Below are 54,771 nucleotides of genomic sequence, written 5' to 3' on the forward strand. Positions count from 1 at the left end.
GACGCTCAACTGAGGGGTGCCGGGGCCGGCCGGCGCGACCGTGACATGTGCAGGGCGCCGCGACACTGGCCCGGTTTCGCGGGGCGCCCATAGACTTGGCACCCATGAGCACTCTTGAGCCCGAGCGCGGCCTCGGCACCGGCACCCTGGTCGAGCCCGTCCCGCAGGTGTCCCACGGGGACGGCGACCACGAGCGCTTCGCGCACTACGTCCAGAAGGACAAGATCATGGAGAGCGCACTCTCCGGATCGCCCGTGGTGGCGCTCTGCGGCAAGGTGTGGGTGCCCGGGCGCGACCCGAAGAAGTACCCGGTCTGCCCGATGTGCAAGGAGATCTACGACGGCATCGGCAAGCCGCAGGGCGGCGACGAGGGCGGCAAGCAGTAGGCGGTCCGTTCCGCTCCCCGCACCGCCGTTTTGCATTGCACGGCGATTCCGGGGTGGTCTATGCCAGTCCTCCGGGCCGGGGGAGGATGTCGCAATGGACCTCATTCCCGCCCCCGTGAGTTCCGTCCGCCTCCCGGACCAGGACTTCCCGCTCGACCGGACGACCACCCTCACCGCGCCGCCCGAGCTGGCCGGGGCCGAACGGTGGCTGCGCTCCTCGCTGACCGCCGCCACCGGCCTGCCGCTCGCCCCCGGACGGCCCGGCGAGGGCGTCGAACTGGTCCACGACGACACGCTGGCCGCCGAGGCGTACCGGCTCTCGGTGCGCCCCGGCCACGCCGTGATCACCGCCGGCGGACCGGCCGGCGCGCTCTGGGGTGCGCAGACGCTGCGCCGGCTGCTCGGCCCGGACGCCTACCGGCGCGCCCCGCTGCGCTCGGAGTGGGTGCTGCCCGGCGTGGACATCGAGGACGCGCCCCGGTTCGGCTGGCGCGGCGCGCTGCTGGACGTCGCCCGGCACTTCCTGCCCAAGGCCGATGTGCTGCGCTTCGTCGACCAGCTGTCCGCGCACAAGCTCAACGTGCTGCACCTGCACCTGACCGACGACCAGGGCTGGCGGGTGGAGATCAAGCGCTACCCGGCGCTCACCGGGAAGGCGTCCTGGCGCGAGCGCTCGATGGTCGGCTACCGGGCCGGCCAGCGCCGCGACGACCGGCCGCACGGCGGCTTCTACACCCAGGCCGACCTGCGCGAGATCGTCGCCTACGCGGCCGAGCGCGGCATCACGGTGGTGCCCGAGATCGACCTGCCGGGCCACACCCAGGCCGTCGTGTCCGCCTACCCCGAGCTGGGCAACACCGACGTGGTGGACACCGCGGCGCTCGGCGTGTGGACCGACTGGGGCGTCAGCCAGAACGTGCTCAACCCCTCCGAGGCCACCCTGCGGTTCCTCGAAGGGGTGCTGGAGGAGGTCCTGGAGCTCTTCCCGTCCGAGTTCATCCACCTCGGCGGCGACGAGTGCCCCAAGGAGCAGTGGAAGGAGAGCGCCGCCGCGCAGGAGCGGATCCGCGAGCTGGGCCTGTCCAACGAGGACGAGCTGCAGAGCCACATCATCCGGCACTTCGACCGCTGGCTGGCCGAGCGCGGCCGTCGGCTGATCGGCTGGGACGAGATCCTGGAGGGCGGGCTGGCACCCGGCGCCGCCGTGTCGTCCTGGCGCGGCTACGCCGGCGGGATCGCCGCCGCGCAGGCCGGGCACGACGTGGTGATGTGCCCGGAGCAGCACGTCTACCTCGACCACCGGCAGGCGCCCGGCGAGGACGAGCCGATCCCGGTCGGCTTCGTGCGCACCCTGGAGGACGTCTACCGGTTCGAGCCGGTGCCGGCCCAGCTCGACGAGGTGGCGGCGCGCCGGGTGATCGGCACCCAGGCCAACCTGTGGAGCGAGTTCATGCACAGCGCCCGGGACATCGACTACCGGGCCTTCCCGCGGCTCGCCGCCTTCGCCGAGGTCGCCTGGTCGGCGCTGCCCGCCGACCCGGCCGCGCGCGACTTCGCCGGCTTCGAGCGGCGGATGGCGGGCCACCTGGAGGTGCTGGACGCGCTCGGCGTCGAGTACCGCCCGGCCGCCGGTCCGCATCCCTGGCAGACCTGGCCCGGCGTGCAGGGCCGGCCGATCGAGGGGCCGCCGCCGGTGGTCTGACGGCGCGCCGGGCGGAGGGACGCAGACGACCCGCGGGAACTTCCGAACGGTCGTCGGACGTCAAGAACAGATGAACATCCGACCCGGTCCGCCTCGGACCGGGTCGGATACCGCCCGGTATCGGTCCCAATCGGGCAGCGCCGTTCACCCGTCCCGAAATGATCATCGAGCATTGTGTGCCAGAGTTGCCCAACCCGGCCCGATCGCCCGTACCCTACGGGCCAGGCCGGGCTGCCGGACGCGGAGACCCGATCCAGGGCCGCGGGCGGCAGGCGATCGATGAGCAAGTGGAGCACGGTGGGACCCAGGTGAACCGGACGATCATGCTGCCGGCCTCCCTCGACGAGGCCGTCGAAGCGCTGGCCGCTCACCCGGCCGCGGTACCGGTGGCCGGCGCCACCGACCTGATGGAGGCGGTCAACGCCGGACGCCTGCGCCCCGCCGCCCTGGTGGGCCTCGGCCGGATCACCGAGCTGCGCGGCTGGCGCTACGAGGACGGCGGCACCGCCGTCCTGGGTGCCGGGCTCACCCACGCCCGGATGGACCGCCCCGACTTCGCCGCGCTCATCCCCGCGCTGGCCGACGCCGCCCGCACCGCCGGCCCCCCGCAGGTGCGCAACGTCGGCACCCTCGGCGGCAACATCGCCACCGCCGCGCCGGCCGGCGACACCCTCCCGGTGCTCGCCGCCCTGGAGGCCAGCGTCACCCTCGCCCGGGCCGGCGCCACCCGCGAGGTCCCGGTCAGCCACCTGCTCACCGGCCTCGACCCGCTGCGCCCCGGCGAGTTGCTCACCTGGGTGCGCGTGCCGCTGCTGCACGCCCCGCAGGTCTTCCTCAAGGCCACCGGCCGCAGCGGCCCGGCCCGCGCCACCGCCTCCGTCGCCCTCGTCCTGGACCCCGCGCGGCGGGCCGTGCGCTGCGCCGTCGGCGCCGTCGCCCCGGTGCCGCTGCGGCCCCTGGAGGCCGAGGCCTGGGTGGCCGGCTGCATCGACTGGGACGGCTCGCGGGAGATCGACCCGGCCGCGACCGCCGCGTTCGGCGAGTACGTGGCCGCCGCCTGCGTCCCCGACGGCTACGGCGCGGAGGGCGCCTGGGAGGCCGTCACCGAGGGGCCGAGCGCGGCCGCCGTCCGTCTGCGGCGTACCGTAGCCGTGCTGGCCCGCCGGGCACTGGGAAGGGCGCTCAAGTGACCACAGACCACCCCATCGAGGCCCTGGACCCGGGGCTGCTCGACCACGCGCACGACCACGCGCCGCAGGTCAGCCGGGAGTTGCGGCCGACCACCTCGTACAGCCTGCGGGTCAACGGCTTCGAACGGCCCGTCACCGACGCCTGGATCGGCGAGAGCCTGCTCTACGTGCTGCGCGAGCGGCTCGGCCTGGCCGGCGCCAAGGACGGCTGCGAGCAGGGCGAGTGCGGGGCCTGCTCGGTGCAGGTCGACGGTCAGCTGGTGGCCGGCTGCCTGGTCCCCGCGGCGCTGGCGCAGGACAGCGAGATCAACACCGTCGAGGGCCTGTCGGCCGGCGGCGGCGCCAGCGACGTCCAGCAGGCGCTGGCCGAGTCCGGCGCGGTGCAGTGCGGCTACTGCGTGCCCGGCCTGGCGATGGCCGTGCACGACCTGCTCCAGCGCAACCACCGGCCCACCGAGGTCGAGGCACGGCAGGCGCTGTGCGGCAACCTCTGCCGGTGCACCGGCTACCGGGGGGCGCTGGCGGCCGTCCAGAGCGTCGCCGACGCGCGCGCGGCGCAGGCCGAGGCGGCGGACGAGGCGGCCGCCGCCGAGGAGTCCGCCAAGCCCGCCAAGCCCGCCAGGACCACCAGGCCCGCTGCGGCCACCGCCCCGGAAGCGGCCCCCGCGGCGCCCGAACCCGTGTCCGCGCCCGCGCCGACGCCCGCCGACGCCCCCGCGACCGCCGCCGACCTGCCGGTGTACACCGACGGCGACGCCTGGATCGAGCACGTCCCGCAGCCGCCCGCCGAGCAGCCCGTCCCCGCGGCCGCCCCCGTCACCGGCGGGTACGCGACCCCGGACGGCCCGGGCGGCTACGACAGCGGCGTGTACGACACCACCGTGCTGGCCCCGATCCGGGACGTCCCGGCGCAGCCGGCCGCCGACTCCACCGGCTTCCACCCGGCCCAGGGCTACCCCGGACCGCAGCCCTACCCGGGCACCACCCCGGCGCACGGCACCTACCTGCCCGGGCCCGGCGGCTACCCCGACGCGAACGGCTACCCGCAGCAGCCCGGCTACGACGGGGCCCAGGCCTACGACGGCCCGGTCTACGACGGCCCCGTGTACGAGACCCCGGCCGGCGGCTATCCGCAGCAGCCCGGCCAGGACGGCGGCACCCCCGCGCACGGCACGCCGTACCTCCCCACGCCCCCGCACGGCGTCCCGGCCGAGGGCACCGCCCCCGCCGGCGTCCCGTACGGCGCCACCCCCGCCCACGGCATCCGGCTCCCCGAGGACGACCACGCATCATGACGTCGCCTACCGACATCGGCGCAGCACTCCAGCAGGACGGCGACGCGGGCGGCACGACGGAGCCGTTCGGGCTGGGCAGCTCCCCGCTGCGCAGCGACGCCCTGCCCAAGGCGCTCGGCATCTACCCGTACGCCGCCGACCTGTGGGCCGAGGGACTGCTCTGGGGCGCGGTGCTGCGCTCGCCACACCCGCACGCCCGGATCCGCGGCATCGACACCTCTGCCGCGCTGGCCCTGCCCGGCGTGCACGCCGTGGTCACCGCCGCCGACCTGCCGGCCGGCCCGGACGGTGTGCCGGACGGCGCGCCGTCCGGGCCGATCGTCGCCGACCGGCCGGTGCTCGCCGCCGGGGTGGTCCGCCACCACGGCGAGCCGGTGGCCGCGGTCGCCGCCGACCACCCCGACACCGCCCGGCTCGCGGTCGGCCTGATCGCCGTCGACTACGAGCCGCTGGACGCCGTCACCGACCCCGAGCAGTCGTTCACCGCCCCGTCGCTGCACCCGGACGGCAACCTCTTCCGCCACCTGCCGCTGCGCACCGGCGACCCGGAGGCGGCCGGGGAGGTCGTCGTCGAGGGGCTGTACCAGGTGGGCCGGCAGGACCCGGCGCCGCTCGGCGCCGAGGCGGGCCTGGCCGTGCCGCGCCCGGACGGCGGGGTCGAGCTGCACCTGTCCTCCACCGACCCGCACGGCGACCGCGACCGCACCGCCGCCTGCCTGGGCCTGGAGCCGGACCGGGTCCGGCTGGTGGTCACCGGCGTGCCCGGCGCCACCGCCGACCGCGAGGACCTCTCCTTCCAGGTCACCCTGGCACTGCTGGCGCTGCGCACCGGCCGCCCGGTGAAGATGACCCTCACCCGCGAGGAGTCCTTCCACACCCACCCCTCGCGGCACCCGGCGCTGCTGCGCTACCGCCACCACGCGGACGCCGAGGGCCGGCTGGTGAAGGTCGAGGCGCAGATCCTGTTGGACGGCGGCGCCTACGCGGACGTCTCGGCCGAGGTGCTGGCCGCCGCCACCGCCTTCTCGGTCGGCCCGTACAACTGCCCCAACGTCTTCGTGGACGCCTGGGCGGTGCGCACCAACAACCCGCCGGCCGGCCGGATGCGCGGCGAGGGCGCGCTGCAGGCGTGCTTCGCCTACGAGTCGCAGCTGGACCAGCTGGCCGCCCGGGTCGGCATCGACCCGGTGGAGATCCGCCGCCGCAACGTGATGGCGACCGGCGACCCGCTGCCCACCGGACAGGCCGTCACCTGCCCGGCCCCGGTGAGCGCGCTGCTGGAGGCGGTCGCCGCCGAGCCGCTGCCGGCCCTGCCGGTGGACGATCCGGACGCCGAGTGGCTGCTGCCGGGCGGGCCCGGCGGCGCCGGTGACCCGGCCGCGGTGCGCCGCGGCATCGGCTACGCGCTGGGCATGGTGCACATGCTGGGCGCCGAGGGCGAGGACGAGGTCGCCACCGCGACGGTGCGGGTCAGCGGCGACCACGCCACGGTGATCTGCGCCGCGGTCGACGCCGGCCAGGGCTTCGCCACGCTGGCCCGGCAGATCGTGCAGAGCGTGCTGGGCGTCAGCGAGGTGTACATCGCGCCGGCCGACAGCGACCAGTCGGTGGCCGGGCCGTCCGCCCGGGGCCGGCACACCTGGGTCTCCGGCGGCGCGATCGAGCGGGCCGCGCTGATGGTCCGCCACCAGCTGCTCCAGCCGATCGCCGCCAACTTCGGCATGTCGGCGGAGCTGCTGCAGATCTCCGACGGCAAGATCACCTCGTACGACGGGGTGCTCGGCATGCCGGTGGCCGAGGCGCTGGAGGGCAAGGAGCTCTGGGCGACCGCGCAGTGCCGGCCGCACCCGACCGAGCCGCTGGACGAGGCGGGGCAGGGCGACGCCTTCGTCTCCATCGCGTTCTGCGCGATGCGCGCGGTGGTGGACGTGGACATCGAGCTGGGCGCCGTCCGGGTGGTCGAGGTGACGGTGGCCCAGGAGGTCGGCCGGGCGCTGAACCCGCGGCAGATCGAGGACCGGATCGAGGCGGGGGTGGCCCAGGGCGTCGGCCTGGCGCTGCTGGAGGAGCTGCGCACCGAGGGCGGCCTGCTGGCCAACCCCTCGCTCACCGGCTACCGGCTGCCGACCGCGCTGGACACTCCGGAGATCCGGGTGGCCGCCCTGCTGGAGGAGCGCGACGTGGTGGCCCCGTTCGGGGCCAAGGCGGTCAGCGCGGTGCCGGCGGTGACGGCCCCGGCGGCGGTGGCCGCGGCGGTGCGGGCCGCCACCGGCCTGCCGGTGGGCCGGCTGCCGATCCGCCCGGAGGACGCCGTCACCGGCTGAGCACCGGCCGGGGAATTCGGCGGGAGGGCCCGCCGAATTCCCCGGAAAATGCATGACGAATTGCCGGGCGGCGCTTTTGCGCCGACCGGCAATTCGCTTTTTGAGGCCATGACGGGAATCGAACCCGTGTACACCGCTTTGCAGGCGGTTCCCTAAACCACTCGGGCACACGGCCGTGGGGTGGAACTGGTGGAAGGCTGGACTGCGGGAGCGCGCTCAGGCGCAGCGGCAGCAGCGACAGGCGCGACAACACAGGGGAGTGGGGGCACAGGTGCGGGGCGCGCGGGCCGCCGTCTTCCTGTCCATGTCCGACTCCTGTCGTCGTTCGCCGTGTTGGTGAATTCAGTTTGGCGGAATGCCGGGCGGAACGTCAATATCCTTTTGTAAATTCTGTGTGGCGGGGTGTGCTACCGTCGGAGACAGGTGGCCCTCGGTGGCCATCCCGGACGAGCGCGTCGTACCCGGTGACGACAAGACGGCGCAGTGACAGCGGCAACCCGGCCGCTGCCGACTGCGGAGGTAAGACCGTCGTGGCTTGGCTCGTTCTGATCGTTTCCGGTGTCCTGGAGACCGTGTGGGCGGTGGCCCTGGAATCCTCCAAGGGCTTCTCCCGCCTCGTCCCGACCGTGGTGTTCGGCGTCGCGCTGGCACTCTCGATGGGCGGCCTGGCATACGCGATGCGCTCGATCCCGATCGGCACCGGCTACGCCGTGTGGGTGGGCATCGGCGCGGTGGGCACCGCGCTGTACGGCATGGCGGTGCTGGGCGACGCGGTCACCCTGGCCCGGATCGGCTGCCTGCTGCTGATCGTCTCCGGCGTGGTGGGCCTCAAGGTGCTGCACTGACCCGAAGGCGTCGCGGACGGCGCCCTAGGTCCGGAGTCGTAGAAGGGTGGCGACCGGAGTCAGGGGTTATCGGCCCAAGCGCACCTTACGATCATACGTATGACCACTGCCTCCCCCACCTCGGCCGACACCGCCTCCGTTCCGATACCGACCGACCCCGGGGGAGGGGTGCTGGGCGACCGTTTCCGGGCCCTGACCCTGGGGATCGTCTCGGTGGTCCTGGTCATCGCCTTCGAGGCGACGGCCGTCAACACCGCGATGCCGGTGGCCGCCCGCGAGCTGGACGGGCTCGGGCTGTACGCCTTCGCCTTCTCCGGCTACTTCACCACCACGCTGTTCGCGCTGGTCGTCTCCGGCCAGTGGTGCGACCGCAGCGGTCCGCTGCAACCGCTGTTCACCGGGATCGCGGTGTTCGGCGCCGGCCTGCTGGTGGCCGGCTCGGCGCCCGGGATGTGGATCTTCGTGGGCGGCCGGGCGATCCAGGGCCTCGGGGGCGGCCTGGTGATCGTCGCGCTCTACGTGGTGGTCGGCCGGGCCTATCCCGAGCGGCTGCGGCCCGCGGTGTTCGCCGCCTTCTCCTCGGCCTGGGTGCTGCCCTCGATCATCGGCCCGGTGGTCTCCGGGGCGGTCACCCAGCACCTCGGCTGGCGCTGGGTCTTCCTCGCCGTGCCGGCGCTGATCCTGCTGCCGCTGGCGGTGATGGGCCCGGCGCTGCGCCGCTCGGAGAAGGAGCAGCCGGTGCTCCGGGGCGCCGCGTTCGACCGCCGCCGCACCGGGCTGGCCGCGATGGCCGCGCTCGGCGCGGGTCTGCTGCAGTACGCGGGCCAGCGGCTGGACCTGATCGGCCTGCTGCCGGCCGTCGCCGGGGCGGCGCTGCTGCTGCCGGCGGTGCTCGGCCTGCTGCCGGCCGGGACGCTGCGGGCCGGGCGGGGGCTGCCGACGGTGATCCTGCTGCGCGGGGTCGCGGCGGGGGCGTTCTTCGCGGCCGAGGCGTTCATCCCGCTGATGATGGTGACCGAGCGCGGGCTGTCGCCGACGCTGGCCGGTCTGACCCTGACCAGCGGCGGCCTGTCCTGGGCGCTCGGCTCCTGGCTCCAGGGCCGGCCGGGTGCCGAGCGGTACCGCACGCTGATGATCCGCGGCGGCTTCGTGCTGACCGCGGTGGCCATCGCGGGGGCGGCGCTGGTGCTCGTCCCGGCGGCGCCGACCTGGGTGGCGGCGGTGGCCTGGGGCGTCGGCGGGTTCGGCATGGGCCTGACGGTCGCGAGCGTCAGCGTGCTGATGATGAAGCTGTCGACGCCGGAGGACGCCGGGGCCAACTCGGCCTCGCTCCAGGTGAGCGACGCGCTGGGCAACGTGCTGCTGGTGGGCCTGTCCGGGGTGCTGTTCGCGGCGCTGGGCGGCGGCTCGGTGGCCGCCGCCCACGACGGCGCCACGGGCACCGGGTCGACCGGCGCCTTCGCGGTGATCTTCCTGACCATGACCGGGGTCGCGCTGCTCGGCGCGCTGGTCTCCGGCCGGGTCCGCAAGGCCGCCTGAGGACTCAGCCGGCGGCCCCGGCTGCGGCTCCGGCGGGGGCGGGGGACCCCAGGAAGGTCTCCCAGCCCCCGGCCGGGGCCTGGCCGGGGCCGAGGGTCTGCAGCTTGCGCAGCACCGCCGGGTCCTGGGCGTCCAGCCAGTCGACCAGCTGCCGGAAGGACACCAGCCGGACCTCGGGCCGCCCGGCGATCGACTTGAGCACCTCCTCGACGGCGTTCATGTAGATGCCGCCGTTCCACTCCTCGAAGTGGTTGCCGATGACGAACGGCGCGCGGTTGGTGGTGTAGGCGCGCTCGAAGCCCATCAGATAGGCGTCCCGGGCCTGGGTCTGGAAGCCGGGGTGCAGCGCCGGGTCGGCCTTGGTGTTGCTGCCGCACTGGTTGAACATGATGTTGTAGTCCATCGACAGCACCTGGAAGGTGTGCCCGGGGAACGGGATGGACTGCAGCGGGAGGTCCCAGAGCGCGCCGCCCTGGATCTTCTGCGGCCAGATCTGCGTGCCGTTGCCGCTGCTGTCGTAGCGCCAGCCGCGCCTGACGGCGGTGGGCAGCAGGTTGCGTTGCCCTTCCAGGCAGGGCGTGCGGCTGCCGATCAGCTCCTTGCGGTAGTCGAAGGGCAGCGCCGGCAGGTCCGTGAAGCCGGTGTTGGTGCGCCAGTTCATGACGAAGTCCATCGCCTGCTGGATCTCGCTGTCCCACTCCTCCGGGGACCACCGGCCGACGCCGGTGGCGCCGCAGAAGTGGCCGTTGAAGTGGGTGCCGATCTCGTGGCCCTCCAGCCAGGCGGCGTGCACGTTCTCCAGCGTGTCGTGGATGTGCTGGTCGTTGAGGTAGCCGATGTCGGAGGCGCCGGCCTTGTGCTGCGGGGGGCGGTAGAGGTCCTTGCGGGACTCCGGCAGCAGGTAGAGGCCGCTGAGGAAGAAGGTCATCGAGGCGTCGTGCTCGCGGGCGAGCCGGCGGAAGCGGCCGAACAGCCCGTTGTCGAGCTCACCGGCGCCGTCCCAGGAGAAGACCACGAACTGCGGCGGGCGCTGTCCGGGCCGCAGCGCCTCGGCGACCGGCTGGCCCGGCTGCGGGCCGGTGTCCGAGGTGGAGCCGTCGCCGATCAGGGTGACCGGGGGCTTGGCCGCCTCGGTCGGGGCCGGCGCGTTGTCCGCGGCCGGGGTGGTCGGTACCGGGGCCGGAGTGGTCGCCTGCCCGCCGCCCGGGTCCGTCCGGGCCGCGCAGCCGGCGGCGAGGGCGGCGGCGCCGGCCGCGCCCGCGGCCAGCAGGGTGCGGCGGGAGAGAGCGTCCATGGTCACTCCGTTCGTGGGGCGTGCACGGGGGCGGGCACGGCGGGCCGCGGCGCACGGCCGTCCGGGCAGGCAACGGGTGCCCGGTCGGACAAGTGCGGTGATAGGCCTGTGAACGGGGTCAGCATGGCATGCGATCGAGATCGGTCAGTGCTTCACCACGGACGGTCGGAACTCATCGCCCGAAGGATGCAACCGGGACGCCGTTCCTGAGTGTCCGATGAATCGATCGTCGTCATTCCTGGCAGCCGCCGGGTAACCGGAGGGTGACGCGGCGGTGACGTCTCACCCCTTCGGGCCAGACCTTGCCCCTGAGGCCCGCCGATCGGGGGGAGCGAGTACGACCAGCGTATGAATGTGGCATAGGGTCCGATCCGGTTGCATGGTTCTCAGGAACTTCCCAGGAACCGTCAACCGGTTCGACGTCAGCAGAGGGGAGCGCCGGTGGGCGCCCAGCAGAGCAGGAGCCCGTGGCCGGGCACCATGGCGGTCGGTGCCGCGCTCGTGCTCGGCGCGTGGCTGCTGCACGACGGCTCGACCGCCGTGCTGCCGCCGGCCCCCGGTACCGGGCAGGCCCTCAGCGGCTTCGCCCCGGTCTCCGTGGTACCGCCGCTCGGCCCCTCCCGGCCGACCCGGATCCGCATCCCCGCGGTCCGGCTCGACGCCCCCGTCACCGGCCTCGGCCTCGACCGGGACGGCCACCTGCAGGCCCCGCCGGACGAGGACCGCAACCTCGCCGGCTGGTACCGGGACGGCGCCACCCCCGGCCAGCGCGGTACGGCGATCATCGCCGGACACGTCGACAACGACCGCGGGCCCGCCGTCTTCTACCACCTGGGCGCCCTGCACCGCGGCGACCGGATCGAGATCCTCCGCGAGGACGGCCGGACCGCCGTCTACCAGCTCTACGCCATCGAAGTGCACGACCGAAAGGACTTCCCGGACGACCGGGTGTACCGCCAGGCCGCCGACGCCCAACTCCGGGTGATCACCTGCGGCGGCGGGTACAGCGAGGAGCACGGCTACGACGGCAACGTCGTCGCCTACGGCTTCCTCGCCGACACCACGCGCCCGGGGAAACCCGTATGACCTCCCTCACCACCACCGAACTCGCCGTCCGCTGGAACCCGCTCGACTGGCCGCTCACCCACGGCCCGATCCCGTACGCCGTGCTCGCGGCCGGCTGGGTCGCGCTGGGGCTGCTCGTCCTCTCCCGCGACCGGCGCTGGCTCGGCCTGCGCCCGCTCGGCGCCCTGCTCCTCGCCGCCGCCCTCACCGGCGCGATCAAGGTCGTCGTGGACGGGTGGTGGCACCCCTTCCCCGAGGGCACCCCCGACTACGTGGTCGGCTGGGTCGCGCTCGCCGTGCTCGCGCTGACCCTGGCCGGCTTCCGCGTCCCGCTGCTGCCCGGCCGGCAGCGCTTCCTGGCGGCCGGCGGCGCGGCACTGGTGGTGCTGATGGCGGCCTCGCAGGTCAACCGCGGCTTCGACCAGTACCCGACGGCCCGCGTCATGCTGGCGCCCAGGACCCAGGCGCTGACCACCGGCAAGGCCCCCGAGGTGGTGACCGCGCCGACCGGCAAGGTGCTGGAGGAGGTCTGGCACGCCCCGGCCGACCTGCCCGGGAAGGGCACCGTCTCGACCACCCCGATCCCCGGGACCAAGTCCGGCTTCGACGCCCGCGACGCCTACGTCTACCTGCCCCCCGCCTACCAGGCCAGCCCCCGGCCGATGCTGCCGGTGCTGGTGCTGATGGCCGGCCAGCCCGGCAACCCGTCCGACTGGGTGAACTCCGGCGGCATGCAGGAGCGGCTGGACGCCTTCGCCGCCGACCACCAGGGCCTCGCCCCGATCGTGGTGATGGTGGACCAGATCGCCACCATGTGGGGCAACAGCCTCTGCATGGACTCCAACGTCGCCCGGGCCCAGACCTACCTCGCCCAGGACGTCCCCGACTGGATCCACGGCCACCTCCAGACCGCCACCGGCCGCGGCGCCTTCGTCATCGGCGGCGCCTCGCTGGGCGGCACCTGCGCGCTCCAGCTGGCCGTCAACGCGCCGCAGGTCTACGGCTCGTTCATCGACGTCTCGGGCCAGGACGAGCCCACCCTGGGCAGCCACGACGAGACCGTCGAGAAGGCCTTCGACGGCGACGAGAAGGCCTTCGAGGCCGTCGACCCGGCGCACCTGATGGCCGCCCGCCAGTACCCGGACACCGCCGGCGTCTTCGCGGTCGGGGCCGGCGACGGCGACTTCCGCCCGCAACAGGAGACGATGTACGCCGCCGCACAGAAGGCCGGGATGAAGGTGGAGTTCCAAGCGATCCCCGGCGGCCACAGCTGGACGGTGTTCCGGGAGGCGCTCGACCGGAACCTGCCCTGGCTCGCCCGGCAGACCGGGATGATCCGGTGATCCGGCTCGGCGCCGCGCCCGCCCGGGCCCTGGTCGGCGAGCGGCAACCGCTGCGGGACGGCGGGCAACCGGCCCCGCGGGTCCCCGAACAGTCCCGCGGCGAGTCCGCCCCCGGCTCCGGCGCACCCGCGCCGCGGCCCCCGCAGCGGCTGGCCCGCGCCGCGGCCCGGACCGCCGCCCTCGCCACCCGGCTGGCCGCCCGGCTCGGCGAGGCCCCGCTCACCCTCGTGCTGCTGGTCGGCCTCTGGGCCGTCGGCGCCGCCACCGGCAGCCTCGCCCGCGGCCCGTCCGCCGCCCTGCTGGAGCGGGTCGGCGCCGGCTCCCCGACCCTCGGCGAGGGCCGCTGGTGGACGCCGCTCACCTCGCTGTTCTGGTGCTCCGGCATCGGCGCCTACGTCTTCACCAGCCTGCTGCTGCTCCTGGTCGCCCCGGCCGCCGAGCGCCGGCTCGGCGCGCTGCGGACCCTCGGGGTGCTGGTCGCCGGGCAGCTGGCCGGCGCCCTGGCCGGCACCGGGCTGGTCGCGGCCGGCGCCGTCTCCGGCGAGCAGTGGACCACCTCGGTCGTCGACCAGAACGCGGTCGGCCCCGCCGTCGGCCTGTTCGCGCTGGCCGGCGTGCTCGGCTACCGGCTCACCGTGCTCTGGCGCCGCCGGCTGCACCTGCTGGTGGTGCTGGTGCCGCTGGTGATGGCGCTGTACGTGGGGCACCTGCAGAGCGTGCAGTGCTTCTCCGGCGCCCTGGCCGGGCTGGCCGCCGGGGCGCTGCTCTCGCGCGGCCGCCCGCACCTGCGCTCGCACCGCTCCTCGCACACCGAGACCCGGGTGCTGGTGGCGCTCTGCCTGGTCGCCGCCGCGCTCGGCCCGCTGATCGCCTCGCTCTACGACAACGCCGCCGGCCCGTTCAACACCTTCTCGGAGATCTACCTCTCGCACCGGCTCAGCCCGGACGAGGTCGCCGACTTCTGCGCGGTCTCGGCCCACGACTGCGCCCGCGCGCACGCCGTCGAGCGGATCTTCGACACCCCGGCCCGGCTGATGGCCGCGCTCTTCCCGGCGCTGCTGCTGGTGCTGGCCGAGGGCCTGCGCCGCGGCCTGCGGCTCGCCTGGCGGATCACCGTCGCCACCGAACTGCTCTGGACCGCCATGCTGGTCTGGCTGTTCACCGAGACCGGCACCGGCTCGGGCGGCGTCGTCCAGTACTTCGTCGAGGCGCTGCTGCTGCCGCTGATCACCACCGGACTGCTGCTGGCCACCCGCAAGCGCTTCCCGCTGCGGCTGCCCGTCGCGGTGCTCGGCCGGCTGGCCGCGGTGCTCGGCGGCGCGCTGCTGGTCGCCAGCGCCGCGTACACCGGGCTGGGGATGCTGGTCGCCGGGCAGTTCGAGCCGGTCGCGAGCTTCCGCGGGCTGGTCGCCGGGCTGCCGGCGCAGTACCTGCCGCCCGCCTACAACGACCTGCTGCCCGACTACCCGGTCGCGGTCGGGCCGTTCGCCCGCGTCCTGGAGACCTACTGCGGACTGGCCTTCTGGGCGGTCGCGCTGGGCGCGCTGCTGGTGGTCTTCCGCCGGCCGGTGGTGCACGTCGACGCCGAGGACGCCGCGCGGGCCCGCACCCTGCTCACCGAGCACGGCGGCGGCACGCTCTCCTTCCTCACCACCTGGGACGGCAACCACTACTGGTTCGACGAGGACGGCCGGGCGGCCGTCGCCTACCGGGTGCTGAACACCGTGGCGCTGACCACCGGCGACCCGTTCGGCGACCCGGAGGCACGCGCCCGCGCGGTGGCCGGCTTCGCCCGGTACTGCGACGCGCGCGGCTGGACGCCCTGCTTCTACAGCGTCACGCCGGAGACCCGGGCCGCCGCCGGGCAGCTCGGCTGGCGCTCGCTGCAGGTCGCCGAGGACACCGTGGTCGCGCTGCCGGACCTGGCCTTCACCGGCCGCAAGTGGCAGGACATCCGCACCGCGCTCAACAAGGCCGGCAAGCAGGGCATCACCGCCGAGTGGTGGTCGTACCACGAGGCGCCGCTCGCGCTGAAGGAGCAGATCCGCGCCATCTCCGAGGAGTGGGTCTCGGAGAAGGGGCTGCCCGAGATGGGCTTCACCCTCGGCGGCCTGGAGGAGCTGGACGACCCGGCGGTGCGGCTGCTGATCGCCGTCGACCAGGACCGCGCCGTGCACGGGCTGACCAGCTGGATGCCGGTCTACGAGAACGGCGAGCCGGTCGGCTGGACGCTGGACTTCATGCGCCGGCGCTCGGACGGTTTCCGCGGCGTCACCGAGTTCCTGATCGCCTCCGCGGCGCTCGGCTTCAAGCAGGAGGGCGCGCGCTTCGTCTCGCTCTCCGGCGCCCCGCTGGCCCGCTCGGAGAAGGAGCCGCCGACCGGGCTGCAGAAGACCCTGGACTGGCTGGGCCGGGCGCTGGAGCCGGTGTACGGCTTCCGCTCCCTGCTCGCGTTCAAGGCGAAGTTCCAGCCGGAGTACCGGCCGATGTACATGGCCTACCCGGACCCGGCCGCGCTTCCCAGCATCACCCGGGCGATCGGCAAGGCGTACCTGCCGCACCTCACCCCGGCGCAGGGCGTACGGCTGATGCGCAAGCTCTCGGCCTAGCGGGCCCGTCGGAGCGCCCCCGGAGGCGAACGGGCGAACGGCTGCGGCTGCCCGGGCCCCGGTCCCGGGCGGCCGCCGACGTGCGCCCCGCCGGGCCGCTCAGCCGAGCAGCTGGGCGAGGGCGCGGTCGGCGTCCAGGTACAGGTGCTCCTCGCCCTCGGGGACGAGCAGGCGGCTGCGCCACAGGAAGCGCCGCAGGTCGGCGGTGTCGAACTGGACCATCGCGGTGCCCTCGGGCGCGCGCAGCTCGACCAGGGTGCGCCGGCCGAGGCCGGGCCGGACGTGCACGTCGCCGATGCCGGAGGGCACCTCCAGGCCGGAGGAGAGCAGCCGACGGGCGAAGACCCAGACGATGTCGTCGGCCGGCCCGCCGCCGTCGGCCTCGTCGTCCAGCGAGAACTCGGCGGGGAAGGCCATCCGGACGGCGAGCGGGTCCTCCGGGAGGTAGGTCATGGTGACCCGCAGCCGGACGGAGCGGTGGGCGGAGAGGACCAGACGGGCCTGGACGGTCTCTTCGGCGGTGGCGTGCACGGTGATTCCCTTCGGTGGGGGCGAGGCCGGTGACGGCGTGGAGGGTTGGGGCGGCCTCACCCGGAAGAGAGGCGGTGGAGGGGGTTCCGCTTACCGCGCTTTCGCGACTTTCTCCTGTGATCCACCTCACATCGATTTCCGGCCGAACCGGCGGCCCACCGGCCGGGCGCGCGCGCCGCCCGGCCCCGCCGCGGCCGCCCGAACGCCGCCGGGCCCGGTACGCTGGGCGGGTTGTCCGAACGCCGTCCGACCGTGGGACGAGGCCGCAAAATCGCCTCTGACCTGCGATGATCCCCCCTCGGAGACCGTGAGTACTGCCGCCGCCTCGATGCCGCTCTTCTCCGACGCGCAGGAGCCGCACGCGCCCGTCCGGGCCGCCGGCCAAGCCGCGCCGACCTCCTCCCACCACCTGTCCCCGGCTTTCCCCGGCCGCGCCCCCTGGGGCACCGCGGGCAAGCTCCGGGCCTGGCAGCAGGGTGCGCTGGACAAGTACATCGAGAACCAGCCGCGCGACTTCCTCGCCGTCGCGACCCCGGGCGCCGGTAAGACCACCTTCGCGCTGACCCTGGCCTCCTACCTGCTCCACAACCATCTGGTGCAGCAGGTCACCGTGGTCGCGCCGACCGAGCACCTGAAGAAGCAGTGGGCCGAGGCCGCCGCCCGGATAGGCATCCGGCTCGACCCGGCGTACTCCTCCGGGCCGCTCTCCCGGGACTACCACGGCATCGTGGTCACCTACGCGGGCGTCGGCGTGAACCCGATGCTGCACCGCAACCGGACCGAGGCCCGCAAGACGCTGGTCATCATGGACGAGATCCACCACGCCGGTGACTCGAAGTCCTGGGGCGAGGCCTGCTTCGAGGCCTTCGAGCCGGCCACCCGGCGGCTGGCGCTGACCGGTACGCCGTTCCGCTCGGACACCAACCCGATCCCGTTCGTCCAGTACGAGGCGGGGAGCGACGGCATCCGCAAGTCGATCGCCGACTACACCTACGGCTACGGGCACGCGCTCGCCGACCATGTCGTCCGTCCGGTGATCTTCCTGTCGTACAGCGGCAACATGCGCTGGCGCACCAAGTCCGGCGACGAGCTGGAGGCCAGGCTCGGCGAGCCGATGACCAAGGACCTGATCGCCCAGGCCTGGCGCACCGCGCTCTCCCCGCAGGGCGAGTGGATCCCGTCCGTGCTGCAGGCCGCAGACCGCCGGCTCAGCGAGGTCCGCAAGGCGATCCCGGACGCCGGCGGCCTGGTGATCGCCACCGACCAGAACGTGGCCCGCGCCTACGCCAAGATGCTGCGCGAGATCAGCGGCGAGAAGGTCACCCTGGTCCTCTCCGACGAGACCGAGGCCTCCCAGCGGATCTCCGACTACGCGGCCGGGGACTCGCGCTGGATGGTCGCGGTCCGCATGGTGTCCGAGGGCGTCGACGTGCCCCGGCTCTGCGTCGGCGTGTACGCCACCTCGATCTCCACCCCGCTGTTCTTCGCCCAGGCCGTCGGCCGCTTCGTGCGCGCCCGCAAGCGCGGCGAGACCGCCTCCGTCTTCCTGCCGACCATCCCGATGCTGCTGGGCTTCGCCAACGAGATGGAGCTCCAGCGCGATCACGTGCTGGACCGGCCGAAGAAGGAGGGCGAGGGCCTCTTCGACGAGGAGGACCGGCTGCTCGCCGAGGCCGAGCGGGCCAACGACGGCCCGGGCGGCGCGGGCGGCGAGGAGTTCTCCTACGAGGCGCTGGGCTCCGAGGCGGTCTTCGACCGGGTGCTGTACAACGCCATGGAGTTCGGCATGCAGGCGCACCCGGGCAGCGAGGAGGAGGAGGACTACCTCGGCATCCCGGGCCTGCTGGAGCCGGACCAGGTGCAGATGCTGCTGCAGAAGCGCCAGCACCGGCAGATCCAGCGGAGCAAGGGCAAGCCGGCCGAGGAGGCCGACCTGCTGGAGCTGCCCGCCGAGCAGCGGCCGGTCGTGACCCACCAGGAACTGCGTGAGCTGCGCAAGGAGTTGAACGCGCTGGTGGCCGCCTGGCACCACCGCACCAGCCAGCCGCACGGGACCGTCCACAACGAGCTGCGCCGTCAGTGCGGCGGTCCGCTCACGGCCCAGGCCACCGCCAACCAGCTGAAGGCGCGGATCGCCAAGATCCGTGAGTGGGCGAAGTAACGGTCCGTCGGCGGCGCGGACGGCAGGACCGTAAAGGTCATGTGACGTTCAGATATACGCGAAGGTTTTGTGGAGACAGCCGGTCAGATGATCGGCTAGTCTTCGGCGTGCTGCGCCGCCTCCGGGCCGCCGACGCCATCCGCCCCCCGTCCGGGGTCGGTCGTCGCAGTTCCCGGTGAACCCGGCCGGCACCTCACCGACCCGGGAGGACGCGACGCTCCGTCGTGCGCTCGGGCCTGTCTGTCTTTCCAAGGAGCACACCCAACGTGTCGTACCAGCAGCCCTACGCCCAGCAGCCCGAGCTCTCCGACAAGTCGAAGGTCGTCGCCGGCGTTCTGCAGATCCTGCTCGGCGGCCTGGGCGTCGGTCGCTTCTACACCGGCCACATCGGCATGGGCATCGCCCAGCTGCTGACCTGCGGTGGCCTCGGCGTCTGGTCGCTGATCGACGGCATCCTGTTCCTCACCAGCAACGACCGCACCGACTCCCAGGGCCGTCTGCTGCGCGGCTGACCCTTGGTCGCATCCGCGAAGGCGCGTCGCCGCCCCGGCCGTCCCGGTCGGGGCGGCTTCGCCGTTCCCGAACGGCTGCGCACGGCCTGGGCGCCGGTCGGGGTGCTGGTCGGCGGCGTGGCGGGCTCCGCCTACCTGTGGTCGCGCAACCCCCACCTGCCCGGGCAGATGCTGCCGTTCTGCCCCTGGCGCAAGGTCACCGGGCTGCAGTGCCCCGGCTGCGGCGGCACCCGGATGGCCTACGACCTGCTGCACGGCGACCTCGCCGCCGCCTGGCACGACAACGCGGCGCTGCTGCTCGCGCTGCCGCTGGTGGCCGTGACCTACCTGGCCTGGCTGCGGCACGGGCTGGCGGGGCGGCGCTGGCAGCCGCCGCTCGGCCGGCGGGGGACGGCCGTGCTGCTCGGCGTGGCGACCGTCTGGACCGTCCTGCGCAACGTGCTCTGACACCACGTCGCTCCGGTACGACGTGTTCCGGCCCGATCCGTCCGGAACTCGGACTGTGGTCGAACTTGCGAACGTCTGGTAGCGGCGTTCTGGGCCGTTTTGACACGGTTTGACGGGGCGTGCGAAATTGATCTTGCCCGAATTTTGGACAAACACTTCCGCCGCCGCATTTCCTTCACTACCTTTCCCACACGCTCTCCCGCCGGGCGACCCCCGCGAGACGGGCGTCGCAGGGCCCCAGGACGTCAAGGACGACTCTCCGCGGCCCGAGCGCGGCCACCCACCTGCGCGCGACCCCCGAGTCCCGGACCGGCCCGCCGATCCGCGACCCGCCGCGGAAAGGAATTGCGCGTCGTGACTGCAGAGACCTCCCAGACCCTGGACCGCGGTGTCCGGGTCCTCAAACTGCTCGCCGACTCGGAGCGCGGGCTCACCGTGACCGAGCTGGCGGCCCGCCTCGCCGTCAACCGGACGGTCGTCTACCGGCTGCTGGCCACCCTGGAACAGCACGGACTGGTCCGCCGGGACATCGGCGGCCGTGCCCGGGTCGGCCTGGGCGTCCTGCGGCTCGCCCACCGGGTCCACCCGCTGCTGCGCGAGGCGGCGCTGCCCGCGCTGCGCAGCCTCGCCGAGGACCTCGGCGCCACCGCCCACCTCACCCTGGTGGACGGCAACGAGGCGCTCGCGGTGGCCGTGGTCGAACCCAGCTGGACCGACTTCCACGTCGCCTACCGGACCGGGCTGCGCCACCCGCTGGGGGAGAGCGCGGCCGGCCGGGCGATCCTGGAGGCCCGGGCCTTCCCGAGCCAGCGGCGGCCGGAGCAGGGCTTCGTCATCACCCGGGCGGAGGAGCAGTCGGGGGCGTCCGGCGCGGCCGCGGCGCTGCTCGGCCTGAGCGGCATCGAGGGCAGCGTCGGCGTGGTGATGCTCAACGGCCTCGTCCCGGAGCGGGTCGGCCCCCGGGTGGTCGAGGCCGCCACCGAGGTCGCCGACGCGCTGCGCTGAGCGCTCCGCCGCGGCGGGCGGGCCGTCCGGGTGGCCGTGTGCGTGCCCGCCGGACGGCCCGGTGTGTTTGGATGCCTCTGTGTCCGACACCAAGCTGCCCCCGGCCCTCACCGCTCCCCGGACCCGGGCCCTCGCGCTCTGCGGCGCCCTGGTCACCGCGCTGTTCGGCGTGGCCGCCTTCGTCCCGCTGCCGTACACGCTGACGTTTCCCGGCGTGACCGCGGACACCCTCGGCAGCTACCAGGACCGGCCGGTGCTCACCATCACCGGCGCGCCGGTCCGCAGCACCCAGGGACAGCTGCGGATGGTGACCATCTCGGCGACCAATCCCGGGGAGCGGACCAGCCTCTGGCGCTCGCTGCAGGCCTGGTTCGACGAGGACGAGGCCATCCGGCCCACCGACACCGTCTACCCGCAGGGCAACCCGGCCAAGGCCGAGGAGGTCAACGCCCAGCAGATGGTGGAGTCCCAGGACGCCGCCACCACGGCCGCGCTGTCCTACCTCCAGCTGTCGCCCGCCCAGGTGAAGGTGAAGGTCGACCTCGGTGACATCGGCGGCCCGAGCGCCGGCCAGATGCTCGCGCTCGGCATCATCGACAAGCTCGCCGGGGACGGCAAGGGCGGCGACCTCACCGGCGGGCTGACCATCGCCGGCACCGGGACCATCGACGACCAGGGCGTGGTCGGCGCGGTCGGCGGCGTGCCGCTCAAGACCCAGGCGGCGGCCCGGGACGGCGCGACCGTCTTCCTGCTGCCCAAGGACGAGTGCGCGGACGCCAAGGTGAACACGCCCGCCGGGCTGCGGCTGGTGCCGGTCGGCACGCTGGCGGAGTCGGTCTCCGCGCTGGAGGCGCTGCGCACCGGCGGGGCCGTCGCCACCTGCTGAGCGGCCCCACCTGCCGAGCCGCCCCGGCCGTCGGGCCGGCTACTCGGCGGCGGCCTGGTCGACCAGCGGCAGGATCCGGTACGGCACCGGGTTCTCCAGCGCGATGGCCGTCGAGGAGCGGACGATCCCGTCGAAGCCGACCACCCGGTCGATCACCCGCTGCAGATCGGCGTTGGAGCGGGCCACGATCCGCACCATCATGTCGCCGTGCCCGGTGATGGTGTGCAGCTCCAGCACCTCCGGCACCGCCGCCAGGTGCTCGCGCACGTCCGTGCCCTGGCCCTGGGAGATCTCCAGGGTCGCGAAGGCCGTCACCGGGTAGCCCAGCGCCGCCGGGTCCACCTCCGGGCCGAAACCGCCGATCACCCCGCGCGCCTGGAGCCGGTCCAGCCGGGCCTGCACCGTGCCGCGGGCCACCTGGAGCCGGCGCGAGCACTCCAGCACGCCGATCCGCGGCTCCTCGGCGAGCAGCCGGATCAGCCGGCCGTCCAGGGCGTCGATGGCGTCGTTGGTGCTTCCGGCGAGTCCGCCCGGGGCAGCGGAAGGCCCTTGCCCAGTGGGTGAGTTGGGCGGTCCGGGGGCGACCGGGGGGGTGGCGGCGTGGGCGGGGGGCATCGCGGGGGCTCCGTCCTCCGATGGGCATTCTGTACAGCGGTGCGTCCGATTCTCCCGTCCCGGAGCGCAGCTTGACCAGGAGGAAACGGAACAGTTGCGCGGAAGTCGGCCCGGCGCCACCCTCCAGCCACAACCCCGTGCGCCCGCCCCACCCCGGCGTGCCGGGGGCGACCCGTGGTCCCGCACCCCCACCGGGAGGGCTGACATGACCGACACCACCGTCGAACGCGTGCTGCCGACGGCCGGCCCGGGCCCCGGGGGCCTGCGCGCCGTCGCCCCGGAGGAACCCGGGCTGCTCCCGATGGGCCGCGCCGACGCGGTGGTCTTCGCGGTCGGCGACGCCGAGCGGGCGGCCCACCGGTACGCGGTCGCCCTCGGGCTGCGCTGCACCGCGTACGCCGGGCCCGAGACCGGCGAGCCGGAGACCGTCTCCTACGTGCTGCGGGCGCCCGGGACGCGCTTCGTGCTGACCTCGCTCGTCCAGGCGATCGGCCCGCGCGGCCGGGAGCTGGCCGAGCACCTGGCCCGGCACGGCGACGGGGTGATCGACCTCGCGGTCGCGGTGCCGGACGTCTGTTACGCGTACGACTACGCCGTCGACCGGGGCGCGGCCTCGCTCGCCGAGCCCTACGAGGTGCGGGACGCGTACGGCACCGTGGTGCTCGCCGCGATCGGGGTGCCGGGCGGGACCAGACACACCCTGGTCGACCGCTCCCGGTACCGCGGGCCCTACCTGCCGGGCTACGTGCCCTTCGAGCGCTGGTGACGGCGGCGGTCAGCGGACGGCGAGGTCGACCCTCGGCGGGTAGCCGTTCCAGGAGACGATCACCGAGTTGGCCTGGGCGTCCTTGGTGAAGTCCACCCGGAGCCACCCGGGGCCGTCCCAGACCAGCATCTGCCACCCCGAGTCCGGGGTGGCAGAGACCAGCGAGGCCCGGTCCGACTGGATGTCCAGGGCGACCTTTCCGCCCGGGACGAGGTAACTGTGCACGGAGGACGTGGTGCTGCCGACCGGGGACGGGCGGTGCGAGCTCGGCGCGGCGGCCGACGGGGTGGCGGAGGCCGTCGGCGTCGGCCTGGGCGGGGCCGCCGACGCCCGGACGGTGGACGGCGGCGCGGTCGGCTCGGTACGGCCGGTCGACTGCGGCGGCGTCGCCGAGGGCGTCGGCACGGGTCTCGCGCCCTCGGCCGAGGCCGGCGAGGGCAGCGGCAGCGCGGTGGGCTGTTCGAAGGCGGCGCCGGTCAGCACGGCGTGCACGCCGAACCAGGACAGCGCCACCGCCGCCCCGGTGGCCGCCGCCCAGGCGCCGAGCTGTACCAGTCCGTTCCGCATCGTGCGCACATCCTGCCGTATCCCCCGGTCGCGCAGGTGGGCGCCCCGGTACTTCCACAGGGAACTTGCACAACTGCGGCCCGCGCGCCGCAGACCTGCGCGAACCACCCCGAGGTACAGACCATTCGGGGCCGATGGCGTACCGTGCAGCCCCATGGCAACAGTGCTCGTGGTCGAGGACGACCCCTTCGTACGATCCGCCCTCATCCGCCACCTGACCGACACCGGCCACGCGGTTCGCAGCGTGGGCACGGCACTTGAGGCGCTGCGCGAGGTCGCCCAGGTCGGCTGCGACCTGGTGATCCTGGACCTCGGCCTGCCGGATCTGGACGGCAGCGAGGCGCTCAAGATGATCCGTGGCCTGACCAACGTCCCGGTCATCATCTCCACCGCCCGGGACGACGAGGCCGAGATCGTCCGGCTGCTCAACGACGGGGCCGACGACTACCTGGTGAAACCGTTCTCCGGGGAGCATCTGAGTGCCCGGATGGCCGCCGTGCTGCGCCGGCTCGGCGGTGGGGCGGCCCCGGTCAGCCAGGTGCTGCGGGTCGGCGGGCTGGCGATCGACCTCCAGCGCCGGGAGGCCTCGCTGGACGGCCGGGCGCTGGACCTGACCCGCCGTGAGTTCGACCTGCTGGCCTTCCTCGCCGCCCGGCCGGGCGTGGTGGTGCCGCGCAAGGAGATCCTGGCCGAGGTGTGGCGGCAGACCTACGGCGGGGACCAGACCATCGACGTGCACCTGTCCTGGCTGCGCCGCAAGCTCGGTGAGACCGCGTCGAACCCGCGCTACCTGCACACCGTGCGCGGGGTCGGGGTCCGGCTGGAGGCGTCCGGGCAGGCCGCCGGACCCGGTGCCGTCCCCGTGGAGCGCCGGACATGAGGAGGCTGCGGCACTCGCTGCGCTGGGCCCTGATCAAGGCCGCCGTGGCCGGGACCACCATGGTCGCGCTGGCGTTCCTCATCCCGCTCGGCCTGATGGTCCAGCAGACCGCCCGGGACCGGGCGTTCACGGCCGCCGAGCGGCAGGCCGCGGCGCTCGGCCCGGCACTGGCCATCACCACCGACGAGGACGCCATCGCCCGGGCGGTGGCCTCGACGGACGCGGGTGCGCAGGGGCGGATGGCGGTGCACCTGCCGCCGGCGGAGGGCGCCGTGGCGGCCGGTTCCGCCTCCGGGACGGCCGGCGGTGCGGGCGGGGTGGCCGCAGCGCCGGGCGGGACGGGGGCGGGGACGGTACCGGGCGCGGCCGGTCCGCAGGGGGCGGCAGCCGCCGTGGGGGTGCCGGGGGTCGCCGCCGTACCGGGGACCGCGAGGGCCGCCGCGGGCGCCGCCTCCGCCGACGGGGCGACCATCGGCGAAGTCCGGGCGCTGGACGCCGACGTGGCCACCGCGGGCGGCCAGGGGCGCTCGTTCACCGTGCAGGTGCCGGGCGGCTTCGCGCTGCTCCAGCCGGTCGCCGTGGACACCGTGCGGACCGCCGTGGTCGAGGTCTTCGTGGCCGACGGTGACCTCACCCGGGGCGTGGCCACGGCCTGGCAGGTGCTCTCCGGGGTCGCGCTCGGGTTGGTCGCCATCTCGGTGCTGGTCGCCGACCGGATGGGCGCCCGGATCGTCGGCTCGGCCCGTCGGCTCGCCGCCGCCGCCCGATCGCTCGGCGCGGGCAATCTGACGGTCCGGGTGCCGGTGGACGGCAAGCAGGCCGCGGGCAGCCCGGCGGAGTTGCACGAGGCCGCCCACGCGTTCAACGCGATGGCCGACCGGGTCGTCCAACTGCTCGCCGCCGAGCGGGAGTTGGCGGCCGACCTGTCGCACCGGCTGCGCACCCCGCTGACCGTGCTGCGGCTGAACGCCGCCTCGCTCGGCGAGGGCGACGCGGCCGACGCCACCCGGCACGCCGTGTCGCAGCTGGAGCGCGAGGTCGACCAGATCATCCGCTCGGCCCGCCGGGCGCCCGAGGACGCGCCCGCCGTCACCGTCGGCTGCGACGCCGCCGAGGTGATCCGCGAGCGGGTCGGCTTCTGGTCCGCGCTCGCCGAGGACGAGGGCCGTCCCTGGCAGCTGGCCGGCGCCGAGCGCGAGACGCCCGTCCCGGTCCAGCGCGGCGACCTGGCCGCGGCGGTGGACGCGCTGCTCGGCAACGTCTTCCGGCACACCGCGGTCGGCACCGCCTTCTCGGTGGACGTGCTGCCCACCGAGAGTTCGGTGATCGTGCTGGTCGGGGACGCCGGTCCGGGCTTCACCGATCCGCAGGCCGCGCTGAAGCGCGGCGAGGGCCACGGCGGGGAGGGCTCCACCGGCCTCGGGCTGGACATCGTCCGCAAGCTCGCCGAGGCCACCGGCGGTGACCTCGCGCTCGGTGCCTCGGCCGTGCTCGGCGGCGCCGAGATCCGGCTGCGGCTGCGCACCCGGCAGGACGGCACCGAGCCCCCGCGGGCCGGCAGACGGCGCGGCCGCGGGCCGCTGTTCCCTCGCTGACCGGGGCCGCCGGGCACGGGTGATGAAAGGTTTCGGCGCTTCGTCAGGCTTCGGGAGGGCCGGGGGAGGAGCGGGCTCCCCCTCTTTCTTAAGCGCGCCGTAAGGGAGTTCTACCCCTGGCTCAGCAGGCGGTTTCCGGCCATTGTGCGCCGTTAGCGTCGTCGGCGTCGGTCACCCCCTCGACCGCGCACCTGCCAGCCCCGGAGGTAAGCCCCATGACGACCCAGCAGCCCCACCGCCGCCCCGGCGGCCGCCGCCGGCACAGCCGCAAGGGCGTGCTGATCGGCGCCTCGGCGGTCGCCGCCGCGCTGGTCGCCGGGGGCGTGGTCGTCCTCGCCTCCTCGGCCAGCGCCGCCTCGCTCGGCGCCGTCTACACCCGCACCAGCAGCTGGGACTCCGGCTACACCGGCCAGTACCTGGTCACCAACCCGGACGGCAGCGCCATCGAGGACTGGACGCTCACCTTCGACCTGCCGGCGGGCGCGAAGATCGACTCGCTCTGGAACGCCACCTTCACGGCGGACGGCCAGCACGTCACGGTCCGGCCGGAGGCGTGGAGCAAGCGGCTGGAGCCGGGCAGGAGCGTCGTGGTCGGCTTTGTCGCCCAGGGCGCCGGCGCCGCGCAGGCGGAGCCGGGCAACTGCCTGATCAACCAGAGCGCCTGCAAGCCGGGGGACGGCACCGCGGCCACCCCGTCCGGCCGGCCGACCACCACCGCGACGGCCTCCCCGTCCGCCTCCGCCTCGGTCACGGCGTCCGCCACGGCCACCGCGACCGCCACGGCGAGCGCCACCGCCACCGGCGCGCCGACCACCGGGGCGCCCAGCCCCAGCGCCACGGCGACCACCCGGCCCACCACCCCGGCCCCGACGGCCACCGCGACCGCCACCACCACGGCCGTGCCCACCACCCCGGCCCCCACCACCCCGGCGCCCACCGCGACCGCGACCGGCACCCCCGCCCCGGCCGGCGGTGCCGGCTTCAGCCCGTTCGTCGACACCTCGCTCTACCCGCCCTACGACCTGGTCGCCACCGCCAAGGCGAGCGGCGTCAAGGACTTCAACCTGGCCTTCGTCGTCGCCGCTGGCGGCTGCACCCCGAAGTGGGGCGGCGTGAGCGACCTCGCCGCCGACGCGGTGGCCGCCCAGATCGGCGCCCTGCGCGCGATCGGCGGCGACGTCCGGGTCTCCTTCGGCGGTGCCAACGGCAGCGAGCCGGCTCTCGCCTGCTCCTCGGTCGCCGACCTCACCGCCGTCTACCAGAAGACCGTGGACGCCTACGGCCTCACCAAGATCGACTTCGACGTCGAGGGCGGCGCGATCGCCAACGCGGCCGCCAACACCCGTCGCGCCCAGGCCATCGTCCAGCTCCAGAAGAACGCCGCCGCCAAGGGCAAGGCCCTGGAGGTCTCCTTCACCCTCCCCGTGCTCCCCTCCGGCCTGACCCAGGAGGGCGTCAACCTGGTCGCCGACGCCAAGAACAACGGTGTGGCGATCAGTGCGGTCAACGTCATGGCGATGGACTTCGGTGACGGCGTCGCCCCCAACCCGCAGGGCCAGATGGGCAAGTACGCCATCGCCGCGGCCACCGCCACCCAGGCCCAGGTGAAGAGCGTGCTCGGGCTCGACGACGCGACCGCCTGGCGCAAGGTCGCGGTCACCCCGATGATCGGCGTCAACGACGTCGCCAGTGAGGTCTTCACCGTCGCCGACGCCAAGCAGCTCGCCGACTTCGCCAAGAGCAAGCACCTGGCCTGGCTGTCGATGTGGTCCGGCACCCGCGACAAGGCCTGCGAGGGCGGCGCCAAGCCGTACGCCGACGCCAGCTGCAGCTCGATCGTCCAGCAGCCGCTGGACTTCACCCGGGCCCTCGGCGCCTACACCGGCTGATCCGCCGCAGCGGCTGATCTCCCGCAGCGGCAGATCCGCCTCCACCCACTCCGGCCGTCCGTGCCCCGACCGCAACGGGGCACGGCCGGCCGGCACCACATCCCGGCCCATCACTCTCCGTGATCGATACGATCCGGACCGGCCGCAGGGCATCGGGTATCGTCGCTGGTTGGCCGACCGGCGGACGGAGCGAAGAGTGACAGCGGTGCAAGACGAGCGCGGCGCGGTACCCACCGCACCGGACCGGGCACCCGCCCCTCCGTCGGACCGGCTGCGCACCGCTCTCGGCGCGCCCCTGCGTGCCCTGCGCGAGGCCCCGCGTCGGCCGCTGCTGGCCGCCTCCGCGGTCGCGTTGTTCTCCCTGCTCGGCTACGCGGTGGTCCGGCACTTCGCGCACACCTCGATGGTGGACATGATCGTCTACCGGGCCGAGGGCGCCGCCGTCGCCAACGGCGAGGACCTCTACGGACTGCGCGTCACGCAGTGGGACCTGCCCGCCACCTACCCGCCGTTCGCCGCGATGCTGTTCGTGCCGACGACCTGGTTCCCGATCCCGTTCCTACGGGTCGCGGTCACGCTCTGCAACCTCGGACTGCTCGCGCTGCTCACCCACCTGTCGTTCAAGCTGGTCGGCTGGCCGCGCCGGGACCTGCGGGCGATCGGCGTGATCCTGGTCACCGGCGTCGGCGTCTGGCTCGAACCCGTCTACACCACGCTGCGCTACGGCCAGATCAACCTCGCGCTGGCCTGCCTCATCCTCTGGGACCTCACCCGCCCCGACGGGCGCCGCAGCAAGGGCGTCGCGATCGGCATCGCCGCCGGCATCAAGCTCACCCCCGGCCTGTTCGCGGTCTACCTGCTGCTCACCGGCCGCGTACGGGCCGCGTTCGTGGCCGGCGCGACCTTCCTCGGCACCTTCCTGCTCGGCGCGCTCGTCCTGCCGGACGCCACCTGGGGTTTCTGGACCAAGTACCTCTACGACTCCTCCCGGGTCGGCAAGACCGAGATCGTCGACAACCAGGCGCTCAGCGGCGCCGTCGCCCGGCTGCTGCACACCGCCGACCCCGGCACCGCCGCCACCCTGGCCGCCGTCGTCGTCGCGGTGGCCGGCCTCGGCGTCGCCGTCTGGGCCGCCCGCAGCTCGCGCTGGCTGTCGCGCTCCGAGGCCTGGGGCGTCTGCTGCGCCGCCGTCACCGCCGTGCTGATCTCGCCGATCAGCTGGACCCACCACTGGGTCTGGTGCGTGCCGCTGCTCGTGCTGCTCGCCTGCGAGGCGGCGGTCGAACGGGCCCGTCCGGCCGCCGTCCGGAAGATCCGCTGGCGGGCCGCCTTCGGGGCCACGCTGGTCGCCTTCCTGTCCTTCGCGATGTGGCTCGCCAAGCCGCAGGGCGCGAAGGTGCTGGAGCTGTCGCCGCTCCGCCAGATCCCGACCTCGGTCTATCCGCTCGTCGGGATCGCCTTCCTGCTGGCCGCCGCGCTACGCGTGCGCGCCCGGCGCCTGGCGGCCGGTGTGCCGGCGGCGGCGCTGCCCGGGCAGCGCGACGGCGAACGGCCGGACTCCGCGCGCGAGCGTCAGCAGGCCCCCGCGGCCCGCTGAATCGGCCGGCCCGCCGTGGCCGGGGCGGCTCGTGCATCCCGTGCGCCCTGCTTGCCCCGCGCTGCTCGCGTACCCCGTGCGCCCTGCTCGCCCCGCGCTGCTCGCGCGCCTCACGCGAGCAGCGCGGCCAGCGAGCCGTCCATGTCCAGCGCGGCCATCTCGCTGCCCGGCGGCACCAGCCGGTGCGCCCGCTCCAGCCAGGCGGCCACCGCCGGCAGCGGTGCCTCCAGCAGCGCGTCCCCGGCCGGCGAGCTCAGCGCCAGGCAGAGCACGCTGCGCCGGCCCGAGCGGGTCGGCCAGATCCGCACGTCACCCTGGCCGCAGGGCCGGAAGGTGCCCTCCACCAGCAGCTCACGGGCGAACACCCAGGTCACCGGCGAGCCGGTGTCCAGGTGGAAGGTGATGTGCACGGCGTAGGGGTCGTGGCTCCCGTAGGACAGCCGGGCCGGGACGGGGACGCTGTGCTCGGGGGAGAGCACCAGGTTGAGCTCCAGCTCGTGCTCGACCACGCTCGTCGGGCGCTCCATGATCGGGTTCCTCTCTGCCTGCGGTTGGTGCCCGTTTCCGGGCCCTGTGACCTTGGAGAGCGCGGCCCGGGAGCGCTCTTACACGGGTTTCCGGGTTTTCTCGGGATTCTTTCGCGGAGATCCGTCGGCGGTGGTGTGGGGAGTGGTGAACGCTGGGCGGTGGGCGCGCGGTCGGGCGTGCGCGCCGTCTTCCTTACCGTGGGCGGCCCCGGCCTGTCCGGTGAATGGCCAACTTCGCTCCGCCCGCCCGCCGAGGCACTACCCTTTGTGACTGCCCGGCGACTGTCCGCCTCCTCGGCGGCACCCCTCGCGCCGACGGCGGAGCCACCCGGGTCGCCCGTGCCACCGTCGCGCACCCCCTCGCCGGGCGAGCCGCATCGGCCTGCCAGGAAAGCGAGCCCCCATGACGGACCGGCCCCTCGCCGGCGGCAGCACGGACACGGCCGCCGGCCCCGCGCCGGGCTACTACCCCGACCCCTCCATCCCCGGCTTCGTCCGCTACTGGGGCGGCTCCGCCTGGGTGCCCGGCACCAGCCGGCCCGCCCCGGCCGAGGGCGAGGTGCTCGAACCGCCCCGGTACGCGACCCGTCCGCCGGGGCCGGCGGTGGCCGGCCGGGCCGGGACGGGGCGGTACGTGCCGCCACCGGTGGCCGCCGAACCGGCGGGGGAGCCCGAGGGGGGTGCCGCGGGGGAGGCTCGGCGGCCGTCGTCCGGCGGGGACAGCGGGCCGGTGTACCTGGACCAGACGGGGGGCGGGGCGTCGTTCACCTTCGTGGTGCCGGAGAACGGGCCGGTGTTCCGCCGCGGTGGGGAGCGGGCGCCCGTCGCGGGGCCGGGGCCGGGGCCCTCGTCGGGGCCGGAGGCCGGGGTGGGGGCGGAGTCGGCCGGGTGGCAGGTGGATCACCGGGCGCAGCACGGGCCGATGGAGGCGGGCGGCGCGTCGCGCTGGGTGTCCTGGGGGGTGTTGCCGGAGGAGGTGGAGCAGCCGCCCGTCGAAGCGCCGCCCGTGGAGGCGCCGCCTGTTGAGGTGCTGCCCGTTGAGGTGCTGCCCGTCCCGGAGCGGGCGGGCGTTCCCGAGCAGGCCGATCCGTTGCCCGTCCCCGCCCCGGCGCCGGTGCCGGTGCCGGGGCCGACCCCGGTGGTGGCCCCGGCACCCGTCCCGGCACCCGCGCCGGATCCGCCGCTCGTGGTGGTGGAGGCCGCGCAGGAGGTCGTGGAGAAGGCCGAACCCGCCCCGTCCGCGCCCCCGGCCGTCCGTCCCGCCGCCCCCGTCCGCCCGTCCCCGTCGCCGTCCCCGTCCCCCGCTCCGCGCCGCCGTGCCGGGGCGGCGGCGCCCCGCCCCGCCGGGCTCGGCCGCCGCCTGGTCGCCCGGCTGGTCGACACCGCCGTGCTGGCCGTGGTCGCCGTCGCCGCGGGCGTCCCGCTCGGCCGCTCGGTCGAGGCCCACCTCCAGCGCAAGCTGGACCGGGCGCGGATGGCCAGCCGCCTCGCCCACCGCCAGGTCGACGTCTGGCTGGTCGACGGCACGGTGCTCGGCAAGGCCGCCGTCCTGCTCGGCATCCTGCTGTTCGTCGGCCTGCTCTACGAAGTCCTGCCGACCGCGGGCACCGGCCAGACCTTCGGCAAGCGGCTCGCCCGGATCCGGGTGATCGCGGTGGCCCGCACGCCGGGGGCCGCCGCCCCGGCCCGCCCAGGGCTCGGCCGCTCCCTGGTCCGCTGGCTGGTCCGGCAGGTCTCGATGCTGCTGGTGGCCGGCCTGTTCTGGCCGCTGTTCGACCGGCCGGCCCGGCGCGGCTGGCACGACCGGGCGGCCCGCACCCGGGTCGTCCGGCGCTGAGGTTCCACCGGCCTCCCACCTGCGTGGTGTTGTCGGACAAAACGGTGTCAATATCCCAAATTCATACAATGCGTGATGTTCTACTCGGGGCATGAGCACCTACGACCCCTCAGGCCCCGAGCCGGAGGGGGGCGGCAAGCCCTCCTTCGGCAAGCAGCCCCCGCAGTCGGGCGGCGGCACGCCGGAAGGTACGCCGTCGGACCCGTACGGCACCCCGCCCCCGGACGGCCCGCCACCGAGCGGGGGCCCCGGCGCGTACGGCGGCACCTACGGGGGCGCTCCCGCAGGCCCGCCCTACGGACAGAACCCCTACGGGCAGTCGCCGTACGACCAGCCCCCGCCCGGTTACGGCCCCGCCGGGTACGGCGCGCCCGGTCCCGGTCACGGCCCCGGACCCGTCCCCGGAATGCCCCCGCTCGGCAGCTGGCCCAACCGGATCCTCGCCCGGCTGATCGACTACGTCCTGGTGCAGGCCGTCGCCCTCGTCCTGGTCCTGCCGTTCGCCGGCCACGCCGACCGCTCGGCCTCGGCCGGCGCCTTCTGGGTCGCCTGCGCGATCTACTTCGTCTACGAGGGCCTGATGCTCAGCCGGGACGGGCAGACCCTCGGCAAGAAGGCCATGAAGGTCCGGGTCGCCATGCTCGTCGACGGCAACTCCCCGACCCAGGCGGCCGCCTGGACCAGGGCGGCGGTCTTCATCCTGCCCGCCGTGCTCTGCTGCGCCGCGCTCTGGTGGCTCGTCGACGGCCTGTTCGGCGTCTTCGACAAGCCCTACCGGCAGTGCATCCACGACAAGGCCGCGAAGACCGTGGTGGTCTCCACCGCCTGAGCCGTCGGCCCGGCCCGGGGCCGCCCCTCGGTTCCGTCTCTCGCGTCCGCCGACCGGCGTGCGGTGCCTCCGCGCGCCGGTCGGCCGCGTACGGGGCGCGCGGAGGGCGTGCGGGCTCGCGGACTCGCCCCCGGGGCCGTCGGCCCCGCTCGATACGGTGGGCCCGACCGCGCCACCGCTCCGCGCACCGCACCGCACCAGGGGGAACCGCCGTGCCCATCCCTGCCGACTGGCCCACCACCGAGGCCGAGGCGCTCACCGAACAGGAACGCCTGCGCCCGCTCGTCCTTCCGGACGGCGTGGACGGCGCCGGTGACGACCGGTTGATCGCCGGTGTCGACGTCGCCTACGACGACGCCCACGACCTCGTCGTCGCGGCGGCCGTGGTCCTCGACCGCGCCACCCTCGCCGTCGTCGAGGAGACCACCGCCACCGGACGCATCGCCTTCCCCTACGTCCCCGGCCTGCTCGCCTTCCGCGAACTCCCCGCCGTCCTCGACGCCCTCGCCGCCCTCACCCACCGCCCCGGCACCGTCGTCTGCGACGGCTACGGCCTCGCCCACCCGCGCCGCCTCGGCCTCGCCAGCCACCTCGGCGTCCTCACCGGCCTGCGCACCCTCGGCGTCGCCAAGACCCCGTTCACCTTCGACCACCGCGACCCCGGCCCCGCCCGCGGCGACTCGACCCCGCTCACCGACCCGGCCACCGGCGAGGAGGTCGGCCGCGCCCTGCGCACCAGGCCCGGCGTCAAACCCGTGTTCGTCTCCGTCGGCCACCGCATCGGCCTTGCCGAGGCCGTCGAGACCACCCTCGCCCTCACCCCCCGCTACCGCCTCCCCGAGACCACCCGGCACGCCGACTCGCTCTGCCGCCGCGCCCTCGCCGCGGCGAGCCGGACACCGGACGTGAACTGACGACCCACCAGGGGCGGCCCGTGTGTTAGACATGACTCACTCACCAGAACCGTCAACGACACACCGGCCGGACGCACGGGGGAGGCGCCGCACGTGGCAACGGGGAACGGAACGGGATCGACCGGCGGGGCGGGACGCGGCTACCGCGTCGAGGTCGAGCAGCTGCGCGCCTTCGCGGCCCAAGTGCGGCTGCTGCTCCACGAGTTCCAGCGCCATGCCGACGGCACCGCGACGCACGGCCGCAGCGGCATCGGCTCCAGCGCGCTCGGCACCTTCGCGGAGGCCACCGAGCTGCACGGCCGCTACCAGACCATGCGTGACGGCCTGCGCGACGTCCTCAACCAGCTCCAGGAAGCCGTCGACGAGGCCCAGAAGAAGGCCGAACTGACCGCGACCAACTACGAGGAGCAGGAACACCGGACGAAGAAGAAGCTGAAACTCGGGGACGACGGCTGGTCGGTGGCCAACCCGTCCGCCACCAGCACCGCCGCCTACGCCTGGACCGTCGCCCCGGCCCAGCACGACGACGGGAAGGGCGTCCGGTGAGCTACACCGACTTCAGCAAGTACAGCCACGCGGAACTCCGCCGGATGGTCCAGGCCCTCAACCCCGGCGAGGTGATGTCCGCCGCCGACCCCTGGCGCCGCGCCGCCGACACCCTCAAGGCCATCCGCGCGACCCTCACCCGTGCCAGCACCGAGGCCGCCACCTCCTGGGAAGGCAGCACCAGCGACGCCTTCCACGCCCGCATGCTCCAGCTCGCCACCACCATCAACACCACCGCGTCCTACGCCAACGACGCGGCGATCACCCTCAAGGCGATCTCCGAGGCCATCGACAAGGCCAAGCGCGACATGCCCGAGGAGCCCAGCGGCTGGGAGCAGTTCAAGGACGGCGTCGGCGACACCGTCTCCTCCCTCTTCGGCGCCGACGACGAGGACTCCCGCACCGCCGTCGCAAGCCAGAAGAAGGCCGAGGCCGCCACCGTCCTGCAGACGCTCGCCATGCACTACCGGACGGCCACCCCGATGCTTAAGCCTCCGCCGCCTCCGCCTCCACCGGGTAAGGGGGGCGGAAAGATCGACTACTCGGATCTCCCGGAGGACGACGCGGGCGCGACCGGCTATGCCGCCGTCGGCGGCTTTCTCAGTGGTGCCAGCATCGGCAACGCCGGTGTGGGCGCGGCGACGCCCGTGGTCCGCTCGCGCGAGGGCGCGGTAGTGGATCCTCGGACCGGCGGTGCTGTGCGCTCGAACCCGCAGGGGACAAGCCTGTCGTTCTCGAAGGCGCCACCGGCTCCCTCCGACCCTGGCGTCAAGGGAGGGGTCGCTACGCCGTCGCCCAAAGCCACGCCGGCCAAGTTCGGCGCCGGGACCGTTGTGGACGGCACAGGCGCCCTGCCGGCGCCGGCGGCGTCCGGTGGGCAGTCGCCCTCCGGGGGAGGCGGCACGTCGATCCTCGGTTCGCCGGGGAACGGTGGAAGCCAGTCCCTGCCCCACAGCCCCGTTGCACAGCCCGTCGCGCCGCAGAGTGGCCATGGGGGAGGGGCACCCAACCCGGGCGGGATCCCGCAGCCCTTCGGTGCTGCCGTAAGGCAGGGGCAGGGGCCGGTCCCCGAGCAGAACCGGCAGGTCGGCCCCGAGGCCCTGCGCAGTGGCCGTGAAGGGGCGCCGGGTCGGACCGGGGCCGGACGCAGCGGTGCGATCTTCGGCGCCGAGGGCATGCCGGGCGTGAGTGGTGGCGGGAGCACCGGCGGCGCGGGTTCGACCCGGGGCAGGGGCGCCGTCGATGGCACGGCCGGTCGAGCCGGCGGCACGGTGGTCGGCGTGGGGGACCACTCCGGCAAGAGCGGTAGCGGCAAGCAGGCCTTCACTGAGGGCGGCTCAGGCGTGGGAGCGCGCGGGAGGATCCGGGCGGAGGCCGGTGCGGGTGCGGGCAGCTCGCTGACACAGGCGCCCATGGTGCCGCTCGGCGGCGCCGAGCGCGGTAGGAAGGACGACGAGAAGAGGAAGCGTCGTCCTGACTACCTCGTCGAGGACGAGGAGACCTGGATGTCGGACGACCCGGTCAATCCGAACGTGGTGGAATGACGCCCGGCCCTCGGGCCCGGGCCGATCGATCGGTTGCCCTGTGGCCAGCGGCCACAGGGCAACCTCTGCGCTGAGTGGGGTGGCGGGACTTGAGGAGCTGGCGTCTGAGTCGCGGCGCGGCCATGCTGCTGGCGGGCGGACTGTTGGCGACTGTGGTCGCGGGGCCCGCCCACGCCGACAGCGTGCGCGATGCGCAGTGGCCGCTCGCGACGTACCAGGCGGAGTCGGCGGTTTGGCCGGTCTCCCAGGGGGAGGGCGTCACAGTCGCCGTCATTGACAGCGGCGTGCTGAAGGACCATCAGGACCTGACTGGGCAGGTGCTGACCGGGGCGGATTTCACCGGACAGAATACCGACGGTACGGAGGACGCAGGCGGCCATGGCACTGGCATGGCAAGCCTCATCGCCGGTCACGGCCATGGAGCCGGAGCCGGCATCATGGGCCTGGCCCCGAAGGTCAAGATCCTTCCGATCCGGGTCATGCTGGAGCAATCACTACTGCCGCAGTCGGACGTCGCCAGAGCGATCCGCTACGCCGTCGATCACGGTGCGAAGGTCGTCAACATGTCGATCGGTGGACCCTCCGGAGCTGACCCCGAGGAGCGCGCGGCGGTCAAGTATGCGCTCGACAAGGACGTGGTTCTCGTAGCGAGCACGGGAAACGACGGTGACAAGCAGGGGGCCGTGGACTATCCGGCGGCCTTTCCCGGGGTCGTGGCGGTCGGCGCGGTGGACCGGAACGGGCTGATCTGGAGCAAGTCGAGCTTCGGCCCCGAGACCACTCTGGTGGCGCCGGGTGCGGAGGTTCCGCATGCGATCGCCAAATCGACGAGCGCGCATGGCATGGGCAATGGCACCTCGGCCGCCACCGCCTACGTCTCCGCCACCGCCGCGCTGATCCGGGCGAAGTACCCGGAGCTCTCCGCCGGGCAGGTCATCAACCGGATGATCAAGAGCGCCGCACCGCCCGCCGACGGCTCGGCGGTGCCGAATGCGCGGTACGGGTACGGGGTGCTGTCGCCGGCGAAGGCGTTGGAGGCGAACCCGGCGGTGGACGGGGGGCCGCGGGACAACCCGCTGGCCGGACGGGCGGAAGCTCAGGCTGCTCCGACCGTGCCGCCGGCCGAGGAGGAGTGGCAGTCCCCGCCGCCGGTGACGGTGCCGGCGAACCAGGAGAACAGCGGCGTGAAGTGGGTGCTGATCGGCACGGCCGGGCTCGCGGGAGTGGTGCTGCTGGGGGTCGTGGTGACGGTGCTGCTGGTGGTGCGGGGGCGTCGTCGGCGGGAGCGGGAGGCTGCCGCCGCCGCTGCGGCGGCGTACCAGGGGTATCCGCCGCAGCAGCAGTGGCCGCCGTATCAGGGGTGAGCGGCGAGCCACTCGGGGCGTAGCGCGGCCATCCGCAGGACGTCGTGGTACTCGCCGGCCCAGTGGTGCGCCTGGCGGGCGCGGCCCTCGTGCTGGAAACCGGCCTTCTCGTAGGCGCGGGCGGCGCGCGGGTTGTAGGCGAAGACCTCCAGGTGGACGCGGTGGAGGCGGACGGTCGCGAAGGCGTGGCGAAGGAGCAGCAGGGTGGCCTCGGTACCGGCGCCGCGGCCGGTGCTGTCGGGCGTGAGGGCGATCCGGTACCCGGCCGAGGCGCTGTCGGGGTCGAGGTCGTTGAGGGCGAGTTCGCCGAGGAAGCGGCCGGTGGCGCGGTCCTCGACGGCGAGGTCGAGTCGGTCGGGCCGGTCGGGGCGGGTGGTGCACCAGTCGCGGATCTCGTCGTGGGTGAAGGCCTGGCGGGTCCCGGTGAGGCGGTTGGTCTCCTCGTCGGAGGTGAACCGCCACATCGGGTCGGTGTGCCGGGCGCTCAGCGGGACGAGGGTGACGGTGGCTCCGGGCAGGGTCGGCTTGTGCGCGAGTGCGCCGGGGTCGAAGGTCGGCATGGTGGCCAGGGTGGACCGGAACGATCTGCTCCGCCAGTGAATTCGCCGGCCCGGAGGGTCACCGCCGAGGTGTCACTCGGCGACGGCGATCTGCTCGCGGTGGCGCGGGTCCGGGCCGGTGAGCTGGTCGGTGACGGCGGCGGCGAGGTCGGCCTGGGCGATTCGCTCGCCGAGGACCTGCGGCCCGCCGGTCCGGTAGCGGCCGGTGCCGGGGGCGGTGCGGTCGAGGTCGAGGGGCGGGGTGACGACGACCCAGTCGAAGGTGGTGGGGGAGTCCCGGAGCAGGTCGAGGGCGGCGGCGTGGCCGAGGGAGAAGGCGCGGTGGGCCGCGGGGAAGCCGGGGTCGTCGTGCAGGGCGACGCCGGGGGCGGTCTCCAGGGTGGTGGCGATGCCGACGTGGACGAGCCGGCGGACGCCCGCGGTGCCGAGGCCGGCGACCAGGGCGCGGATGGCGGCGGGGTAGAAGTCGACGGAGGGGACGTCGGGGGTGTGGACGGTGCTGACGGCGCCAGCGTGGCCACGGGCGGCGTCGGCGACGGCGTCGGGGTCGGTGACGTCGCAGGCGGCGAGGGTGACCCCCGGGCCGGCCAGATCGGCGTGCCGTTCGGGGGTGCGGACGGCGGCGGTGACGGTCAGTCCGCGCCGGCGGGCCTCGGCGACCACGGCGCGGCCGACCTGGCCGCCTGCGCCGAACACGATGACATCGGTGGTGGGGTTCACGGCGGTCTCCGTCCGTCCGGGCGGGGGCGCTGATCGCCGCCCGCCGACGCCGTGACGGTAGAACGGGGGGTGCCGGTTACTTCAACGGTACCGGCGGGCACACCCGTTCGGTTACCTTCGGGGCATGACTCGGACCGTGCCCGCACCGCTGCCGCCGGACTTCTTCGACCCGAACTGCCCGGTGCGGCGGGTTCCCGTGCTGGGGAGCCGGAAGTGGGCGTGGAAGATCGTGCGCTGCCTGGAGGGCGGCCCGCGCCGGTTCTCGGAGCTGCGGGTGCCGCTGGTGGGGATCACGGCGAAGGTGCTGGCCGAGTCGCTGCGGTCAATGGAGTACGACGGCGTTGTCAGCCGGACGGAGTACGCGGAGAACCCGCCTCGGGTCGAGTACGCGTTGACGCCGCTCGGCCGGACGCTGCTGGGGCCGATGGACGCGGTGTGCGACTGGAGCCGCGCCAACCTGTCCGAACTGCTCGCCGCGCGCGAGGCCGCCGAAGCCGTTGAGGTCGCGGAGGGCGGCGGGGCTGGCAGGATTTCGGCGACCGCTGGCGCTGACGCCGCTGGTGGGGGCGGTCAGGGCGCGGCCATCCTGGAGCCATGACCACTTCCGAGGACAGCGGCGGCCTGACCGGCGACGACGCGATCGTGCCCGACACCAAGGACTGGACGTGGGTGCTGGAGCGCCCCTGCCCGGACTGCGGGCTGGACGCCGGCGCGGTCGGCCGGGAGCGGGTGGCCGGGATGATCCGGGCCAACGCGGCGGGCTGGGCGGGGGTGCTGGCCGGTGAGCCGGAGGCGCTGCGCCGCCGTCCGCGTCCGGAGACCTGGTCGAACCTCGAATACGCGTGCCACGTCCGGGACGTCTTCCGGCTGTTCCACGTCCGGCTGAACCTGATGCTGGACCAGGACGACCCGCTGTTCGCCAACTGGGACCAGGACGGGACGGCCGTCGCCGAGCGGTACGGCGAGCAGCGGCCGGACGCGGTGGCGGAGGAGCTGGTGCGGGCCGCGGAGGTGCTGGCGGGGGCGTTCGAGGGGGTGACGGGCGCGCAGTGGGGGCGCACCGGCAACCGCAGCGACGGGGCGCGCTTCACGGTGGAGTCGTTCTCCCGCTACCTGATCCACGATCCGGTCCACCACCTGTACGACGTCACGGGCGAGCGGGTCTGAGCGGGCCTGACCGCACGCGGCCCCGGGCGGCCCCAGGCGGGCCCGAGCGGCGGCGACGGAGCCGGTGAGGGTGGTTCCGGCTCACGGTCGTCCCGCTCCGGGGCTCACCAGCCGGAGGCCTCGCGGAGCATGGTGCGGCGGAGCCGGCCGGCCACGCTGGCGGTGTCGGTGCCGATGACGTCCGCGATCTCCGGCGCGGCGAGGCCGACGACGTAGTGCAGGATGGCGAGGTCGTCGTCGGCGGGCCGGCCGGGGCGGTCCGCCGGACGGTCCGCGGCGCGCTCCTGGACGCGCTCCTCGGCGTCGGGGCGGTCGGAGGGCCGGCCGCTCCGCCGGGTGTGGTCGCCGACGGTGTCGCGCAGGATCTGCCAGGCGTGCGCGGTGGGGTTGGAACTCCCCAGCAACTCGCGCCACTGGACCGCGATTTCGGCGAAGGCCTGCTGGACGGCGCCGGCCGCGCGGTCCGGGTCGGGCAGCCAGACCCGGGCATAGCTGAGGTACCGCGGTCGGTGCAGCTCGCAGAACGCCGCGAACTCCAGCGGTACGGCGGGTTCGCCGGGCCCCTGGGGCGGCTCGGCGGTGCTGTCATGACGTTGGGTCATCTCGGCTTCTCGGCAAGTGAGATGGGCTTCTGACGGTCGATCATCTGTGCTCACTCTACGGTAGGCGCTCGGTGCGCTCGGTTACCAATCGGCTGGATTGCCCGGAAGGCGCCGCCGCGCGGCCGGTTCCGGCGGTGGCCGGGTGGAGGCCGGCGGGCGGTGCGGCGGTGGCGGACGGGCGGGGAGTGGTGCGCAGTGGTGTCAGAGGCGTGGGTGCGGAGCCGTCGTGGCCGGTCAGCGGGGTGGAGCGGCCGGTGGCGGCGGCCGGTCGGTGCGACATCGCAGAGGGTGTGATGTGCCACCGTAGGCGGTCCGGAGGCTCTCGTCCACGTCTGCGGCGCGAAGCCGCGCCCGCACCACCGGGCGCACCACCGTTCACGCGTCGGCCGGGCCGTGCCGGACCGCTCCGGGCTGCGGCGATGCCGCGCGCGGGCCTGGCTCCGGTGGCCCCGGGAGGGGGGTGGGGTGATGGGCCGGCCCCGTCGCACGCATCCCGCGTGCCCGGCCCTTCGACGGTGGATCGCCGTGTACGAGTTAGAAGTTGACGAACGGTCAGGTGGTGCTGCGGCGGCCCTCGGCCGAGCCGACGCGGTCGTCCGGTGCGGCGCCCCGGGCGAGCTGGGCGGGGAACGCCTCGACCGCCCGGCGGCGGGCGAGCCGCGCGGCCGCCGCAGCCGCGGCCCCTGCGGTCCCGGCCGCTTCCGTGGCGGCGGTCAGTCGCTCCCGCTCGTGCTCCCGGCCCCGGGCGTCCGCGGCCCCGTGCTCGGCGGTCGCGTGCTCCACGTCCGCGCGCCCGGCGTCCGGCCGGACCTGCTGGGTCTGCTGGGTCTGCTGGATCTCGTGGGTCTGCTGGGCCTGTTGGGCCTCCTGTTCCTCGTGGGCCGCGTCGTGCGCCACCTCGTGGACGGCTTCCTGGGCGGCTTCGTGGACGGCCTCGCGCGCGGCCTTGGCGGCGGCCCGCAGCCGGGCGGCTCCGGCGCCCCGCCGGGCCCGCCCGTCGGCGGTGCGCGCCGCGTGTTCCTCGGCCGCCTGTCTAGCCGCCAGGTAGGCCTGGACGGCTGCCATCCCGTAGACGGGCTGGATCAGCTGGTGGCCCTTGAAGAAGGGGCGGGCGGGGGCGAATCCGGCGGCGACCACGAGGTCGCGGATCTCCGCTATCTCCGCTTCGCTGCGCGCGGTGAAGCGGACCTCCCAGCCCTTCTTGTAGGTATGGCCCTGTGCGCCGCTACGGCGGGCCGGGTCCGGCCGGCGGACGTATCCGGGCAGGCGTCCGAGCCGGAGCTGGGCCGCGCGGAGGCCGGCGGTCTCGTCACGTGACATGTACTAAGGGTAGGCAATCCGGCGGGCTGGAGTGACGCCCGGAGGTGACTTCGCCGTATGTGCTTGATCACGCAGGGTCAGACGGCCTGGTGGCTGATCGATGATGATCGAGTATGACAACCAGATGATCACCCATTCCTCCGAATGGGTGAGGGTATGAGGACTTTAGTGCAGCCTGATCCCGGTTTCGCGACGGTTGAGTAACAGTGCGTCAGGCGGCCGGGACTCGCTCCCGGGCGTTGGGGATGGTGTCGGCATGAACTACCGGATTCCCATGCCGCCGCCGTCCCTGGAGGAACTGGCGCGCCGTCAGCAGAACGTCCTCACCGCCGGCCAGCTGCGCGCCCGGGGTGTGCCGGCCCGGATCATCAGCGAGCACTGCCGCCGCGGCGGCCCCTGGCGGCGGCTGCTGCCCCGGGTCTACCTGCTGCAGTCCGGCGACCCCTCGCCGGAGCAGCGGATGTGGGCGGCGCTGCTGTACGCGGCGCAGAACGGCCGGGAGGAGGGGCGCCGCGAGGGGGCGGCGATCACCGGTGCGGCCGCGCTCGCGCTGTACGGCTTCGCCGCGGTGCCCCGGCTGCCCGCCCTGACCGGGGTGGACGTGCTGGTGCCCCGCCAGCGGCGGCTGAAGGACGCCGGTGAGGTGCGGATCCGGCGCACCGGGCGGGAGTTGGTGGCGCGCTCGGTGCACGGGCTGGCCTGCGCCCCGGTGGCCCGGGCGGTCGCCGACGCGCTGGGCGAGTGGATGTCCGGCGAGCGACCCGGCGGGGGAGCGGGCCGGCCGGTGCCGGTCCGGGAGGTGCTCCACGAGGCCGTGCGCCGGCCCGAGCTGCGCTGCCCGGTGCAGGAGCTGGCCGCCGAGCTGGCGGAGTGCGGGCTGGTCGCCGACCCGCTGGTGCGGGCGGTGCTGGACGGTCTGCTGGCCGCCGAGCGGGACCGGGTGCTGGTGCTCGTCGGCGAGCTGGCCGACGAGTGGCTGCTGCCCGCCCCGCTGACCGGCCCGGAGCTGCGGATGCGCGGCGGCACGTACGTCGCCGTTCCGGACCTCTACTGGCCGGAGGCGGGCGTCGCGGTCGAGGTCGACTCGGAGGCGCGCCGCCTCGGCGAGGGCGAGGCGGCCTGGGTGCGCGGCGGCCGGGACCGGATGGAGTACCTGGGGGTGCGGGTGGTGTACGTCTGCGCCGCGCGGCTGGCCGAGGACCCGGACGCGGTCGGCGCCGAGCTGCGCGAGGCGTTCCGCCAGGGCGGCACCGACGTGGTGGAGCTGACGGTCACCGAGCACTGACCGCCCGCCCGGCCGTCGCCGGAGCGGGGCTCAGCCCCCGACGACCGGCGTGCCGACCAGCTCCACCCCGGCCGCCCGCAGCTCGTCCAGCGCGGCGGCGGTGGTGGGCGCGGCCACGCCGGCGGTCAGGTCGAGCAGCACCCGGGTGGTGAACCCGGCCCGCACCGCGTCCAGCGCGGTGGCCCTGACGCAGTGGTCGGTGGCCAGGCCGACCACGTCCACCTCGGTGACCTGCCGCTCGCGCAGCCACTCGGCCGGTCCGCGGCTGTTCTCGTCCACGCCCTCGAAGCCGCTGTACGCCGCCGCGTAGGCGCCCTTGTCGAAGACCGCCTCGATCGCGCCGGAGGTGACGGACGGGGCGAAGTTGGGGTGGAAGCCGACCCCCTCGGTGCCCGCCACGCAGTGCGCCGGCCAGCTGTGCACGTAGTCGGGCTCGTCGGAGAAGTGGTCGCCCGGGTCGATGTGGTTGTCGCGGGTGGCGAGGATGTGCCGGTAGCCGGGCGAGGACTCGGCGATGAGGTCGGTGATCGCGGCGGCCACCTCGGCCCCGCCGGCGACGGCCAGGCTGCCGCCCTCGCAGAAGTCGTTCTGCACGTCGACGACGATCAGTGCCCGGTGCATGGCTGGCATTCCTCGGTCCGGTGGGGTCCTGCGGAGGACTGGTGGCGGGGACGTGAGGGGGCCTCACGGTCCGTACGGGGGAACTCTACGTTCGACTGTAGGCAGTGGCATCCGGGGGCGGAAGGCCCGGGCCCGGTCCGGACCTTCCGCCGTCCACGGAGCGTCCACGAAGCGTCCCCGGGCCGCCGGGCGGCGCCCGTAGGAGCTCCCGGGCCGCTGCCCGGCCGCCCGGCAAGCGCCCGCGGGGCGGGCGTCACACGTGCAGTTCGGTCGCCAGCACCGGGTCGCCCTTGGAGAGCTGGGTGGCCGACAGCGGCAGGGCCGCGCGGGCCCGGACGTGCCGCTCGCGCGCGGCCTCCAGGGTCTCCCGGCCGACCACCTCGCCGGCCTTGATCAGCGGCACCTGCACCAGGTGCGGCGCCAGGGCGTCCGGGACGGGGCCGGTGCCGACCACCTCGGCCTCCGCGATGCCGTCCGCGTCCGGCCGGCGGGCCGCCCACTTGCGCCCGCCGATGCTGGTCTTGCCGCCGGCCGCGCGCTTGGCGACCGGGACCAGCGGGCCGTCCGGCCCGGCGGCGCGGGCGACCAGCTTGTAGACCATCGCGCAGGTCGGCTGCCCGCTGCCGGTGACCAGGCTGGTGCCCACGCCGTAGCCGTCCACCGGGGCGGCGGCCAGCGCGGCGATCGCGTACTCGTCGAGGTCGGAGGTGACGATGATCCGGGTGCCGGTGGCGCCGAGCTCGTCGAGCTGGCGGCGGACCCGGTGGGCGAGCAGCGTGAGGTCGCCGGAGTCGATCCGGACGGCGCCCAGCTCGGCGCCGGCCACCTCGACCGCGGTGTGCACGGCCTCGCGCAGGTCGAAGGTGTCGACCAGCAGGGTGGTGCCCCGGCCCATCGAGTCGATCTGCGCCCGGAAGGCGTCCCGCTCGCTGTCGTGGACGAGGGTGAAGGCGTGCGCGGCGGTCCCGGTGGTCGGGATGCCGTAGGTGAAGCCGGCCTCCAGGTCGGAGGTGGCGGCGAAGCCGGCCACGTACGCGGCGCGGGCGGCGGCGACGGCGGCCCGCTCGTGCGCGCGCCGGGCGCCCATCTCGATCACCGGGCGCCCGCCGGCCGCGGAGGTCATCCGGGAGGCCGCGGCGGCGATCGCCGAGTCGTAGTTGAGGATCGAGAGGATCACCGTCTCCAGGATCACCGCCTCGGCGAAGCTGCCCTCGACGGTCAGCAGCGGCGAGCCGGGGAAGTAGACCTCGCCCTCGGGGTAGCCGTGGATGTCACCGGTGAACCGGTAGTCGGCGAGGAAGCGCAGGGTGTCCTCGTCGACCACCCGCTGGTCGGCGAGCCAGTCCAGCTGGGCGGAGGTGAAGCGGAAGTTCTCCACCGCGTCCAGGACCCGGCCGGTGCCGGCCAGCACGCCGTAGCGCCGGCCGGCGGGCAGGCGGCGGGTGAACACCTCGAAGACGGAGCGGCGGTGCGCGGCCCCGCTGCGCAGGGCGGCCTGCAGCATGGTGAGCTCGTAGCGATCGGTGAGCAGCGCGGTCGAGCCGGCCGCGGGCACGGGAGTGGCGTCCATGCGGATGATGCTACTACCCCTTAGCGTCAATGTGACGATTTCTCGGCGCGGAGATCCTTCCAGCGCGTCGCGCCCCCGGGGCGGAATCGCCCGCCGGTCCCCCGGATGGCAGCATGGGGCAGGAGGGGCACGTGGAAGCCACGTGACGGCCGGGTGGGAGCCACCCGGGAACCGAACTGAGCGGCAGGAGGGATCCGGCGGTGAGTGTCGCGCCCGTGGAGATCGAGCGCCCGGAGGTCGAGGGCGTACCGGTGACGGAGCCGGACACCCCGTGGGTCACCATCGTCCACAACGATCCGGTCAACCTGATGAGCTACGTCCAGTACGTCTTCCAGGCCTACTTCGGCTATCCGAAGGACAAGGCCCGGAAGCTGATGATGGAGGTGCACACCAAGGGCCGGGCGGTGGTCTCCAGCGGCTCGCGCGAGGAGATGGAGCGCGACGTGCAGGCGATGCACGGCTACGGCCTCTGGGCGACCCTGCAGCACGACTGACCGCACGATCCGACCGCACGACCGGCCGTACCGGTGGCCGTGCGGCCGTGGACCACTGGAACCGACGAGGACGGGCTGACCGATACCGATGGCTGGGTTGTTCGAGAGTGCCGGCGCCGGGGGCGCGGTGCTCGCGCTGGACGAGCTGGAGGCCTCCATCCTGCGCTCGCTGGAAGTGCAGATGCTGGAGCTGATCGGCCCCGGCCCGGGCGGCGACGGGGACGGGGCCGGCGACCCCCTGGCGGCGCTGTTCGCCGAGGGGCCGACCGAGGCGCCCGACGATCCGGCGCTGGCCCGGCTCTTCCCGGACGCCTACGGGGATCCGGACGGGCCGGCCGACCCGCGGTCCGCCGAGGCCTCCGGGGAGTTCCGCCGCTACACCGAGCTGGACCTGCGGGCCCGCAAGCGGGACGACGCGCTGCACGTCGTCCGGGCGCTGGACGGCCTGGGCGGCGAGGGGGGCCTGGTCAGCCTGGACGCCCCCGCGTGCCTGCGCTGGCTGGGCGCGCTCAACGACCTGCGGCTGGCCCTGGGTGTGCGGCTGGAGGTCACCGAGGACGACGAGCAGGGCCTGTACGACCTGCCGGACGCCGACGACCGCAAGCCGCTGGTGATGGCCTACCTGTGGCTCGGTGCGCTGCAGGAGTCGCTGCTGGAGGCGGTCGCCGACTGACGCCCGGGAGGCGCCCCCGAGGGCGCGTCCCACCCGTTCGGGCAAGCCCCGGCCACTCGTCCGCATGCTGGACGGGTGGCCGGGGCTTTTCCGTACAAAACGGGCGAAAACCTATCGAGTCATGCTCAAATATCGCTCAGATGGACACCGGTATCCGGATCGTGCGTGGTACGACTGCTGCCCCACCCCCGCGAGTGCCACCCGCGACATCCCATCCAGGACGGTGCAGCATGGCCGAACAGCTCTACGACGAGGTCGTCGACGCCCGACCGGACGAAGAGGGCTACCACCGGGGTCTGGGCAGCCGCCAGATCCAGATGATCGCGATCGGCGGCGCCATCGGCACCGGCCTGTTCCTCGGCGCGGGCACCGCGATCTCGAAGTCCGGCCCCAGCCTGATCCTGTCCTACGCGATCGCCGGCGTGGTGATCTTCGCGATCATGCGGGCGCTCGGCGAACTGCTCACCTACCGCCCGGTGGCCGGCAGCTTCGCCGAGTACGCGCGGGAGTTCCTCGGCCCCTTCGCCGGCTACGTGACGGGCTGGACGTACTGGCTCTTCTGGGTTGTCACGGGCATGGCGGAAACCACCGCCGCGGCCGTCTACGTGAAGTTCTGGGCACCCGGGATCCCGCAGTGGCTCTGCGCGCTCTGCTTCCTGGTGCTGCTCTACGGGGCCAACCTGATCTCGGTGAAGATCTTCGGCGAGATCGAGTTCTGGTTCTCCATGGTCAAGGTCACCGCGATCATCGGCATGATCCTGATCGGCATCGGGGTGCTCACCCTCGGGTTCAGCGACGCCGGCGACACCGCGTCGATCACCCACCTCTGGCAGGACGGCGGCTTCTTCCCCAAGGGCATCGGCGCCACCGTGATGACCCTGCAGATCGTCATGTTCGCCTACCTGGGCGTCGAACTCGTCGGCGTCACCGCGGGGGAGAGCGAGAACCCGAAGAAGACCCTGCCACGCGCCATCAACACCCTGCCCTGGCGGATCGCGCTGTTCTACATCGGCGCCCTGGTCATCATCCTGTCGCTGGTGCCGTGGACCGAGTTCCAGCCCGGCGTCAGCCCGTTCGTCGCCACCTTCGGCAAGATCGGCATCCCCGCCGCGGCCGGCATCATCAACTTCGTGGTGCTCACCGCCGCGCTCTCCTCCTGCAACTCCGGCATGTACTCCACCGGCCGGATGCTGCGCGACCTCGCCCTGCGCGGCCAGGCCCCCGGGCAGCTCACCCGGCTCAACGGCCACCGCAGCCCGGCCGCCGCGATCACCGCCTCCGCGCTGCTGATGGGCCTCGGCGTGGTGCTCAACTACCTCGTCCCGGCCAAGGCGTTCGAGTACATCACCTCGGTCGCCACCGTCTGCGGCCTGTGGACCTGGGCGATGATCCTGATCTGCCAGATCCGCTACCGCCGGGCCTGGAAGGGCGGCCACCTGCCGCCGCCCAGCTTCAAGGCCCCCGGCGGCGTCTGGAGCAGCTGGGCCGCGCTCGCCTTCCTGGTGATGGTGGTCGTGCTGATCGCCCTGGACGCCTCCAACCGGATCTCGCTGTACGTCTTCCCGGTCTGGGCCGTGCTGCTGGTCGCCGGCTACCGCGGGCTGCGGCGCCGCACCCCCGCCGCGGTGCACGCGGTCGCCCACGACCACCTGCACGTGCCGGGCGACGGCGGCACCGGGGCCCGCTGACCGAGCCTCGGACGCCCCGGCGGTCCGCCGCCGGGGCGTGGCTATCCTGGCGCCATGCTGACCATCACCCGAGAACTGCGCGACGCGATCGTCGCCCACGCCCGCGCCGACCATCCGGACGAGGCCTGCGGCGTGGTCGCCGGGCCGGAGGGCAGCGGCCGCCCCGAGCGGTTCATCCCGATGCTCAACGCCGCCCGCTCGCCCACCTTCTACGAGTTCGACTCGGGTGACCTGCTCAAGCTCTACCGGGAGATGGACGACCGGGACGAGGAGCCGGTGATCGTCTACCACTCGCACACCGCCACCGAGGCGTACCCCTCCCGCACCGACGTGAGCTACGCCTCCGAGCCGAACGCCCACTACGTCCTGGTCTCGACCGCCGAGGGAAACGGTGCCGAGGACCCGTACCAGTTCCGCTCGTTCCGCATCGTGGACGGCGTGATCACGGAGGAAGACGTCCAGGTCGTCGAGGCCTATCCGGCCTGACCCGCACCCACCTGGGCGAGGCCCGCCGACCGCCCGCGAGCGGTCGGCGGGCCGTTGCCGTTTTCGGGCCCGTCCCGGCATGAGGGACGAACTCATCCGCATCCCGAGACGGGCATGGAGGAGCGGGCCCGGGAATCTATACGATGAGCCCATGCGTTCCGTCGATGTGAGCACTCAGGCCCCGGGCACCCGCCTCGTGGCGCGCCTGCACATCGACCTGTGCCGGCACGCCGGCGCGATCTGTCCCGGTACGCCGGCGCGCTCGCGCTGAGCCGCCCGTCCGGCCCGCCCGCGGAGACCACCGCCCCGGGCCGCAACGCCCTGCCGCGCCCGCTGCGGCCCACCCACCTCACGACTCGCACAGGAGCGCACCCATGGCCATCGAGGTCCGCATCCCGACCATCCTCCGCACCTACACCGACGGCGCCAAGGCCGTCGAGGGCACCGGCAGCAACCTCGGGGAACTCTTCACCGACCTCGACGCCCGCCACCCGGGCATCGCCGCCCGCCTGCTGGACGGCGGCGAGCTGCGCCGCTTCGTCAACGTCTACCTGAACGACGAGGACGTCCGCTTCCTGGAGGGCATCTCCACCGCCGTCGCCGACGGCGACAGCGTCACCATCCTGCCCGCCGTGGCCGGCGGGGCCCGCTGACCACCAGCCCGCCCCGTCCCGCGCACCGCCCGGGACGGGGCGGGCCGTCCGTACCGAACCCCACCGCCGCCCGCCGGAGGACCCCTTGCGTTACGACAGCCCGCTCGAAGCCGTCGGCAACACCCCGCTGGTCCGCCTGCCCCGGCTGTCCGCCGCGGTGCCCGGCAACAGCGAGGGCCTGGTCACCCTCTGGGCCAAGCTGGAGGACCGCAACCCCACCGGCTCCATCAAGGACCGCCCGGCGCTGCACATGATCGAGCGCGCCGAGGCCGACGGCCGGCTCACCCCCGGCTGCACCATCCTCGAACCCACCAGCGGCAACACCGGCATCTCGCTGGCCATGGCGGCCAAGCTCAAGGGCTACCGGATGGTCTGCGTGATGCCGGAGAACACCAGCGAGGAGCGGCGCGAGCTGCTGCGCATGTGGGGCGCCGAGATCATCTCCTCGCCCGCCGCCGGCGGCTCCAACACCGCCGTGCGGATCGCCAAGGAGACCGCCGCCGAGCACCCCGACTGGGTCATGCTCTACCAGTACGGCAACCCCGACAACGCCGGCGCCCACTACACCGGCACCGGCCCCGAGATCCTCGCCGACCTGCCCACCGTCACCCACTTCGTGGCCGGCCTGGGCACCACCGGCACCCTCATGGGCGTCGGCCGCTACCTGCGCGAGAAGGTCCCCGGGGTGCGGATCGTCGCCGCCGAGCCGCGCTACGACGACCTCGTCTACGGCCTGCGCAACCTCGACGAGGGCTTCGTCCCCGAGCTGTACGACGCCGAGGTGCTCACCACCCGCTTCTCGGTCGGCTCCGCCGACGCCGTCCGGCGCACCCGCGAACTCCTCCAGCAGGAGGGCATCTTCGCCGGCGTCTCCACCGGGGCGATCCTGCACGCGGCGATCGGGGTGGGCCGCAAGGCCGCCCAGGCCGGCGAGCGCGCCGACGTCGTCTTCGTGGTCGCCGACGGCGGCTGGAAGTACCTGTCCACCGGCATCTACACCGCCGAGTCCACCGAGGCCGCCGTCGAGGCGCTGCAGGGCCAGCTCTGGGCCTGACCGGTCCGCAGGGCCGGCGCCGGGCCTGACCGGTCCGCGGCCCCGGCCGCGACCACCGGGTTTTGTCCGCATCCTGCTTCCGGTTCGTCACGGTTCGACCACGGTCCCCGCTCCGGGACCGGGGTCGGCCCGGCGCCCGGAAAGGCTGTTCACGAACGTCCCGCCACGCACCAGCGGAGGTGACCCGTGAGCCGCAGCACCGACCTGTGGTCGTACACCGAGATCGCCCGCCACATCAACGTCCGGCCCGAGACCGTGCGCACCTACCGGCGGCACCGCCTGCTGCCCGAACCGGATCTGGTCGACGCCGGCGGGCACCCCCGGTGGTACCCCGACACCATCCGCGGCTGGGCCCGCCGGCGCCCCGGCCACCGCTGACGCGCCACCGCGGCGCCCCGCCCCCGGCTCCCCGGCGTTCTGGTGATTCCAGCCACAGCACGGCACGGAGACGGGGGCAAAGTGCCGCTCCGCCCTTACCCTCGACAACACGCGCAGGGCAGCGCCTCCGGCCGGCATTCCCGGCCCGCTGTCATGACCAGCGGCAGCCAGGACGTGTCGGGGCGGAGGGGCTCGGATGAAACTGACCGTGGTGGGGTGCTCGGGGAGCTTCCCGTCGGCCGACTCGCCGTGCTCCAGCTACCTGGTGGAGGCCGACGGCTACCGCGTCGTGCTCGACCTCGGCAACGGGGCGCTCGGCGCCCTGCAGAAGTACGTCTCGATCTACGACGTCGACGCCGTGCTGCTCAGCCACCTGCACGCCGACCACTGCATCGACCTGTGCGCCTACTGGGTCGCCCGCAACTACCGGGCCGAGGGCTGTCCGGATCCGATGCCCGTCTACGGCCCGGCCGGCACCGCCGCCCGGATGGCCCGCGCCTACGACATGCCGGAGAACCCCGGGATGAAGGAGGTGTTCGAGTTCCGCACCCTCACCCCCGGCCGCTTCGACCTCGGCCCGTTCCGGATCGGCGTCGCCCAGGTCAACCACCCCGTCGACGCCTTCGCCTTCCGGCTCGAACACGCCGGCCGCAGCCTCGTCTACTCCGGCGACACCGGCGAGAGCGCCGAACTCGTCGAGCTCGCCCGGGACACCGACCTCTTCCTGTGCGAGGCCGCCTACCTGGACGGCCGTGACACCTACCGGGCCGTCCACCTCAACGGCCGCGAGGCCGGCGAGCACGCCACCGCGGCCGACGCCCGCCGGCTCGTCCTCACCCACATCCCGCCGTGGACGGACGCCGAGCTGAACCGGCGGGACGCGGCGGCGGCCTTCTCCGGACCGGTCGACATCGCCCGGCCCGGCGCCGTCTACGAGCTCTGACCCACCGCACCGGCGTCGGGCTCACCCCACGTACGTCAGCCAGTGCCGGTAGCGCCCGTCCACGCCGGTCACCGCCGCCTCGTAGGCCGCCCGCAGCCGCGCGGTCAGCGCTCCCGGGACGGCCGGCAGCTCCCGGTCGTCCAGCGAACGCACCGCCACCACCCCGGCCGCCGTCCCGCACACGAACACCTCGTCCGCCGTGTACAGGTCCGAGCGCAGCAGCGGCTCCACCCGCACCGGCACGCCCAGGTCGCGGGCCAGTGTGAGCAGGGTGTCCCGGGTGATCCCCTCCAGGGCGCCCGCGCTGGTCGGGGGAGTGCGCAGCACCCCGTCGCGGACGGCGAACACGTTCTCGCCGGTGCACTCGCTCACCGCGCCGTCCGGGCCGAGCAGCAGCGCCTCGTCGTAGCCCGCGTCGGTCGCCTCCCGGCGGGCCAGCACCGAGTTCAGGTAGGGGCCGGTCGCCTTCGCGGCGGGCGGCACCGCGTTCGGGTCGGTCCGCCGCCAGCTGCTCGTCTTCAGCCTGATCCCGCCCTCGGCGTCCGGGAGTTGGGAGTGCCACGGCCAGCTCGCGATCGCCGTGCCGGTCGGCGCGGACCGCATGTCCAGGCCCATCGTGCCGTAGCCCAGGAAGGCGAAGTGCCGCAGGTAGCAGGAAGGGTGGCCGTTGGCCCGGACCAGGTCGAGGGTGGCCACGGCCAGTTCGTCCACGCCGTACGGCAGTTCCATCCGCAGCATGCGCGCGCTGCGCTCCAGCCGGCGCAGGTGCTCGGGCAGCCGGAACACCGCCGGGCCGTCCGCCGTGGCGAACACCCGGGTGCCCTCCAGCACCCCGGTGCCGTAGTGCAGGCCGTGGGAGAGGACGTGCGTGGTCGCCGCGTGCCAGGGCACCAGCGCGCCGTCCAGCCAGATCGTCGAAGCCTCGGGAAGAGCGGTCATGGGCGCCATCCTGACCACCGGACCGCCGCCGGTCAGCGCTCGGAGCGCTGCCGGAACCGGCCATGACCGGGAGCGGAAGCGGCCCGTCTCGCAGGGTGGAAACCCCGGGCGCACGGACCCGGGCCGTCACTAGGCTGCGCCGATGGAGAGCCCCGCCGACCGGGACGCCACCCGGCTCTACGCCCTTCTGCTCGCCGAACCCGGCCGCCCGCCCGCCGGATTGCTCCCCGACTGGGACGAACACCGGATCGCCGCCGCCACCGCCGAGCTCCTCGCCCTCGGCCTGCTCCAGCCCGCCGCGGCCGGCCGCGCCCCGGACCAGGCCCGCGACCACGCCCGCGACCACGCCGGCGGCGAGGCCGCAGTGTCCGTGGACACCGCCGTCCGGCAGCTGCTGCTCGACGCCGACCGGCAGGTCGCCGAGCTGGTCGGGGCCCTGCACCGGGCCCGCGACACGGTGGACCGGCTGCACACCGGCTACCTGCCCGTCCAGGAACGGCACCGCGCCGGCACCGCGCTGGAAGTCGTCCGCGGCGCCGAGCGGATCGCCGCCCTGCTGGAGGACGCCGCCCGCGGCGCCCGCGCCGAGGCGCTCTCGCTGCGCCCCGGCCAGGACCTCTCCGGTCCGGCGCTGGCGGGCAAGCTCGCCCGCGAACGCCTCGCCCTCGCGCACGGCGCCGCGCTGCGCACCATCCACCCGGTGGCCGCGCTGCGCCGTCCGGCCGTGCTCGGGCACGTCCGGGAGCTGACCGCCGCCGGGGCGCGGATCCGGGTGGCCCATTCGCTGCCGCTCTGGCTGATCGTGGTGGACGCCCGGCTGGCGATCCTGCCGGCGCCGGGAGCCGGCCCCGGCGGGGACGCCCCGGTCGCGGAGGCGGCCGTGGTGGTGCGTGAGCCGGCACTGGTGGCGCTGGTCGCCGAGCTGTTCGAGTACTTCTGGTCGGCGGCCTGGACGCCTGCCGAACTCCTGCCCGAGGGAGATGTGATGACGGAGCGTCAGAGTGAGGTGCTGCGGCTGCTGGCGGCCGGGCGGACCGACGCGGCGATCGCCCGCAAGCTGGAGCTGTCCGAGCGGACGGTGCGCCGGCTGGTCGCCGAACTGACCGCCGGCCTGGGCGCGGAGAGCCGCTTCCAGGCCGGCGTGCACGCCGCCCGGCTGGGCCGGGTCTGACGGTTCCCGCCGGGCGGGGTCAGCGCCGTCCGGGGACCGGCAGGCCGAGGTGGTCGCGCAGCGTCGTGCCGGTGTACTCGGTGCGGAACACCCCGCGCTCCTGGAGCAGCGGCACCACCTTGTCGACGAACTCGTCCAGCCCGCCCGGGGTGAGGTGCGGGACGAGGATGAAGCCGTCCGCGGCGTCACTCTGGACATGCCGGTCGAGCTGGTCGGCGACGCTCCGCGGGGTGCCGATGAAGCTCTGCCGGCCGGTCACCTCGATCACCAGCTCACGGCTGCTGAGCTTCTTCTCGGCGGCCACCGCGCGCCACTTGGCGGCGATCTCCAGCGGGTCGCCGAGCGAGGTGCGGCCCTGGACGAGGCCGGAGTCGCGGACCGGGTCGACGGCCGGCAGCGGGCCGTCCACGTCGTGGTCGGAGAGGTCGATGCCCCAGACCTGCTCCAGGTAGTTGATCGCGGTGGCCGGGCTCACCTGGGCGCGGCGGATGGCGGCGGCCCGTTCGACGGCCTCCTCCTCGGTGTCGCCCAGCACATAGGTGACCCCGGGCATGATCTTCAGCTCGTCCGGCTTGCGCCCGTACCCGGCGAGCCGCCGCTTGACGTCCGCGTGGAAGGCCTGGCCGGCGGCCAGGGTGGAGTGCCGGCTGAAGATCACGTCGGCGGTGGCGGCGGCGAACTCGCGGCCCTCGTCGGAGTCGCCGGCCTGGATCACCACGGGGTGGCCCTGCGGCGGCCGGGGTACCGAGAGGGTGCCCTCGACGTCGAACTGCGGCCCCTGGTGGCGGACCGGCCCCTCGCCCGCCGCGTCCCAGAACGCCCGGGCCAGCGCGACGGACTCGGCGGCCCGGGTGTAGCGGTCGGCGCGGTCGAGGTAACCGCCGCGGCGGAAGTTCTCGCCGGTGAAGGCGTCGGAGGAGGTGACCACGTTCCAGGCGGCGCGGCCACCGGACAGGTGGTCCAGGGAGGCGAACCGGCGGGCCAGCTCGTAGGGCTCGTTGAAGGTGGCGTTGACGGTCGCGGCCAGCCCGAGGTGGGTGGTGACGGCGGCGAGCGCGCCGAGCACGGTGATCGACTCGGGGCGGCCGACCACGTCCAGGTCGTGGATCCGGCCCTTGACCTCGCGCAGCCGCAGGCCCTCGGCGAGGAAGAAGAAGTCGAACCGGCCGCGTTCGGCGGTCGCGGCGAGGTGGCGGAAGGAGTCGAAGGCGATCTGGCTTCCGGAGGCCGGGTCGCTCCACACGGTGGTGTTGTTGACGCCGGGGAAGTGCGCGGCGAGGTGGATCTGCTTGAGCGGGCGGTCCGTCATCGGGTCACCTCGGCGGTCACGGGGGTTGCGGGGGAGGAGGGGGAGGCGGGCGTGGGGATGGTCGCGGCGAGCGCGTAGCGGCTGGCGGGGCGGGCCAGGCCGAGGTGCTCGCGCAGGCTGCGACCGGTGTAGCCGGTGCGGAACAGGCCGCGCTCGCGCAGCGCCGGTACGACGCGGTCGGCGATCGCGGCGAGGTCGCGGGCCGGGTCGGCGGGCACCAGGTGGAAGCCGTCGACCCCGCCGCCGCCCTCGGTGACCTCGGCGATCAGGGCGGCGGTCGCGGCGTCGTCGGGGAGCGCGGCCGGGATCCGGGCCAGGATCCGCAGCGCCTCGCCGCCGCGCAGCCGCAGTTCGGTGGCGGCGGTGAGCCGGGTGGCCCGGTCGGGGGCGTCCAGCAGGACGACGTCGGCGTAGCGGGCCGCGGTGGTGACCCGGGCACGGCCGCCGGGGCCGGCGTCCGGGGCGAGGTCGGCGGCGGTGACGGTGACCGCGACGACCGGGCGGCCCTGTGGTGGGCGGGGGGTGGTGGAGGGG

General features: G+C 74.4%; 53 protein-coding genes, 1 tRNA gene, 1 pseudogene and 1 riboswitch (2 of these 56 running past the window's edge). Of the genes and pseudogenes, 40 read left to right on the forward strand and 15 right to left on the reverse strand.

Going from position 1 to position 54,771, the window contains the following annotated elements:
- The 6 genes from ACFU9E_RS20435 to ACFU9E_RS20460 form a co-directional block, all read left to right on the forward strand.
- Positions 1-13 carry the final stretch of a YqgE/AlgH family protein gene (locus tag ACFU9E_RS20435; protein WP_380683571.1) on the forward strand. The gene continues 572 nt to the left of window position 1, outside the view, so only the last 13 of its 585 coding nucleotides appear in the window; its start codon lies beyond the left edge, outside the window; it ends in the stop codon at positions 11-13.
- A gap of 91 nt (positions 14-104) precedes the next feature.
- A complete protein-coding gene (locus ACFU9E_RS20440; RefSeq protein ID WP_380683572.1) occupies positions 105-386 on the forward strand; it encodes a DUF3039 domain-containing protein in 282 nt (93 codons plus the stop codon).
- Between the two features lie 94 nt (positions 387-480).
- Positions 481-2,088 (forward strand): beta-N-acetylhexosaminidase, encoded by a 1,608-nt coding sequence (locus ACFU9E_RS20445; protein ID WP_380683573.1) that lies wholly within the window; start codon positions 481-483, stop codon positions 2,086-2,088.
- A gap of 323 nt (positions 2,089-2,411) precedes the next feature.
- Positions 2,412-3,278 carry an FAD binding domain-containing protein gene (locus ACFU9E_RS20450; protein ID WP_350545037.1) on the forward strand — a complete coding sequence of 289 codons (867 nt, stop codon included), beginning with the start codon at positions 2,412-2,414 and terminating at the stop codon, positions 3,276-3,278.
- Positions 3,275-4,573: a 2Fe-2S iron-sulfur cluster-binding protein gene (locus ACFU9E_RS20455; protein WP_380683574.1), complete on the forward strand. Its 1,299-nt coding sequence runs from the start codon at positions 3,275-3,277 to the stop codon at positions 4,571-4,573. The genes ACFU9E_RS20450 and ACFU9E_RS20455 overlap by 4 nt, the downstream gene beginning before the upstream one ends.
- Positions 4,570-6,897 (forward strand): xanthine dehydrogenase family protein molybdopterin-binding subunit, encoded by a 2,328-nt coding sequence (locus ACFU9E_RS20460; protein WP_380683576.1) that lies wholly within the window; start codon positions 4,570-4,572, stop codon positions 6,895-6,897. Before ACFU9E_RS20455 ends, ACFU9E_RS20460 begins: the two co-directional genes overlap by 4 nt.
- 103 nt (positions 6,898-7,000) lie before the next feature.
- Here ACFU9E_RS20460 and ACFU9E_RS20465 read toward each other — a convergent pair.
- Positions 7,001-7,072: transfer RNA gene (locus ACFU9E_RS20465), tRNA-Cys, on the reverse strand.
- A gap of 244 nt (positions 7,073-7,316) precedes the next feature.
- A riboswitch (guanidine-III (ykkC-III) riboswitch) is annotated at positions 7,317-7,382 on the forward strand.
- A 45-nt stretch (positions 7,383-7,427) separates the two neighbouring features.
- Here ACFU9E_RS20465 and ACFU9E_RS20470 point away from each other — a divergent pair.
- On the forward strand, positions 7,428-7,742 hold the full coding sequence (locus tag ACFU9E_RS20470) for a DMT family transporter (RefSeq protein WP_380682512.1): 315 nt from the start codon (positions 7,428-7,430) through the stop codon (positions 7,740-7,742).
- 99 nt (positions 7,743-7,841) lie between these two features.
- Positions 7,842-9,281 (forward strand): MFS transporter, encoded by a 1,440-nt coding sequence (locus ACFU9E_RS20475; protein ID WP_380682511.1) that lies wholly within the window; start codon positions 7,842-7,844, stop codon positions 9,279-9,281.
- A 4-nt stretch (positions 9,282-9,285) separates the two neighbouring features.
- Here ACFU9E_RS20475 and ACFU9E_RS20480 read toward each other — a convergent pair whose 3' ends face one another.
- Positions 9,286-10,575: a hypothetical protein gene (locus tag ACFU9E_RS20480; protein WP_380682510.1), complete on the reverse strand. Its 1,290-nt coding sequence runs from the start codon at positions 10,573-10,575 to the stop codon at positions 9,286-9,288.
- Positions 10,576-11,055: 480 nt separating this feature from the next.
- Between ACFU9E_RS20480 and ACFU9E_RS20485 the strand changes: the two genes are divergently transcribed.
- The 3 genes from ACFU9E_RS20485 to ACFU9E_RS20495 are packed head-to-tail and all read left to right on the forward strand — an operon-like array spanning position 11,056 to position 15,592.
- The gene (locus ACFU9E_RS20485; protein WP_380682515.1) at positions 11,056-11,661 is read left to right on the forward strand and encodes a class F sortase; all 606 of its coding nucleotides are present in this window, start codon (positions 11,056-11,058) and stop codon (positions 11,659-11,661) included.
- Positions 11,658-12,983, forward strand: coding sequence for an alpha/beta hydrolase (locus tag ACFU9E_RS20490; RefSeq protein ID WP_380682509.1), 1,326 nt, complete (start codon positions 11,658-11,660; stop codon positions 12,981-12,983). The genes ACFU9E_RS20485 and ACFU9E_RS20490 overlap by 4 nt, the downstream gene beginning before the upstream one ends.
- Entirely contained in the window at positions 12,980-15,592 is a 2,613-nt protein-coding gene (locus ACFU9E_RS20495) for a bifunctional lysylphosphatidylglycerol flippase/synthetase MprF (RefSeq protein WP_380682507.1), read from the forward strand. Before ACFU9E_RS20490 ends, ACFU9E_RS20495 begins: the two co-directional genes overlap by 4 nt.
- Positions 15,593-15,691: 99 nt before the next feature.
- Here the strand turns inward: ACFU9E_RS20495 and ACFU9E_RS20500 are convergent, their stop codons facing one another.
- The gene (locus tag ACFU9E_RS20500) at positions 15,692-16,123 is read right to left on the reverse strand and encodes an SsgA family sporulation/cell division regulator (RefSeq protein WP_380682506.1); all 432 of its coding nucleotides are present in this window, start codon (positions 16,121-16,123) and stop codon (positions 15,692-15,694) included.
- 328 nt (positions 16,124-16,451) lie between these two features.
- On the opposite strand from ACFU9E_RS20500, the gene ACFU9E_RS20505 reads away from it, so the two are divergent.
- From ACFU9E_RS20505 to ACFU9E_RS20525, 5 genes are all read left to right on the forward strand, one after another.
- Entirely contained in the window at positions 16,452-18,284 is a 1,833-nt protein-coding gene (locus tag ACFU9E_RS20505) for a DEAD/DEAH box helicase (RefSeq protein WP_380682513.1), read from the forward strand.
- Between the two features lie 266 nt (positions 18,285-18,550).
- The gene (locus ACFU9E_RS20510) at positions 18,551-18,796 is read left to right on the forward strand and encodes a TM2 domain-containing protein (RefSeq protein ID WP_380682505.1); all 246 of its coding nucleotides are present in this window, start codon (positions 18,551-18,553) and stop codon (positions 18,794-18,796) included.
- A 3-nt stretch (positions 18,797-18,799) separates the two neighbouring features.
- Positions 18,800-19,243: a DUF2752 domain-containing protein gene (locus tag ACFU9E_RS20515; protein ID WP_380682504.1), complete on the forward strand. Its 444-nt coding sequence runs from the start codon at positions 18,800-18,802 to the stop codon at positions 19,241-19,243.
- 354 nt (positions 19,244-19,597) lie between these two features.
- The gene (locus ACFU9E_RS20520; RefSeq protein ID WP_270146684.1) at positions 19,598-20,248 is read left to right on the forward strand and encodes an IclR family transcriptional regulator; all 651 of its coding nucleotides are present in this window, start codon (positions 19,598-19,600) and stop codon (positions 20,246-20,248) included.
- A 79-nt stretch (positions 20,249-20,327) separates the two neighbouring features.
- A complete protein-coding gene (locus tag ACFU9E_RS20525) occupies positions 20,328-21,134 on the forward strand; it encodes a S16 family serine protease (RefSeq protein ID WP_380682503.1) in 807 nt (268 codons plus the stop codon).
- Between the two features lie 39 nt (positions 21,135-21,173).
- On the opposite strand, the gene ACFU9E_RS20530 is transcribed toward ACFU9E_RS20525, so the two are convergent.
- Positions 21,174-21,749: an Lrp/AsnC family transcriptional regulator gene (locus ACFU9E_RS20530; RefSeq protein ID WP_380682502.1), complete on the reverse strand. Its 576-nt coding sequence runs from the start codon at positions 21,747-21,749 to the stop codon at positions 21,174-21,176.
- A 301-nt stretch (positions 21,750-22,050) separates the two neighbouring features.
- Between ACFU9E_RS20530 and ACFU9E_RS20535 the strand changes: the two are divergent.
- Positions 22,051-22,497, forward strand: a pseudogene (locus ACFU9E_RS20535) (VOC family protein); the annotation flags it as partial.
- Between the two features lie 27 nt (positions 22,498-22,524).
- Here ACFU9E_RS20535 and ACFU9E_RS20540 read toward each other — a convergent pair.
- Positions 22,525-23,082: a hypothetical protein gene (locus ACFU9E_RS20540; protein ID WP_380682501.1), complete on the reverse strand. Its 558-nt coding sequence runs from the start codon at positions 23,080-23,082 to the stop codon at positions 22,525-22,527.
- Between the two features lie 154 nt (positions 23,083-23,236).
- Here ACFU9E_RS20540 and ACFU9E_RS20545 point away from each other — a divergent pair, with 154 nt between their 5' ends.
- The 4 genes from ACFU9E_RS20545 (at position 23,237) to ACFU9E_RS20560 (ending at position 29,043) form a co-directional block, all read left to right on the forward strand.
- Complete coding sequence (locus ACFU9E_RS20545; RefSeq protein ID WP_380682500.1) at positions 23,237-23,962, forward strand: response regulator transcription factor; 726 nt, start codon at positions 23,237-23,239, stop codon at positions 23,960-23,962.
- Positions 23,959-25,557: an ATP-binding protein gene (locus tag ACFU9E_RS20550; protein WP_380682499.1), complete on the forward strand. Its 1,599-nt coding sequence runs from the start codon at positions 23,959-23,961 to the stop codon at positions 25,555-25,557. The genes ACFU9E_RS20545 and ACFU9E_RS20550 overlap by 4 nt, the downstream gene beginning before the upstream one ends.
- Positions 25,558-25,772: 215 nt before the next feature.
- Positions 25,773-27,446, forward strand: a complete 1,674-nt coding sequence (locus tag ACFU9E_RS20555) for a cellulose binding domain-containing protein (protein WP_380682498.1) — start codon at positions 25,773-25,775, stop codon at positions 27,444-27,446.
- Positions 27,447-27,642: 196 nt separating this feature from the next.
- Positions 27,643-29,043: a glycosyltransferase 87 family protein gene (locus tag ACFU9E_RS20560; RefSeq protein ID WP_380682497.1), complete on the forward strand. Its 1,401-nt coding sequence runs from the start codon at positions 27,643-27,645 to the stop codon at positions 29,041-29,043.
- A 110-nt stretch (positions 29,044-29,153) separates the two neighbouring features.
- Here the strand turns inward: ACFU9E_RS20560 and ACFU9E_RS20565 are convergent, their stop codons facing one another.
- Positions 29,154-29,570, reverse strand: coding sequence for an SsgA family sporulation/cell division regulator (locus tag ACFU9E_RS20565; RefSeq protein WP_380292894.1), 417 nt, complete (start codon positions 29,568-29,570; stop codon positions 29,154-29,156).
- 403 nt (positions 29,571-29,973) lie between these two features.
- On the opposite strand from ACFU9E_RS20565, the gene ACFU9E_RS20570 reads away from it, so the two are divergent.
- The 6 genes from ACFU9E_RS20570 (at position 29,974) to mycP (ending at position 36,604) form a co-directional block, all read left to right on the forward strand.
- Positions 29,974-31,407 (forward strand): RDD family protein, encoded by a 1,434-nt coding sequence (locus ACFU9E_RS20570; RefSeq protein ID WP_380683142.1) that lies wholly within the window; start codon positions 29,974-29,976, stop codon positions 31,405-31,407.
- A 91-nt stretch (positions 31,408-31,498) separates the two neighbouring features.
- Positions 31,499-32,236 carry an RDD family protein gene (locus ACFU9E_RS20575; protein WP_380683141.1) on the forward strand — a complete coding sequence of 246 codons (738 nt, stop codon included), beginning with the start codon at positions 31,499-31,501 and terminating at the stop codon, positions 32,234-32,236.
- 212 nt (positions 32,237-32,448) lie between these two features.
- Positions 32,449-33,150, forward strand: coding sequence for an endonuclease V (locus tag ACFU9E_RS20580; RefSeq protein ID WP_380683140.1), 702 nt, complete (start codon positions 32,449-32,451; stop codon positions 33,148-33,150).
- Positions 33,151-33,243: 93 nt separating this feature from the next.
- Positions 33,244-33,696, forward strand: a complete 453-nt coding sequence (locus ACFU9E_RS20585; protein WP_380683139.1) for a hypothetical protein — start codon at positions 33,244-33,246, stop codon at positions 33,694-33,696.
- A complete protein-coding gene (locus tag ACFU9E_RS20590) occupies positions 33,693-35,240 on the forward strand; it encodes a hypothetical protein (protein WP_380683138.1) in 1,548 nt (515 codons plus the stop codon). The genes ACFU9E_RS20585 and ACFU9E_RS20590 overlap by 4 nt, the downstream gene beginning before the upstream one ends.
- Before the next feature lie 122 nt (positions 35,241-35,362).
- Positions 35,363-36,604: a type VII secretion-associated serine protease mycosin gene (gene mycP / locus ACFU9E_RS20595; RefSeq protein ID WP_380683137.1), complete on the forward strand. Its 1,242-nt coding sequence runs from the start codon at positions 35,363-35,365 to the stop codon at positions 36,602-36,604.
- Here the strand turns inward: mycP and ACFU9E_RS20600 are convergent.
- Complete coding sequence (locus ACFU9E_RS20600; protein WP_380683136.1) at positions 36,595-37,164, reverse strand: GNAT family N-acetyltransferase; 570 nt, start codon at positions 37,162-37,164, stop codon at positions 36,595-36,597. The genes mycP and ACFU9E_RS20600 overlap by 10 nt on opposite strands.
- A 72-nt stretch (positions 37,165-37,236) precedes the next feature.
- Entirely contained in the window at positions 37,237-37,884 is a 648-nt protein-coding gene (locus ACFU9E_RS20605) for an NAD(P)-dependent oxidoreductase (RefSeq protein WP_380683135.1), read from the reverse strand.
- 124 nt (positions 37,885-38,008) lie between these two features.
- On the opposite strand from ACFU9E_RS20605, the gene ACFU9E_RS20610 reads away from it, so the two are divergent.
- Both ACFU9E_RS20610 and ACFU9E_RS20615 read left to right on the forward strand, forming a co-directional pair.
- Positions 38,009-38,482 (forward strand): winged helix-turn-helix transcriptional regulator, encoded by a 474-nt coding sequence (locus ACFU9E_RS20610; RefSeq protein WP_380683134.1) that lies wholly within the window; start codon positions 38,009-38,011, stop codon positions 38,480-38,482.
- Positions 38,479-39,051, forward strand: coding sequence for a DinB family protein (locus tag ACFU9E_RS20615; protein ID WP_380683133.1), 573 nt, complete (start codon positions 38,479-38,481; stop codon positions 39,049-39,051). Before ACFU9E_RS20610 ends, ACFU9E_RS20615 begins: the two co-directional genes overlap by 4 nt.
- A 104-nt stretch (positions 39,052-39,155) precedes the next feature.
- Here the strand turns inward: ACFU9E_RS20615 and ACFU9E_RS20620 are convergent, their stop codons facing one another.
- Together ACFU9E_RS20620 and ACFU9E_RS20625 are read right to left on the reverse strand one after the other, a co-directional pair.
- On the reverse strand, positions 39,156-39,653 hold the full coding sequence (locus ACFU9E_RS20620) for an RNA polymerase sigma factor (RefSeq protein ID WP_380683132.1): 498 nt from the start codon (positions 39,651-39,653) through the stop codon (positions 39,156-39,158).
- A 552-nt stretch (positions 39,654-40,205) separates the two neighbouring features.
- Positions 40,206-40,973, reverse strand: a complete 768-nt coding sequence (locus ACFU9E_RS20625; protein WP_380683131.1) for a hypothetical protein — start codon at positions 40,971-40,973, stop codon at positions 40,206-40,208.
- A 256-nt stretch (positions 40,974-41,229) separates the two neighbouring features.
- Here ACFU9E_RS20625 and ACFU9E_RS20630 point away from each other — a divergent pair, with 256 nt between their 5' ends.
- Positions 41,230-42,258, forward strand: coding sequence for a hypothetical protein (locus tag ACFU9E_RS20630; RefSeq protein ID WP_380683130.1), 1,029 nt, complete (start codon positions 41,230-41,232; stop codon positions 42,256-42,258).
- 30 nt (positions 42,259-42,288) lie between these two features.
- On the opposite strand, the gene ACFU9E_RS20635 is transcribed toward ACFU9E_RS20630, so the two are convergent.
- Positions 42,289-42,879, reverse strand: coding sequence for an isochorismatase family protein (locus ACFU9E_RS20635; protein WP_380683129.1), 591 nt, complete (start codon positions 42,877-42,879; stop codon positions 42,289-42,291).
- 253 nt (positions 42,880-43,132) lie between these two features.
- A complete protein-coding gene (locus ACFU9E_RS20640) occupies positions 43,133-44,449 on the reverse strand; it encodes a nicotinate phosphoribosyltransferase (protein WP_380683128.1) in 1,317 nt (438 codons plus the stop codon).
- Positions 44,450-44,649: 200 nt separating this feature from the next.
- On the opposite strand from ACFU9E_RS20640, the gene clpS reads away from it, so the two are divergent.
- The 9 genes from clpS (at position 44,650) to ACFU9E_RS20685 (ending at position 50,818) form a co-directional block, all read left to right on the forward strand.
- Positions 44,650-44,943, forward strand: coding sequence for an ATP-dependent Clp protease adapter ClpS (gene clpS / locus ACFU9E_RS20645; protein ID WP_030308112.1), 294 nt, complete (start codon positions 44,650-44,652; stop codon positions 44,941-44,943).
- A gap of 88 nt (positions 44,944-45,031) precedes the next feature.
- A complete protein-coding gene (locus ACFU9E_RS20650; RefSeq protein ID WP_380683127.1) occupies positions 45,032-45,616 on the forward strand; it encodes a DUF2017 domain-containing protein in 585 nt (194 codons plus the stop codon).
- A 230-nt stretch (positions 45,617-45,846) separates the two neighbouring features.
- The gene (locus tag ACFU9E_RS20655; RefSeq protein WP_380683126.1) at positions 45,847-47,304 is read left to right on the forward strand and encodes an amino acid permease; all 1,458 of its coding nucleotides are present in this window, start codon (positions 45,847-45,849) and stop codon (positions 47,302-47,304) included.
- A gap of 54 nt (positions 47,305-47,358) precedes the next feature.
- Complete coding sequence (locus ACFU9E_RS20660; RefSeq protein ID WP_380683125.1) at positions 47,359-47,790, forward strand: Mov34/MPN/PAD-1 family protein; 432 nt, start codon at positions 47,359-47,361, stop codon at positions 47,788-47,790.
- A 151-nt stretch (positions 47,791-47,941) separates the two neighbouring features.
- Positions 47,942-48,061, forward strand: coding sequence for a putative leader peptide (locus ACFU9E_RS20665; RefSeq protein WP_310593142.1), 120 nt, complete (start codon positions 47,942-47,944; stop codon positions 48,059-48,061).
- Positions 48,062-48,164: 103 nt separating this feature from the next.
- Positions 48,165-48,443, forward strand: coding sequence for a MoaD/ThiS family protein (locus ACFU9E_RS20670; protein WP_355370657.1), 279 nt, complete (start codon positions 48,165-48,167; stop codon positions 48,441-48,443).
- An 85-nt stretch (positions 48,444-48,528) separates the two neighbouring features.
- Positions 48,529-49,497: a PLP-dependent cysteine synthase family protein gene (locus ACFU9E_RS20675; RefSeq protein ID WP_380686794.1), complete on the forward strand. Its 969-nt coding sequence runs from the start codon at positions 48,529-48,531 to the stop codon at positions 49,495-49,497.
- A 186-nt stretch (positions 49,498-49,683) separates the two neighbouring features.
- Entirely contained in the window at positions 49,684-49,875 is a 192-nt protein-coding gene (locus ACFU9E_RS20680; RefSeq protein ID WP_380686792.1) for a MerR family transcriptional regulator, read from the forward strand.
- Between the two features lie 196 nt (positions 49,876-50,071).
- Positions 50,072-50,818, forward strand: coding sequence for an MBL fold metallo-hydrolase (locus ACFU9E_RS20685; protein WP_380686790.1), 747 nt, complete (start codon positions 50,072-50,074; stop codon positions 50,816-50,818).
- A gap of 21 nt (positions 50,819-50,839) precedes the next feature.
- Here the strand turns inward: ACFU9E_RS20685 and ACFU9E_RS20690 are convergent, their stop codons facing one another.
- A complete protein-coding gene (locus ACFU9E_RS20690) occupies positions 50,840-51,757 on the reverse strand; it encodes a branched-chain amino acid transaminase (RefSeq protein WP_380686788.1) in 918 nt (305 codons plus the stop codon).
- Between the two features lie 142 nt (positions 51,758-51,899).
- Between ACFU9E_RS20690 and ACFU9E_RS20695 the strand changes: the two genes are divergently transcribed.
- Positions 51,900-52,928 carry a LuxR C-terminal-related transcriptional regulator gene (locus ACFU9E_RS20695; RefSeq protein ID WP_380686786.1) on the forward strand — a complete coding sequence of 343 codons (1,029 nt, stop codon included), beginning with the start codon at positions 51,900-51,902 and terminating at the stop codon, positions 52,926-52,928.
- Between the two features lie 19 nt (positions 52,929-52,947).
- On the opposite strand, the gene ACFU9E_RS20700 is transcribed toward ACFU9E_RS20695, so the two are convergent.
- Positions 52,948-54,237: an NtaA/DmoA family FMN-dependent monooxygenase gene (locus ACFU9E_RS20700; protein ID WP_380686784.1), complete on the reverse strand. Its 1,290-nt coding sequence runs from the start codon at positions 54,235-54,237 to the stop codon at positions 52,948-52,950.
- Positions 54,234-54,771, reverse strand: partial view of an LLM class flavin-dependent oxidoreductase gene (locus tag ACFU9E_RS20705; RefSeq protein ID WP_380686782.1) — the 3' portion only. The gene runs 527 nt beyond the window's last position; only the last 538 of its 1,065 coding nucleotides appear in the window; the start codon falls outside the window, past its right edge; its stop codon occupies positions 54,234-54,236. Before ACFU9E_RS20705 ends, ACFU9E_RS20700 begins: the two co-directional genes overlap by 4 nt.

It is taken from the genome of Kitasatospora sp. NPDC057595 (genome assembly GCF_042800875.1).
Lineage (GTDB): Bacteria > Actinomycetota > Actinomycetes > Streptomycetales > Streptomycetaceae > Kitasatospora.

What these genes read in the sequence shown, in the direction of transcription:
- ACFU9E_RS20440 (WP_380683572.1), top strand. Translation starts at nt 105, where the DNA reads ATGAGCACTCTTGAGCCCGAGCGCGGCCTCGGCACCGGCACCCTGGTC.
- ACFU9E_RS20445 (WP_380683573.1), top strand. Translation starts at nt 481, where the DNA reads ATGGACCTCATTCCCGCCCCCGTGAGTTCCGTCCGCCTCCCGGACCAG.
- ACFU9E_RS20450 (WP_350545037.1), top strand. Translation starts at nt 2,412, where the DNA reads ATGCTGCCGGCCTCCCTCGACGAGGCCGTCGAAGCGCTGGCCGCTCAC.
- ACFU9E_RS20460 (WP_380683576.1), top strand. Translation starts at nt 4,570, where the DNA reads ATGACGTCGCCTACCGACATCGGCGCAGCACTCCAGCAGGACGGCGAC.
- ACFU9E_RS20475 (WP_380682511.1), top strand. Translation starts at nt 7,842, where the DNA reads ATGACCACTGCCTCCCCCACCTCGGCCGACACCGCCTCCGTTCCGATA.
- ACFU9E_RS20480 (WP_380682510.1), bottom strand. Translation starts at nt 10,575, where the DNA reads ATGGACGCTCTCTCCCGCCGCACCCTGCTGGCCGCGGGCGCGGCCGGC.
- ACFU9E_RS20485 (WP_380682515.1), top strand. Translation starts at nt 11,056, where the DNA reads ATGGCGGTCGGTGCCGCGCTCGTGCTCGGCGCGTGGCTGCTGCACGAC.
- ACFU9E_RS20490 (WP_380682509.1), top strand. Translation starts at nt 11,658, where the DNA reads ATGACCTCCCTCACCACCACCGAACTCGCCGTCCGCTGGAACCCGCTC.
- ACFU9E_RS20505 (WP_380682513.1), top strand. Translation starts at nt 16,452, where the DNA reads ATGCCGCTCTTCTCCGACGCGCAGGAGCCGCACGCGCCCGTCCGGGCC.
- ACFU9E_RS20530 (WP_380682502.1), bottom strand. Translation starts at nt 21,749, where the DNA reads ATGCCCCCCGCCCACGCCGCCACCCCCCCGGTCGCCCCCGGACCGCCC.
- ACFU9E_RS20540 (WP_380682501.1), bottom strand. Translation starts at nt 23,082, where the DNA reads ATGCGGAACGGACTGGTACAGCTCGGCGCCTGGGCGGCGGCCACCGGG.
- ACFU9E_RS20545 (WP_380682500.1), top strand. Translation starts at nt 23,237, where the DNA reads ATGGCAACAGTGCTCGTGGTCGAGGACGACCCCTTCGTACGATCCGCC.
- ACFU9E_RS20550 (WP_380682499.1), top strand. Translation starts at nt 23,959, where the DNA reads ATGAGGAGGCTGCGGCACTCGCTGCGCTGGGCCCTGATCAAGGCCGCC.
- ACFU9E_RS20555 (WP_380682498.1), top strand. Translation starts at nt 25,773, where the DNA reads ATGACGACCCAGCAGCCCCACCGCCGCCCCGGCGGCCGCCGCCGGCAC.
- ACFU9E_RS20565 (WP_380292894.1), bottom strand. Translation starts at nt 29,570, where the DNA reads ATGGAGCGCCCGACGAGCGTGGTCGAGCACGAGCTGGAGCTCAACCTG.
- ACFU9E_RS20570 (WP_380683142.1), top strand. Translation starts at nt 29,974, where the DNA reads ATGACGGACCGGCCCCTCGCCGGCGGCAGCACGGACACGGCCGCCGGC.
- ACFU9E_RS20575 (WP_380683141.1), top strand. Translation starts at nt 31,499, where the DNA reads ATGAGCACCTACGACCCCTCAGGCCCCGAGCCGGAGGGGGGCGGCAAG.
- mycP (WP_380683137.1), top strand. Translation starts at nt 35,363, where the DNA reads ATGCTGCTGGCGGGCGGACTGTTGGCGACTGTGGTCGCGGGGCCCGCC.
- ACFU9E_RS20600 (WP_380683136.1), bottom strand. Translation starts at nt 37,164, where the DNA reads ATGCCGACCTTCGACCCCGGCGCACTCGCGCACAAGCCGACCCTGCCC.
- ACFU9E_RS20610 (WP_380683134.1), top strand. Translation starts at nt 38,009, where the DNA reads ATGACTCGGACCGTGCCCGCACCGCTGCCGCCGGACTTCTTCGACCCG.
- ACFU9E_RS20615 (WP_380683133.1), top strand. Translation starts at nt 38,479, where the DNA reads ATGACCACTTCCGAGGACAGCGGCGGCCTGACCGGCGACGACGCGATC.
- ACFU9E_RS20620 (WP_380683132.1), bottom strand. Translation starts at nt 39,653, where the DNA reads ATGACCCAACGTCATGACAGCACCGCCGAGCCGCCCCAGGGGCCCGGC.
- ACFU9E_RS20625 (WP_380683131.1), bottom strand. Translation starts at nt 40,973, where the DNA reads ATGTCACGTGACGAGACCGCCGGCCTCCGCGCGGCCCAGCTCCGGCTC.
- ACFU9E_RS20630 (WP_380683130.1), top strand. Translation starts at nt 41,230, where the DNA reads ATGAACTACCGGATTCCCATGCCGCCGCCGTCCCTGGAGGAACTGGCG.
- ACFU9E_RS20635 (WP_380683129.1), bottom strand. Translation starts at nt 42,879, where the DNA reads ATGCACCGGGCACTGATCGTCGTCGACGTGCAGAACGACTTCTGCGAG.
- ACFU9E_RS20640 (WP_380683128.1), bottom strand. Translation starts at nt 44,449, where the DNA reads ATGGACGCCACTCCCGTGCCCGCGGCCGGCTCGACCGCGCTGCTCACC.
- ACFU9E_RS20650 (WP_380683127.1), top strand. Translation starts at nt 45,032, where the DNA reads ATGGCTGGGTTGTTCGAGAGTGCCGGCGCCGGGGGCGCGGTGCTCGCG.
- ACFU9E_RS20655 (WP_380683126.1), top strand. Translation starts at nt 45,847, where the DNA reads ATGGCCGAACAGCTCTACGACGAGGTCGTCGACGCCCGACCGGACGAA.
- ACFU9E_RS20660 (WP_380683125.1), top strand. Translation starts at nt 47,359, where the DNA reads ATGCTGACCATCACCCGAGAACTGCGCGACGCGATCGTCGCCCACGCC.
- ACFU9E_RS20665 (WP_310593142.1), top strand. Translation starts at nt 47,942, where the DNA reads ATGCGTTCCGTCGATGTGAGCACTCAGGCCCCGGGCACCCGCCTCGTG.
- ACFU9E_RS20670 (WP_355370657.1), top strand. Translation starts at nt 48,165, where the DNA reads ATGGCCATCGAGGTCCGCATCCCGACCATCCTCCGCACCTACACCGAC.
- ACFU9E_RS20685 (WP_380686790.1), top strand. Translation starts at nt 50,072, where the DNA reads ATGAAACTGACCGTGGTGGGGTGCTCGGGGAGCTTCCCGTCGGCCGAC.
- ACFU9E_RS20690 (WP_380686788.1), bottom strand. Translation starts at nt 51,757, where the DNA reads ATGACCGCTCTTCCCGAGGCTTCGACGATCTGGCTGGACGGCGCGCTG.
- ACFU9E_RS20695 (WP_380686786.1), top strand. Translation starts at nt 51,900, where the DNA reads ATGGAGAGCCCCGCCGACCGGGACGCCACCCGGCTCTACGCCCTTCTG.
- ACFU9E_RS20700 (WP_380686784.1), bottom strand. Translation starts at nt 54,237, where the DNA reads ATGACGGACCGCCCGCTCAAGCAGATCCACCTCGCCGCGCACTTCCCC.